The sequence below is a fragment of the Ruegeria sp. CDSC051 genome, assembly GCF_059610665.1.
Genome location: NZ_JBXWOC010000004.1, coordinates 1 through 57671 on the forward strand (window position 1 = coordinate 1; position 57671 = coordinate 57671).

Here is a 57671-nt window from a genome sequence, read left to right on the forward strand (position 1 = left end):
GCGTCCGGCCGTCTCTCCAACCCGTCCCACCGTCTCTCCAGTGTGTCACAAGCGCCTCAGCAGCGCCGGTGAAGGGGGTTCTAAGCATTACAAACATACACCGCAAGCAGAAAATCACGCCCTGAGAAACTTTTTTGCACTTTCTTATTTTACTCAATAAATTCTGATAATTAAGGTGATAAATTCGACCGATGCACCCAGGAAAGCCCATTATCACGGCTAAGGTATCCACACTGCTTTCCGTACGAGCTATGCCCGATATCAACATATTGTTGAGCTCCCCACGTCTACTACAAGACTCGTGTGAGTCGCCGGGTATGAAACACACCCGCACCGAGTCGGAATTTGCCTGCACGCGGTCTGAAACAGGGATGCACCGGCAAATACTTTGCACCCTCTCTTGCGAAACGCTCTGGATTGCGTTCAGGTCACCTGACTAGTTACATACTGGCACGCAGCGAGATGACACGAACACACGCCGCCATCTTCCCACGCATATGCACCGTCGGCTTTGACGGCCTGCTGGTCTCTTTCGCCGAAACCATGGCCGAGCCATCGAACAGGGCAGCATTGGCGTTTCGAGCTGCGGTGGATTCTGAACGGTGGGAAGGTGTCATTGAAACCTCAGCGACGCTGGCGTCGACTTATATCCGATTTGAACCATCCCAGTTTGCCCACGCAAACCTTCGCGACCGGGTCGAGCAGCTGCTGCGGCGGCAGGATTGGTACAAAGCGCCCCTCCCCCAGGGGCGCAGGTTATGGAGTGTCCCCACGGTTTATGGCGGCGCGCTTGCCCCTCAATTAGATGAGGCAGCGGCTGCGGCCAGGCTGTCCCCCGATGAAGCCGTTCATCGATTGAGCGCCACAACCGTCCGCGTCCTGACGATCGGATTTGCTCCCGGTCAGCCATATCTTGGCCCGCTCGGCCCCGAGTTCAACATACCGCGCCTCAATAAGTTGACCCCGATGGTGCCCGAGGGCGCTTTGGTATTGGCGATTTCGCAATTTGTCCTTTTCTCGGGGCCCTCACCAACCGGGTGGCGACATATCGGCCAAACCGCTTTTCGCTGTTTTCGTCCTGAAGCACATAACAGCTTTGCCCTGAAACCCGGCGACGAAATGCAGTTCATGTCAGTCACGCGTGAGGAACTAGAGGCGATTCGCGCCAATGACGTTGATGGATCAGGCGGCGCAACCTGTCAGGAGATCGCGGTTTGAGCCTGTCTGTCCTGCGCATAGGGCCTGCTTGTACAATACAGGATCAAGGCCGCCACGGGTATCTGGATCAAGGGCTTTCCCGATCTGGCGCAGCAGATTTACTGGCCCTGCACGAAGGCGCCGCATTGCTGGGACAAAGCCCAAAACTTGCCGCGCTTGAAATGGCCGGAATGGGCGGTGAATTTGAGGCCACTCATCCCATACAGATTGCACTGACGGGCGCGCCGATGCGGGCCAGTATTGATGGCACTGCCATTTCGTGGAATGCCTCTTACCGCCTTGAAACCGGACAGCGGGTGATGATCGGGGCCGCCACACGGGGAACCTATGGATATTTGCACCTGGGCGGCGGTATTGAGATGCAGGAGTTTCTGGGATCCCGCTCAACTCACCTTACTGCCAAAATCGGGCGCGCCCTACAGGCCGGAGACAGCTTATCCGCCGGGGCAGCGTCACAGCTGGCAGGACAGAAGTTGCGGGCTGAAGATCGGTTCTCGGGCGGTTCGCTGCGGGTTGTGGCCAGCTTTCAGACCGAGCTGTTCGACCGGCAAACGCTGGACCGCTTTTTGCGCACCACGTTCACACGCGGGGCCCGCGCAAATCGCATGGGAATGCAGCTGGAAAGCGACGGAGAGGGTTTCGCCGCGAAGGGCCAGCTGAACATATTGTCCGAGGTCATCACCCCCGGCGACATTCAGATGACCGGCACTGGAAATCCCTTCATTCTGCTGCCCGAGTGTCAGACAACCGGCGGATACCCCAGGATTGCAACCGTCCTTCCCTGTGACATGCCACAGGCAGCGCAGACCCCGGCAGGCGCGCAGCTTCAGTTCAGGCTGGTCGAATCGGACGAGGCCATTACCCTGCAGGCGGCCTTTGAAAAGGAACTCGCCAACCTGCCATCCAAGGTCGAGCCCCTGATCCGTGATCCTCATGACATTGCGGACCTGCTATCTTATCAACTGATCAGCGGAATGATCTATGCCAAAGACTAAGGAGAATGCCGATGCCCAGCGTCGATCTTAATGCCGATATGGGGGAAAGCTTTGGGCCTTGGAGCATGGGCGATGACGAAAGCCTGCTGCGGATTATCACCTCGGCCAACATAGCCTGCGGCTTTCACGCTGGCGATCCGGACGTCATGGCGCATACGATGAGTCTGGCGGCGGAAAACGGGGTCGGCATTGGCGCGCATCCGGGCTTTCCTGACCTGCAGGGCTTTGGCCGTCGCAATATGAAAATACCCCATGACAGCCTGCGCAACCTTGTTCGGTATCAGTTGGGATCAGCGATCGGCATGGCAACCGCTGTTGGAACGCAAGTCCGGCACCTGAAACTGCACGGAGCGCTGGCCAACATGTGCTCGGTCGATATCGATATGGCGCGGGCCTGTTATCAGGGCGCGCTGGACGTGAACCCGGACATCATCATAATGGTGCTGGCCGTCACCAAACAGGAAGAGGCCGTGCGGGATCTGGGCTGCAAGTGGGTCGGTGAGATCTTTGCCGACCGCGCCTATAACGACGATGGCACTCTGGTCGACCGGAGCCTGCCCGGCGCCGTCATCCACGACCCCGAAATCGCCGGGCCTCGGATGCTGGAAATGGTCCGCGAGGGGGCCATCATTACCGAAACCGGCAAAAGGCTTGAAACGGCGATCGACACGATCTGTCTGCATGGGGATGGACCAACCGCCGTTCAGATTGCGCATTCGGTCCGCGAAAACCTGATCGCGGGCGGGGTCGAGGTGACAAAGTTCCTGCGGTAATCCCGCGGGTGCAATGCGTCCGCCCGTACTCAGACTGTTGCCGAGGTTGAATTCCCTCCCTAGCATGTCAGCAAGCATATGTTCTGAATACCACAATCCCGGCAACGAACCGCACCTGGTTTGCCTAGTCTGGGCAAGGAGTAACTTTATGTCTTTTGATTTAGCGTCTTACGAACCACGCGGCGACAAGAAGAATTCGGACTTCTTCAACGAGTATTTGCCAAAAATTTACGAACGCCGTGCCAGCTCTGGTGTCGCCCAGCAGGTTGGGTCCATGCGCGCTGTCGTGCTTCAGGTCGAAACTGACGTTCTTTTCGACACTCTGGTCGAGCTATATGTGATGTCGCCATACCGCCACACGGCCAGCTATCTTGGACGGACGCATAAATACTCGGTCCTGCATTCACACCTGGACTACCCGGCGCTCATCGTGATGGCTCCGCTTAGCCCGACATTCGAAGACTTCATCCCGCGCATCAACCGCATGTACCCGTTGGCACGAAACACGCCGCAAACGCGCTATGTTGGCGAAGTGTTTGGCGCCACTGACCTGAACACGCTGACCAAAACGCTGGAGGATCAGAATATCCGGTTCGAATATTCCGGCGACACCGAGAACCCGTTTTACACGCTAAAGGGCCTTCGGTTCACCACCCCTTCTGATTTCACCTGCAACCGGGTCGGTTATTCAACGCTGGATTTCAACGATACCGACAGTTTGGGTCTGGGCGACAGGGTATTGCTCAGCAGCGCAGAACAAGCGCGACTGGATGAGGCTGCTGCCTTTGGTGCCGATAGCAATATCTCTTCACTGATGTTGGGCATCGACCATCTGGCGACACGCGTTCTGGCTGGTGAGCGAGAGGATGCGATCCTCGAATTTCTAACGATGGTGCCCTACTATTTCTGGGGGGCGTACAACATTTTCGACATGAATTCGTCGACCAATGTGAACCGCAATGCCGGTGTGGATGATGACAAGAAATCCCCGGCCAAGGTATTTACAGCCAATAATACGCCTTCGTTTGTAAACTCTTTTGCCAAACGGCCCATGCCAACCGAGGATTTCGTCCGCAATTTCGGACGTCGGCTGCATCATATGGCGATCGAGATTCTGGACGGCGATCACGGTGCGGGCGAAAAGAATGTGGATTTCGTTGTAAACACTCTGAAAGACCAAGGGGTGCCATTCCTGGCCCATGTGGTTGGAGAGTGCAAAGACGATCCGAACCTCAAGCAGATCTTCTCAAAACACTCGAAGAACACTCTGCTGATCACCGAGTATATCGAGCGCTGTCATAAGTATGATGGGTTCTTTACCAAAGATAACGTCGCGGCCCTGACTGCGGCCGCCGGTCAGGATGAGCAATATCAGCACGGCCACGTATTCGACTGACCTGATCCCTGCCGCCTACTACGGCACGCTCGCTCAGCAAAAAAAGGCCACGGAATTCCGTGGCCAGACCCATCCAGGAGAGTATATGTCGGGTCTTATGACGGCCCGATCATGAAACAGGTGACATTGCGGGCCTGAAGTCTGCGGCAGGCCAGATCGGCTTGCTCTCGGGTCATGCCCTGGAACGTCGCATCGAACCCGCGTGAGTTTTGATTGACCTTGCGCAGCGTGCCTTCCAATGTGGTCATTTCCGACAGGGCCGTTTTCAGTAGAACCTTTTCAGCCTCGTACCGGGTCGTATAGCGCCCCACATTCACGCCCCACAAATGACCGCCAGAGGTCGACAAGCGTGTGACGATTTCCTGCTCTGGCTCGGGCTGTTCTGCCGAGGCCAGCACCAGATCATCCGTGCGTACCGTCGGGCGCGTCGTTCCTTCGGTCGGCGTCTCTACACCTGCCGAGGCGATGGCTGCGGCGATACCGTCCTGAATCCGCGCGTCGTTCTTGGCTGCGGTTGCGGCGACGTTGTTCGCCACTAGAACGGTACTCCCCCGCTGGGGTCGAAGAACCGGTCGCAGGCTTCTGGTGGGCGCGCCGCTTACACTGGCGACTTTCGCATTCAAACCTGCATTACCGGCATAGGCCGGCCGGGCTGGTTTGCGGATCGGCGCGCGCGACGGGGCGCGGCGGAAACCCATGTCCAACAGCTCGGCTACTTTGGCATTGCGCGATGCGCCGGATTTGCCACCAAAGACAGTCGCGATGATCCGTTCGTCCTTGCGCTTGGCTGAGGCAACCAGATTGAACCCAGCTGCACGGGTATAGCCCGTCTTGATCCCATCCGCACCGCGATAGGCCGCTAGCAGGCGACGGTTCGTATTGGGAACGGTTTTGATCCCCGCATTCGTGGATTGGCGCGAAAACAGGTTGTAATATTGCGGGTAATCATACAGCAAATGCCGTCCCAGCGTAGTCATGTCCCGTGCGGTCGACAGATGTCCGGCCTCGGTCAGACCATGTGCGTTCTTAAAGGTTGTACGGCTCATTCCCATCGCCTTGGCGGTACGTGTCATGCGGCGCGCAAAGGCGGCCTCGGACCCGCTGAGGGCGACACCAATGGCAGTGGCAGCGTCATTGGCCGACTTCACCGCCGCCGCACGGATCAAATAGCGGAAAGCAATCTTCTGCCCCGAACGCAAACCCAGCTTTGAAGGCGGTTCAGAGGAAGCCTTTTTGGTGATGGTCACCTGCGTATCGAGAGTGATCTCACCGTTCCGAACCGCTTCGAATGCGATATACAGCGTCATCATTTTGGTTAACGAGGCAGGATGGAGGCGTGTATCGGCGTTTCGGGAATGCAGCACTTCGCCCGTTCGCGCGTCGATCACCATCGCCGCATATGGGGCAGCAATGCCCTGCGCCGGAGCGAAGGAAAACAACAACAGGAATGCTGCAAGGAATACGCCCATAGGGGCCGGAACTGTCCGCCGTACCTGCACGATTTTTGCCTCTGTCTACCTCAGGCCGCCGGGTTTTCCCGGTCAGCTACTATTTATTTTATTGCTCAACAGCGTAGCACAGCACCCCCGCGAAAGAAACCGAAAGCTCATAACTTTAACGCTTTCAGCGTATGTCAAAGACCCACTAGATGTGGCGGTGCAAACGGCGGCGCACCGCTAAACCTGCCATTTCGTCAAGACTGTGTCGTCGACTGGCCCCTATTTTCGGAAACTGCGACCAAATGGCAACATCAACTCAAAGAGCGAACCAGCGCCGTCAATCCACTAAGATCGGGCAATTCGTGGTATCTGGAACTGTCGGCCGGCACGTCGGCCTGCTCGATCTCCCAGACCAGCCCATGCGGCACGTATACGCCCCAGCATCCGGCCTGAATCGGAGCAACCACATCGGACCGCATCGAATTTCCGACCATCATAGCCGCAGCGGCCCCCTCGCCATGCTGCGCGAAGATCTGGCGATAGATTTCCGGGGTCTTTTCAGACACGATCTCGACCCCGTCGAAAAGATCGCCCAAACCGGATTGCGCAAGTTTGCGTTCCTGGTCTATCAGATCACCCTTGGTGATCAGGATTACGCGGTGGGTGTCGGCAGCGCTTTCGATGGCCTGCCGGGCATAGGGCAATAGCTCGATCGGATGGGCCAACATCTCTTGCCCCGCTTCGATCAGTTGGCGAATGACCGCTGCCGGAACACGGTCTTCGGTCACTTCGATCGCCGTTTCGATCATGGAGAGAGTGAATCCTTTGATTCCATACCCATAATGCCGGATATTGCGTTTTTCGGCAGCCAGCAATCGGTCCATCAGGTGATCCGATTCGGCATGATCTGATAGCAGGTCGACAAAATGTGCCTGCGTCAGCTGAAAGAACCGTTCGTTGTGCCACAGCGTGTCATCGGCATCGAACCCGATTGTGGTTAGTTTTTCGCCCATTTGGATAACGTCCTGCTGGCTCTTTTATCTGACGCATTGGACGTTATATAAGCGCACAGATAAACCGAAGCCTGAATCGGACGTTTGCGCCTAATGTTTGAGAACCAATGGATGATGTCTGACAAATCGGACGACGATGCAGATTCGTCGATCCTGGTACAGACGCGCCCCAAGACCAAACGCCCGCCGCTGTACAAAGTGCTGCTTTTGAATGACGACTACACCCCGATGGAGTTTGTCGTTCACGTATTGGAACGTTTTTTCGGCATGACCCACGCAGAGGCGTTCGAGATCATGCTAACCGTCCACAAGAAGGGCGTCGCCATTGTTGGTGTCTTCAGTCATGAGATTGCCGAAACCAAGGTCGGGCAAGTCATGGATTTTGCTCGCCGCCATCAACACCCCCTGCAGTGCACTATGGAACGCGAAGAGTAAGGCGACGCCTGACCTCTTTTCGGAATTGCCAATGTCCCCTCGCCTAGATCTTGCCTTGCAAAGCGGCCTTGAAATCGCGCAACCCCTGTCCGTGATTGGGCCAACGCCCGAGGAAGACCTCGCTGGGCTGGCTTCAGATACGCAGGTAGTCCAGCCATTCAAGCCGTTTCACGACCATTTTGCGGATCACGGATTCAGGGCCACGCCCGAGGCCGATGACCTGTGCCAGGACGCCATCGTTTTCCTGCCGCGTGCCAAGGCTTTGGCCCGCAGCCTCGTGTATCAGGCTTGCAAGCGTTCGGCCGGATTGGTTGTGGTCGACGGCGCTAAGACAAATGGCGTCGACAGCCTGTTGAAGGATATTCGCAAACGCGTAACCGTGCAGGGGCCCATCGCAAAAGCACATGGCAAGATCTTTTGGTTCCAGTCCGACGTAAACGCGTTCGAGGACTGGGCCGCACCCGCCACCCAATCCGCCGACGGATTTCAGACAGCGCCCGGAGTATTTTCTGCAGACGGGGTCGACCCGGCCTCATTAATGCTGCTTGCCGCCCTGCCTGAAAAACTGGGCGGTCGGATCGCCGATCTGGGGGCTGGCTGGGGATACCTGTCCGCAGGGCTAATGGGTGCAAAGGGGCTGCAGGAATTGCATCTGGTCGAGGCCGATCACATCGCCCTGCAATGTGCTCGTGCAAATGTAAAAGACGACCGTGCACAGTTCCACTGGGCCGACGCGGTCACCTGGCGCGCGCCTGAGCCGCTGGATACGGTCATTATGAACCCGCCGTTTCACACATCGCGCAGTGCTGATCCCACGTTGGGTCAGGGATTCATCAAATCTGCTGCGCGCAGTCTGACACGGGGCGGTTCCCTTTGGATGGTCGCCAATCGGCACCTGCCCTATGAAATCACGCTGAACGAGGCCTTTGCGCAGGTGAAGGAAGTAACCGGGGACAATCGTTTCAAGGTCTTCCACGCCTCTCGCCCTCGGCGGTGAACCCCGCTAACCTGCACCGCATATCAGGAGAATACGCATGTCCTTTTCCATAGCTGGCAAGACCGCGATCGTCACAGGTGGTGCAAATGGTGTCGGATTGGCCATCGGACGTCACTTCGCGGATGCCGGGGCCAATGTCATGTTCGCCGACATGGATGAAAAACGACTGGCCAATGAACTGGGCGAGCAGGCAGATGACAGTAACATCCGTTTCTTCGCCGGGGATCTGCGGGAAAAGCTGACGATTGCGAACCTGCTTTCGGCCACGATTGACGCTTTCGAACAGGTCGACATCCTGATAAATGGCTCGCGCCAGGTTATTCCGTCTGATCCATTGGACATGGAAGACGACTCGGTCCGCACCTTATTGAACCAGAACCTGATGCCGGCCTTGCGACTGAGCCAACTTGTTGCCAAACGGATGATCAAGCAATCCGGTGATGATGAAAACGAAAACCCTGCGGGATCCATCATCAATTTATCTTCGATTGCTGCCCGTCGCACCCATCCCGATCTGATGGCCTATTCGGTGTCTACAGCAGCGCTTGATCAGTTGACCCGATCCCTGGCCGTTGCCCTTGCCCCAAACCGCATCCGCGTGAACTCGATCGCGCTGGGATCGGTGATGAGCGCTTCGCTGCAATCCACGCTCAAGGAAAATCGCACATTTCGGGATGATATCGAAAAGCACACCCCCCTTTCCCGGATTGCCGCGCCAAACGAACTGGCCGAAACCGCACAGTACCTTGCCTCGGACGCCGCAGGTTTCATCACTGGACAAATCCTAACCATTGACGGTGGACGCACTTTGCTGGACCCCGTCGCAGCCCCGGCCCATTAAACAGATGTTCGATACTGAAAAAGCCACCGCCGCAGCCTGGTTTCGTGACTTGCGCAATGAAATCGTAAACGCTTTTGAGCAGCTTGAGGATTCCCACGACACCGGACCTTTTTCCGATGCTCAACCCGGTCGTTTCGAAGTCAAAGAGACCAAACGGCATTCCGATGACGGGGCGGACGCCGGTGGCGGTTTGATGTCCGTGATGCGCGGCGGCCGCGTGTTCGAGAAAGTCGGCGTCAATGTCTCGACAGTATTCGGCCAGCTCGGGGAACGGGCGCAACAGGCAATGGCTGCCCGAAAAGGCATTCCCGGAATGACCGAGGACCCGCGGTTCTGGGCCTCGGGTATCAGCTTGGTTGCCCATATGCAGAACCCGCACGCTCCTGCTGTTCACATGAATACGCGCATGTTCTGGACACCTCACGCCTGGTGGTTCGGCGGCGGATCAGACCTGAATCCCTGTATCGAATATGACGAAGACACTGCCCATTTCCACGCAACCCAGAAGGCCCATCTGGATCCCCACGGACCGGGCCATTATCCGCGTTTGAAAGAGTGGGCCGACGAGTATTTCTTTATCCCGCACCGCAAGCGCGCCCGCGGTGTCGGCGGTATCTTTCTGGATGACTATTGCACCGGGGACTGGTCATCGGACTTTGCCCTGACACAGGATATCGGGCGGGCCTTCTTGCCAGCCTTTCTGCCTTTGGTTGAAAAGCGCAGGCAACAGAGCTTTGACGCCGCCGATAAGGATACCCAACTGATTCATCGCGGGCTCTATGCCGAATACAACCTTGTCTACGACCGCGGAACCAAATTCGGGCTAGAGACCGGGCACGACCCGGACGCAGTGCTTATGAGCCTGCCGCCCTTGGCCAAATGGGTCTAACGCCTGACCTGCCTCTGCGGTGCTTTTTACTTCCGAGGTTTCAGAACCCGAAATCCATGAAATTGTCAGAGCAATAGCGCTGCGCCGATGCCGCTGACATGTTCTCGCCAACGCGTTTGACAGTAACCGAATAGCCCGGCGTCGTATCAACCCCTTCGGGCGCAGTCAGCGAGAATTGCACCGTCCGTGTCTGTTTGTCATAGGCCCGGGTTATGTAAATACGCTGGTTCGATTTGGTTCTAAGCGTGCGTATCGCAAAATCCCCGATCCCGCACCAATAGGCCACTGGCGCAGAACTGCCGCTGGTTGAGACCTCGTAAACGCCATTGTCACGTGGTGTCACTGTCGTTTGGAATGCGGGGTTTATACCGACCCCGAACCCAACAGCCTGGGCCATGGCAGGCACCATCATCAGCGTTAGAATACATGTTGATACAAAGTATTTCATGGTGCTCGACCCCGGACAAAATGGTTTCCTTGGGAAATCATAGAACAGATGCGCTTTCCGTAAAGCGCCGTTTCAATTCTCAAAGTGCAGCCGCCCACCGACATCCTGCGGCGCAAGCGCCACGGTTTTTATCACCGCAAAGCAAGGTTTGCCCGCAGCAAGCCCAAGGGCTTCTACCGAACGTCGGGTGATCCGAGCCAGAATAGTCCCTGCAGGTGTAATGACAGAGACGATCGCACCGGGGCCTTCCCCGGCTCGGATCGTATCAACCCTGCCCTCCAGTACATTCAGCGCTGACAGGCCCTCGGGCCGCTTACTGGCAAGGATCACCTCTTGTGCGGGGATGCGAATACGCAGGCTTTCGCCGACCTTATGGGGAATACGCGGCAGAAATAGGCGCGCCTCTTCGGCTGCCAACTCGGTCAACCCGTCTGCATGGTGAGCTGATACCTGCACCTGAAGCACCGCACCAACGGCTCTGACACCGAGCGGGGCCACAGAAGGATCAGCCATCACTTCGGAAGCCGGGCCTTGCCGAACCACCTTGCCGTCCTGCAGGGCAACGACAGAAGTTGCCAGCCGCGCAACTTCGGCTGCCGAGTGGGTCACATAAAGGATCGGCACCGAAATCTCATCCCGAAGCCGTTCGAAATAGGGCAGTATCTCGGCCTTCCGTGCATCATCCAATGCGGCCAGAGGCTCATCCGCGAGGATCAGACGCGGGCTGGCCAATAAGGCGCGGCCTATGGCGACACGCTGCTTCTCGCCACCTGACAAGCTCAGTGGACGACGGTCCAGAAGATGCCCGATCCCCAACATCTCAATTACCTTATCGGGGTCTTCGCGCGGCACGCTTTTGGGCGCAAACCAGCGCCCATAGGACAGGTTCTGGCGCACTGTCAGATGCGGGAACAGCCGTCCTTCCTGAAAAATATACCCCAAGCGGCGTTTATGCGGAGGCAGCCAAAGGCGCTTTTCCGTATCGAACAACGTCCATCCGTCCACGGATACGCGACCAGCTTTGGGCTCCAGCAATCCCGCAACAGCGTTAACGATTGTCGTCTTACCGGCGCCGGACCTTCCATACAGAACCGTCACCCCGGCAGGCGCATCAAATTTGGCATCCAACTGAATACCTGGCAGATCATGTTGCAGATTGACGGAAAGGCTCATGTCCCCGACACCCTTGCCGCGGCGCGACGACCGACAAACTCTGACAAAAGCAGCGCCCCCATCGCGATGATGACCGATATCACCACTAGCCGCATCGCCGCCGCCTCACCACCCGGAACCTGCAGAAACGCATAAACGGCCGATGGCAACGTCTGTGTCTGTCCAGGTATGTTCGAAACAAAGGTGATCGTCGCGCCGAACTCACCCATGGCTTTTGCAAAGGCAAGGATGGTCCCGGCGATCACCCCCGGCAGAATCATCGGCAAAGTTACGGTGACAAAAACCCAAAGACGCGAGGCACCCAGCGTGGCTCCGGCCTGTTCGAGCTTAGGGTCGACGGCTTCGATCGAAAGGCGAATAGCACGGACCATCAGCGGAAACGCCATGATCCCGGCGGCCAGCGCCGCGCCGGTCCAGCGAAACGCAAAGACAATTCCAAGCCCCGCCAGAGGTCCACCAATCGGGCCCTGAATACCAAAGGTCAATAGCAGCAGATATCCCGTAACAACGGGCGGCAGGATCAATGGCAAATGCACCAACCCATTCAACACTTGTCGCCCGGGAAAGCGCCAGCGTGCCAGTGCATAGGCAACGAATACACCAAAGGGCAAAGTAACCAGCGTTGCCCAGAAAGAGACACGCAGCGACAATTTCAGCGCCTCAAGTTCTTCCGGTCCCAGCCAACCCATCGGCTAGTCGCCCGGCAGGGCAAATCCCTGCTCTGCAAAGACTGTCATCGCTGCGCCCGTCTGTAAGTAGCTTAGAAATGCATATGCCTCGGCTGAGGCTTGCGTTGTTACAGCGGCCGGGTAGACAATTTCCGGGTGAAGATTTGCAGGGAAAGAGGCCACAACCCGCACCCGATCCTCGGCCTGGGCATCCGATCGGTAGACAACACCCAAGGGGGCAGCCCCCGCGGCAACCAAAGCCAGAGCCGCGCGTACATTGTCGGTCTGCGCCACCTGCTGCTGAACACTATCCCAAAGACCTAGGTTTTGCAGCGCCGCTTTGCCGTAAATTCCTGCAGGCACGGCATCGACCAGGGCCATCGCAAGATGCCCACCTGACAAAGCGGCTGAGATGTCCGTCTGCGGGGAAAGCCCCTCAATTTCAACGGCCGTCGGCCCACCGATCAGGACAAGCCCATTTCCCAAAAGGTTAACCCGCGATCCAGCATCTATCAGCCCATTCTCCTGAAGGACATCCATCCAGTCACTGTTGGCTGAAATATACACATCCGCCGGGGCGCCCTGTTGAATTTGACGTGCCAGTATAGAAGACGCCGCATACGATATGACAACCTCCTGACCACTTTGCCGTTCAAAACTCGGCACAAGTGAATCCAGAGCATTTTTCAGACTGGCAGCAGCAAAAACCAAAACATCGTCGGCCTCTGCACGCTGCGGAGTCGATATCAAACTACCCAAAACAATAGCAGCAACCAGAAAACGGCTTGCGGATGACAGGGTCATATTGTTCCCGTCTCGTAGGTTAAGGTTCCATCAGGGGATATCTGAGGCGGCGGGGGGCGCGCAAGCATCGATAGGACGCATCGTGAATAAGAACCTTTGAAACGGGCAATCCATAGCCGCAACAACACCCAAGATATTTTGAAGGTGCCTGGTCCGAAACGACTGGTTCAGATTTCGTGATCCCTCAGAAAGTCTGATAAATCGGAGCCCGGTTGGCTGTGATATCACCCCAGATTCCCGCCTTGTCTAAATTCAGTGAAAGAAATTGTGCCGGACCCTCTTGCGCCCGCGCGCCGGCTTGGCTAAATGCAGCCTCACGGGTGATTAGCTCAGTTGGTAGAGCGCTTCGTTTACACCGAAGATGTCGGGAGTTCGAGTCTCTCATCACCCACCATTCTTTCCCCACAATGTATCAAGGTCTTACGCGACTAGCACCTTTTGCCGTGCTGCGCATGAAACTGTGTCCGCTGCGCCTCCGCTGCACTTAAACGGAAAAGATGTCTCCAACACAGGAGATATGGACCATGGCGACAATAGTAAAACGACCTAACGGTAAGTGGCGGGCGACTGTGCGGAAGGACGGGCAATCCCGATCTAAGTCTATTCATAAGCGTGCTGATGCGACGAAGTGGGCTAGTGAAACGGAGATGAGCACCGACAGGAGATTGCTAACCCCAACCCTCAGTGTGGGCGTATCCGAGATGACACTTGGTGAAGTGCTGCGAAAGTCCCGAGCCCGCGCGAAGTAGGTATGAAGCTGGTAGTGGTCGGTTCAACCAGTGCCATAGTGGCTAGCCAACATGCCGAGGACGATTATGTCTTGCACGATATGCTTCGCCTCTTCTGACGCATCCCAAGTCTTGCTTTCCTCGCTGGCGTGTAGCGCGCCACCAAAAGTGCTCGCTATGGCGCATGCGGCCAACAGGGTCTTCATGACAGAACGTCCCTAACTGTTTTGATCTTAGCTGCTACTTTCGATCCACCTCAGAAAACGATCCGGGTTCTTAGGCCGAACAGCGTAATGCTATCCTGAGCGGGATTCAGCAGCGGGTCAGAAATGAACTGCAGTGATGGCGTGATCTGCAGTCCGGGTGCGATTGAAAAACGGTAGAATGCTTCGAGTGTGAACTGATCGCCATCTATGCCTCTTGCCTCGGCCCAGTTCAGACCCAACCCGGCCAAATCGGTATTGCGACCGTAGTAGCCAATACCCGCAGAAACGGACCGATCATAGAGTGCTGCTGCCCCTTTTGAGGCCCCTGCCCGGAAGAACGGCATCCACTTATTGTCAACAAACCATGCTGCTGAGAACGCGGCGCCGTAATCTTCTGGACGGCTACCATCGTCAGCCGCATCCGCATGCCAGAGGGTCAGATGGATATTGTCGAAGTAAATGCGATCAAAGTCAGAGGTGTAACCAAGTTCGAGTGATTTGAAGAGATTGCCGTCGCTAAACACATCAAAGTTTGGATCAGACGGGTCGGCGTTTGCGTCTGAGACGCTCGCGACAGCGTAGAGGTTCTTGCTCAGCTTTATCCCGCCTGCAATGCCAAGGCCTTGGTTGGGTGCGTTGATTGTCGGGTTGGTATTGAAAGACAGGTTTTGGAAACCACTGTATGGGCTTACCAACCCATAAATATCCACAAAGTCCGTTACATCAATCTGGCCGACTTGCAGCGTCCACGAACCGTTCTCGGCCCTTTGGGTCCAGAACAGGTTGGTCAATAGCAAACCATTATCGTTGAAGGCTGTTCCCGTGATCGAAAGAGCTCCACCATCCAGACCAAGAAACTGTGGGGCAACATCGGTATAGTTGTGCCGGTCTTCGATCTTGAATGTCAAAGACCCCTGTTCAGTCGCCTGCCAACTGCCATAGAACCGCGCAATTCCGCTGGCAGCTTCGCCCTCCCCCAGATCCGCGTTCGTGGTTTGGCCCAATGCCAAGTAATCAATGTTGAACCGAAACCCATTCTCCGCCAGTCGGTCTTTCCACTGAAACCAACCCGGTGCGGTATTGCGCGGAAAATCGGAACGATATTGTGGATCGGTCAGTCCATCTCCGGGCTCAAGATCAGCTTCGACCGAAGAGGGCCCGGACAGACCTTGAGCCGACGCCGCGCCGGCTGAGACAATACTCAGTACGACAACGAGAAGTCTTATCATTCAGACGCCTTTGCCCCGCCGGTCTTGCGATTGCCCGCCGCTCGGATACGATCAGCGGCACGCTGCTTCCATTCCAGCCTGTCTGCTTCGGTTTCCAGAGTTTCGACACGTTCCGTCTCCAACTGGAATGTCGCACTCATAGGTATGAGGCCGTCCACAACCATCATATTCTGAACAGTGGGATCGATAGTCAGCGTGCCCGTCAGCCGAACGGGTTCGTGGAAATAGCTGGGCGTCCAGTCGCCATTCAACCGCACGCGAATCATTTGATTGGGTTGGGGCGGGGGCATGTGGCTACACATTCCTCGTTCTGGCACTAGATACGCCACAGATCGCCCGTCTGGATCGCTCGGGCCCGGGATGGCAAAGCCCGCGATTGTTATTGTTTGACCGTCGAATTGCGGATTTCCGTTTGTTCCTGCCTTTCTTCGCCGTTCTTTCACAAGCTCTCTTTGATCGAGCAGCCAATCGACATCAACGCCAACTCCCGCCAAGGCATCCTCGGTCTCGGTCAGAAGCTCCTGCCATTTCAATCTTTCTTCCGCGCTGCCAGTGTCTTGCTGCAGCCTGCCACGCATCCGCACAACGAATAGGACGTCGTCGAACTGTTCGGGGCTGAGGTCCCGATAGGGATCCTCAAAGACCTGCACAGATGGGTCCGGGAGGTCTGCCCAGTCCAGCACTGCTCCTGGCGTTGCCATGGCGGAAGGACCGTAACAGACCAAACCCGCGAGCAAGACGGAACGAAACCAAAGGAACATGAATACTCTCCGGTCGAGTTTTGGGGTCAATTCAGTGTATTTTTGTATATCACACCGTCCTTCATGATCAGCCGGATCGTTTCAGGGCTTTCCGGCCTCGGATCGGCACCAAACCACTGATCACCCGTGCCAACAACCGAGAAGTCTTCGAGGGGGTTACCATCGATCAGCAGGATGTCTGCATAGGCGCCTTCCTCGATCACACCCAGTTTTCCTGCGGTATAAGGGTTCATAAAGTCTCCTGATAGAGCGACTACCTCGCCACCCATCGATGTCAACGTGACCATGGACGTATAGGGGCCGAAGAAATCATTGTTTAAGTGTTTTTCGTAGGCAATCTGGATATTGCACGCCTCTACCGAACCAACACAGTCTGTCTGGAAACCCCGCTTCACCGGGCATTCTTTCATATTGTCGATATAGCCTGCAAATGTGGCCGAGGCAGACTTTGCCTTGGCAAGGCTCGCCGGAACATTCGCCACAGCAGGAATGTCGAGAAGGCCGGGGTCAAATGCCGTTAGGTTTGTTGTAATGTACGCACCCTTCTCGTTCATGACTTCGGCAATTTCGCAGTCAAAAGAAAAACCATGTTCGATTGACATAACACCTGCGTCGAGCGCACTCAGGATAGCTTCCTTACGATAGGAATGCGCCATGACATAGCTGCCATATTCATTCGCGACCTGGACGGCGGCTCTGATTTCTTCGGGCGACCCGGCCAGCAATTGCCAAGGGTCGAATGCCGACACGACACCACCGGATTGCATGAATTTCAATTGCGTCGCGCCCATACGAAAGTTGTTACGTGCGAATTTATAGACGTCATCGACACCACTGACCTCCTGAGCCATGTTCAGCCGACCCATGTTTGTCTCCGAACCAGGTGGTGCTGTGAAATTCGCGAAGTCAGCGTGACCACCGCGTGTTCCGATAAACGCCCCAGATGGATAGTAACGAGGGCCCTCGATTTGCCCCGAGTCAATCGCCCTACGTAGTCCGCCATTAGCGCCACCAGCATCCCGGACAGTGGTGAAACCCTGCATCAAATACATCTCAGCCATCCGCGCACCGTGTATGGCAAAGTCCTCCCAGGTCGTGTTGGCCTCCATCGCAGGCAAGGTCGGCCCCATCAGCATGAGATGTGCGTGCAGTTCAATAAACCCGGGTGTCAGTGTCCGCCCCTCTCCGTCGATGACCGTAGCATTGGGGGCATCGATCGCATCGGTTGATACGGACTTAATCAGGTTGCCCTCGACCAATACGCTGGCATTCTCGATACGCTGTTCATTCACGCCATCGAAGATGTCCACGTTGGTAAACAACGTTTGGGGTTCTTCTTGATCCTGAGCCTGCGCGGATGCTGAAAAAGAAAGACCTGCAGCGACAATTACCGTCGAGCAAAGCGACATTCGTAGACCGGACATAAGTACTCCCTTCATATTCATGTTTTGCCAACTGTAGTCCGGAAAATTTTGCCTCGGTTGCCACTTTTGAATTGGCATGTTCGAATGTGATCGTAAAAATGGCCACTGAATAAATCGACCAATCATCACAAGGGTGACGAGGTTGCCTTTCAACTCCACCTCTCAAGAGCATAGCGAGGGCTTTATTCGCCTCTCCTTAGCCGCTCCGTTTTTGCAATATCTCACCGAACGCAAGATCAATCCGCAACCAGCATTGGACCAGGTCGGATTGAAAGCCGAACTGATGTCTGACCCAACCGTGTTCGTTCACTCAGAGCTGGTCTACGGTTTGGTGAATGCCTTCTCAGAAGTATCAGGGGATCGATATCTAGGACTGAATGTAGGGGAGGCGTTTGACCTACAAGGATGGCCGCCCTTCGCTCAAGCCTTGCAATCTACAAAAACGCTATTCGAGTTTTTTACTCGCTTTGTTGGGCTCGTACCGCAGGAGTCCAATTCTGTGCGGCACAGTCTCGTCATCGAAGCAGACAAAGCGACTTACCGTATCGAGAGGCAACAGGAACCAACTGTCCCGCCCATTCAGGTGACCGGTTTTGGTGCCGCAATCTATGTACGCCTATTGCAGACCGTCGTCGGAGATTCTTGGGATTCTTCGCGCGTGCGATGGGAAAGCAGATACATCAATGGTCTGCCTATCGACTACAAAGGGATCGAGGTTGGCCTTGGGAGTGATCCCGGAATGCAAATTAGTTTTCCTGTGGATTGGTTGTTTTTGCACCATGTCTCTGAGGGCTCTGCCAAGCCCATAGTCTCACCTCAACAAGAGGAAGAAGTAACCGTGGTGGCAGCTTTGCGCTCTGTCTTACGCGACAAACTGGATGAAACCGATTTGGGGCCAGAGATGGTGGCTGGAATGCTGGGAATACAACCGGAACGGTTTCTGAAAGCGCTTCAGCGACAAGGCACAACGCTACCCCGTGAAATCAAACGGCTGCGTGTCGATGTCGCCAAAGAGCACCTCAAAGAAGACCAGATGACAATCGCAGAGATTGGTCTGATGCTCGGCTATTCCGACAAGTCCCATTTCACTCGCTTTTTCCGAGGTCAAACCGGAATGACACCGACCAAGTTCCGCCTCGGTGTATTGTTACGTTGCGAATAGTTAGATTGCTTTTCCACTACACACTAAGTGGGGGCCGACAAGGATTTGCAACACACTTTTTGGAGCCCCTATCTAAGGATCACAGAGGGACAATTGCCACCATAGCCCCTACGGCTGTGCATGCAGCGCTGCGCCACCGCTGCACCAACTCTTTGTTTCAGTTCGATCAGCGACAGACCTGATCTAAGAAAGATGTCATATGATCTTGATACGTCCAGAAGATTTTCCAACCTTCAAGCCACTGACAACACTAGATATCTCTCCAAGGTAGTGCTGATTGCGGCAGGGGAAAAACAGCACCTTGTTGCACGTGCGGATTAGGATAGAGCGCTTCGTTTACATCGAAGATGCCGGGAGTTCGAGTCTCTCATCACCCACCATTTCCCGCTAGTTTCTAATATCCTTGCTGTGGGCAAATCGACACTGAATGCCCAGTGTTTTGGATGTTTGTATGCTCTGTTTTACGAAACCGATGCTGTTGTAAGTCGGCCCTTGGGAAAGCGAATTCAGGCTGGATTTTGGCAGTTACATCTTCATTTCCTCTGGCTCTGAGATGCGCCAAAAATCTAGCGCTCTTTGAATGCCCCCTCGATAGTCTGTTGAACCGGCTTCAATAGGTATGACAAAAGAGTCTGCTCTCCGGTTGTCATTTCGGCCACCACGGTCATGCCTGCACTCAAAGGACGTTGGAACGATCCCGATCCGATTTTGTCTTGGGACAGGGCAAAGGCTGCGCGGAAATAGGTCTCTCCGGTCTGCTCATCTGTCAACGGCAACGGATAGACCGATTGCAGACGCGCCGGGACTTTCCCAAATCGACGCACATCAAAAGTATCAATGCTGACGGCGACCGGCTGATCAGTGCTTACATGCCCAACTTCGGAATTGGGTATCCTCGCCTCGACAACCAGTTCCTGTCGTGTCGGCAATAGTTCAAATATCGCCTCTCCGGGGGCGATGACCTCACCGGGGCTAGGGTGTGTGACCGCCTGGATGATGCCACGAGCCGGAGCAGAAATGCGCAGGGCGTCCAACTTGGAGGTTACCACGCCAACCGATACACGCAGGCGCGCATCTTCCTGTTCCAATTCGGAAAGCCGAATAAGCGTTTCTTCGCGTAACGAAAGGGTTTCCCGGGCCAGAGATGCCTTTGCCAAAGTCAGGGCGTTCCTGAGTTCCGCAACCCGGACCCGCGCGTCAGAGACGGCAGCGCGCAATGCATCAACCTCGTCCTCTTCCTCCAGAAAATCGCTTAGGGATTTGAGGCCTTGTGACTGCAGCTGCGCGTATCGCTGCAAGGCAATCTCTTTCTTGTCCACCCGTTCCTGAGCGACCGTAGCCGCCTTGGCTAGGATAGAAAGTGTCCCCTCCTGCTGGGCGATGGACAGGCGCTGGATACGCTGACTTTCGGCATACAGCTCCAGCGCCGCCGAAGCGCTTGTTAAACCGCTCAGGGCAAGAACCTCGATTTCCGACTGAGACAACGGTTCTGAACTGCCCAGTTTTGTCAGCACGGCGCGCGCGTTCGCCAATTCCTGCCCGACCGCTGACATCTGCCCCGCAAGGACATCGCGCTCGTGCAACAGGTCTGGGTGTTGAAGCTGAATCAGGACATCGCCCTCTTCGACAATCTGACCGTCATGGACATGCACAGACTGAACGACACCGCCCTGCAGTGTCTCGATCTGTAAATAGTCTCCGAAAGGGATGATTGTACCCGGTGCGCGCGTGATTTGCGGGATCGCCGTTTGCGTTGACAGAGCAATCAGGCCGGCGATCATCCCCAAAGAGGTCAATGCCAAAAAGGCTGCCAGGCGCGGTTTCTGCCTGCTGCGATTTCGGCTGTTCACTTCCGACGCCTCTTGCGGGATTGGTTTATTCAAGAATATGGCCATGGCTATCCTCCGAGCGCTTTCAACACGGCTTGCAGCTTCTTCCGGCCAGCCTCTCCGGTGGCATTCACAGCAACCTTGTCGCCATTGAGAAATATGAAACGGTCGGCGATCTGCATGAATGAGCGGTCGGCGGTTGCGATGACTACAGTGCATTTCCCCCGCTTGTCACCAACCCAGTGCTTAAACAGGTGACGCCGACGATCCGAAAGACCATTGGTCGGTTCGGAAAACAGAAAGAGCGAAGAAGGCCGCGCCATACAGCGAGCCAGAGTCAGCGCTTTGACCGCCTCTTCAGGCAACTGCGACAGCACAGTGTCGGTCAGTCGCGTTTCCTGGCCTTCTGGTAAAAGTTCGAGATCATGCAGCAGGTCCATCCCGTCCAGAGCCTCGGCAACCTGGTCCGGAGAAAGGCTGGGCACCGCCAGGCGGAAATTCTGCGCGACCGTGCCATAGAACAAGGATTTCTCATAGGTTGCGTATGTGACGGATTTCCGTAATTCGTCGCGAGCGATCTGGCGAATATCTATCCCATCATGCTCGATGGTGCCGCTCAGGGGGCTATACAGCCCGTCTATCAGGTCGAGAATGGCAGTGCGACTTGCCGTATCACTCCCCATGACCAGCACGACCTCACCCGGATTGCACTGGAAACTGACCTGCGAAAGGATCGGAGGATTCAACGGATCTGGACGGTACGTCACCCCCGAAAAACAGACCCAACCGCTAAGCGTCTTCTGATGCGATTGCTTGAGCCCCATTTCCAACTCTTCGGGCAGTCCAAGAACTCGATCGGCTTGTGTGCTGCTGGACCGGAACGACAGAATTTGCGGGAAGCTGGTGTACAGAGATTGAATCGGAGCCAGCATTTTGGACACCAACGCGATGGAGGCGATCATTGCGCCAAAGCTCAATGAGCCATTCAGGGCCCCATATGCGCTTAAAACGACTGCCCCGACCGTCGCCAACCCACAGATTGACTGTACAAGCGACTGGGTAAGTGACTGAAACAAACGCGCACGTGCTGTCGCGCGTTCGCCGGCTTCAGCAAGGGGCAGACTGCGTGCCAGCCATTGTTTCTGCATTCCCAGATTGACCATCACCTGTTGATGCAGCACCGCGTCATGAATGGCGGCTTGACTGGCCGCATTAGCCTCGGCCGCCGACTTGTCCAATCGTTGTTGAAAGGCAGAGGTAAAGATACCAAGGCCGACAAGGAACAGGATCGAACCCAATGTCAACAGACCGACAGATGGCGCCAGATAACACAAAACCGCAAAGAAAATCAGAACAAAGGGCAGGTCAAGAAAAGCTCCCATTACCGGACCGGTAAACATGTCGCGCAGGGATTCGAATTGTCTGAACCGGGACAGTTGCTGATTTATGTCAGACTTCTGAAGCTGGCTCAGTGGAAGGGACATCAACTTGCGAAACAATGCCTCCATCATCTGTCGTTCGCCATTCCAGCCAATGTAAGCAAGCGCTCGGGTACGAGCGTGACGAAAACACAGGTCGGAGAGGCCGATTATGGCCACACCGAAAGCCAATGAAATTAGAAGATCGACTGATCCTGACGGAATCACGCGATCGTAAATGGCCATAACCAACAGGGGCGCGGTCAGCCCCAGCAGGTTAGTTAGAAACGACGAAATAATCAGCCATGGCATCATCGCCCGCAAGCCACCAAATGCTGCTCCTACAGTTATTGGGCGGTCGTCTTCGTGTTGATGATCAAACCGGTCGATCCTGATAACCCTGCAAAAACGATGTGTTGGCTGTAATAAACGCAGATCGGGATTGTGATCGTCGCTGACCTGGATGCCGCGCCCTGTTCGTCCTATCGCAAGATAGCAGCCTCCCTGATCTGGAAAGACCATGGCCGGGCATTGCCAATCAGATATCTCGTTTTCGCGGCACCTCAACTGCGTATGGGGAAGACCAAGGTTGCGGAGCGTCTGAAGAATATCCTCTACCCGAAACCATTCGGACATGTGTGGCGTAGCTTCGATGATCGCATCTGGACGGTTTCGCCATCCGCCCTGAACCAGAAGCTGCTGTAACAACTGCGCTGCAATTTCCGCGTTCAAAGCGATCATGCCGCCCCCTTTCTGATAAGCTTTGCCGCTGTTTGCTCTAAAGTCGTGTCGAGTTCCCATTCCGCATACACACCCTCGGCAGAGGACCTGAGGCGAACTGTCTCTTGTGTGAGATTCTTCATTCGGGGATCGGGGCTGGCAATAATCAGGGTCAGTCGCGGCGAAACAGACATTAGATAGTCAGCCAGCGCTTGCCTTTCGGCAGTGTCCAAAACTGCCGTTGGCTCATTCATAAGCAGGATGCGCGGCTGCAAGGCCAGAGCCCGTGTCAGGGCGATCATCTGCCTGTTCACCGGGTCTTTTTCAAATGCTGTCCCGGTGTTCAGCGGAGTGTTATAGCCCAGAGGAAGACGATGAATGCGTTTCTCCAGCCCTAATGCTGCAGCTACTGTTTTTGCTCGCTCGACCATCGCGGCATCACCAAAAGCACTGAGGTTTTGCAACAGCGTGCCGGACAGGATCGCTGGCTGAGCCTCGAGCATGACCATGGCGTTCTGCCCACGCTGTGCCGCACGTTGGACTGCGGGCCGTTCGTCGATCCAAACTTCTCCTTGATCGGGCATTCGTTGCCCGGACAAGGCATCGAAAAGCTCGTCTACCATCCAGCTTTTCTCAGCTTCAATCAAAACCCCAACAGAAGGCGCGCCGCGAAATCTGATAGGGCCGAAACTATGCCCAGAGCCATTCAACCGCTTCATCGAGACATCATTGATCTCGATCCTGCCGGTCAAGGCTGGCTGATCAGAGACCGCACTGGAAACCGTCTGCAGACTGCCCATTTCGCCGAGCCTGCTGCGCGAGATCGCGACATTCTCGGACTGGACCCAAAGCGCCATCAGCTTGGTTAACGGCTGCACAATCCGGCCGTTCAGCAACATGCAGGCAGCCATTTCAGCAATGCCAATCAGATTGCTGATTACCAGATAGGCTCCAAGCAGACCCATGGCCGCCACGGTCGTTTGCGAAAAGATCGCTCCGAAGTTTTGGGCCAGACCGGAAAACTGAATCAACTTCCGGCTCATATCCACTGTCTGGCTTTCAAGCATCTCAAAACGGCGGGTCATTTGCCGCTCCATCCGGTTGGCCTTGACCGTCTGCATGCTAGTCAAAATCTCGGATAGAAACGCATAGCGGCGCGTGTCGATTGATTTACGACGGCGGAACAAATGCCATTGCGCACGCCTCATGATGGCCGCGAAAATGGTGACCGTACAAAATGCTATAAGCGGGACCAAAACAAGCCAACCCCCGATCAACCCGATCAGCACCGCAAACAACAGGGTGAATGGCAGATCAATCAAAAGAGTTTGCCCCTGCCCGGCCTGGTGATCTCTTAACTGGCCGATCGCCCCGAAACGTTCCGCGTAAGTGCTTGCCGGAACCTTGGAAAAGCTCAGCGTATTCGCTGTGATCACCGTGGTCATAAACCGCTGGAAATTCGATACAGCGGCATCCTCAGCTGCAGCCGAGAGCAAAATTGCACGGCATTGACGCAAAATCAGCTCCAACACTGCGCTGACCAATAACACAAATGTCAGGACCCGCAGGGTGTCGACCGACTGAAATGGAATGATCCGATCAAAGATCAGCAGGATCGAAATTGGCATCAGCAACGAAAGCACATTCAGCGAAATGGATGCGGCCCAGACAGGGATATCGCTTTGTCCTGCCGTCATTCGCCCGGATAACCCACGCGGTTTCATCGTTCTCTTCACCCAGTTGGTTGGCCTTCAGCTTTGGGGACGTAAAATTGAAGAACAGTAAATCTGAGCGCCGTGAGAGAGGATATTTTCTCTTAAAATTTAAAGGTTTAATTGACCTTCGCTGAACACCTGCATGGTAAAAGGTGACGTGAATCAACAAATTTCCTGAGGTGTCACGCGATGAGCAATATGAAAGACAATCCGGAATTTCGGGCGAAAACACTGCAGGCCGAACACGACGAAACGCATGAAATCGCCGCTCATCTATCGCGCAATACTGTCAACACCTCTGACGATCCCAGCCGCAGTACATTGCATACCGGCGAGCAACAATCCGGCGCGCTGGAAGACCGCGCGCGCTTTGAAGAGTCGATTGAAACGCTGAACGTAACCGCGCCAACCGCGGTTGAAAGTTTCGAGGCACCAACCGACCAGAGCCTATCCAATTTCAGCACAACTGGATCCTCAAGTGCCGCGCAGCCTTTGCAGTCTGAGGACACAGCGGACACAGCGGACACACCCGCGGTGCATACCCCGCCTCTCGAAGGGAACATGCCCGCCCAAACTCCTTTCGAGCTACAACAGGCCATTGAAATTGACCCACTGGCTCTGCAAGCGGCGGAACCAAGTCAGCCGATTTCATTCCAGAAAACTGCCGGACAGTCTCCAGATTTTTCGGAGCCGGACGTGAACGACGCCCCCGAAGAAATCTTGTTGGACGGCACGACTATAGCCGAAAATGCAGTGGGCGGCGTGGTCGGAACCCTTTCGGTTGTGGACCCGAATGACGGGGAAACACATACATTCGAAGTCTCGGATGCCCGCTTCGAAATTGTCGACGGTCAGCTACAGCTAAAACCCGGCCTCTCGCTGGATCATGAAGAGGCGGCGCAGGTCGAGGTGGATGTCACAGTCACCGATGCCGGCGGGTTGAGCCTGACGGAAAGATTCACGGTTGATGTTCTCGACGTGAATGAAGGACCAGAAAAAATCACCTTGGAAGGCAATACCATTTCCGAGAACTCGACAGGCACGGTCGTCGGCCACATCACAATCACTGACACGGATGACAGCGACACACATACATTCGAAGTCTCGGATGCCCGGTTCGAAGTTGTCGACGGTCAGCTACAACTAAAACCCGGCCTCTCGCTGGATCATGAGGAGGCGGCGCAGGTCGAGGTGGATGTCACAGTCACCGATGCCGGCGGGTTAAGCCTGACGGAAAGATTCACGGTTGATGTTCTCGACGTGAATGAAGGCCCAGTAGGTATCGCGCTGGACGATACCACAATATCGGAAAACGTCGCCGGTGCGATTATTGGCCGAATCGAGGCGATCGACCCGGACGCTGAAGATGACCACGTATTCGAAGTGTCAGATGACCGGTTCGAGGTCTTCAATGGAGAGCTTCGCGTGAAACCCGGGATGCAGTTTGATCACGAAGAGACCGCTCAGATCGACCTGCAGGTCACCGCCACCGATTCTGAAGGGCTGAGCGTGACCGAGTCTTTTGTGATCAACATCAAAGACATCAACGAAGGACCCACAGATCTTAGCCTTGGCAATGACACCGAAAACCTGATCCACAACGGTAGTTTCGAAGAGTTTGACCTTGATGAAGGTCGCTGGCGGGGATTTGACGGCGACGATAGCGGCGCCTGGACCGACGCAAACGGGATCGAAATCTGGGACCGTCTCGGCGGAACCCAGGCTTCTGAGGGTGATCAACTAATGGAAATGGACCATGCGCGCGGCGTAGACAGCATCTCTCAGGTCGTCGAAACCGAGGCAGGCCAGCTTTATGATCTTGGCATCGACCTGCGCGAACGCCTTGCAGGTGGAACGGACACGGTTGAGGTCTGCTGGAATGGCAATTTGGTCGCGGAGCTTGATCCTCAATCCGCCGAATGGCAAACATTCGACCTTCAGGTGGTTGGAACCGGTCAGGACAACCTGGAGTTGAGGGAAGCTGAAAACCAAAATGACAGCTATGGCGCGCTTGTCGACAACATTACTCTGACTGCGGCCGAGCTAACGGTGGCCGAGAATGTTGAAGGTGCCGTTGTTGGAAAAATCTCTTTTGACGACCCTGACCTTGGCGGCTCGCATCGGTTTGAAGTCTCTGATGACCGGTTCGAGGTTGTCGACAACCAGTTGCGGCTAAAACCTGATGTGGCGCTTGATCACGAAGAGGCCTCATCTGTAACGGTGGATGTAACTGTCATTGACGAGGGCGGTCTTACTCTGACCGAAAGCTTTACCGTCAATGTCGCGGACATGGTCGATCCCCGTATTTCCGCCGGCACAGATGGGGACCAGCCCCAAGTCACCGAGAGCGAGCCTGACGAGCCTGAACCAGATGCAAAACTCTCTGATGGGAGTGATGCCCAAGACCCCATTTCGGAAAAGGCAGAGTTTCAGCCAGATGGTCTCGGTCCGGTTCAGCCTGAATCGCCTGCTGATCCAAACCAACCTTCGGCACCATATGAGAGCGGAGCACAGCCCCCTGCCCCAAGCGCCGAAATGCAAACTGGTTTTCATGCAAGTTACTACGATGTAGACCAGAGACTGACCCGAATGGATCAAATCGACTGGAACTCAGCCCCGACTCATCAGGAAGTTGTTTCCGAAATCGACTACGAACTTGGAAAAGACTCATTCTGGGAAGGCGGATCCTCCGACACATTCGGTGCCAGGCTGGAAGGGTCCTTCACTGTCGAGGAAGGGGGCAGCTATACTTTCTTTGCCGGAGCAGATGATGGGATTGCTGTTTTCATCGATGGAACAAAGATCATCGAGTACGATAAGCCACATGGGTTTCGCACGTATTCAGAAGAGGTCAACCTTGAGCCTGGGACTTATGGCATCGAAGTCCGATATGTCGAGAACCAAGGCCATGCGGGGCTGAAGCTGGAATGGGACGGTCCGGATACCGATGGCCGTGAGGTGATGCAGGCCGATCCCGGTTTGTCGGTTCCTAAGGACGACGCGATCCAAGTTGGCATCCAGGTGTCGCATGCGTCTGATCAGGCGAATGTTACACTGGAGGGGTTACCGGCAAATACCCTGATAATCAGTGGTGAGCATTCGGTGATCACCAATGGTGATCCGGTGGATTTGTCGGGTTGTAACCTGAACCACCTGGAGCTTTCCCCGCCAGTAGGTTTCGAGGGCGTAATTCATGGTCAGATCGTTGTGTCAGACATAGACAGCGCCGGCACTCTCATCACTTCGGAAAACCCATTTGCCCTGACCGTCGGTGACGACCCTGTCAGCGCAGGGAATTCTTTGGACGAAGAACTGGCTTACGAAGCGCTGTACTCGAGTACTCCTGGAACCCTGCCTTGGGATGCTATCCATTCGACCGACAATGCCCCAGAGGTGGATGTTCTGGACGAGCCGATCTCAACCCTCGGAGATGCAAATATTACTTGTATTGAAACAGATACTTATGAGAGATTTGATTGGTAGTGAATGCAATGCTCAGTGGAGCCGACCTGCATTCTGTTCTGGGATGCGATCTTTGCCACAGGCTTCTTGCCGAGACGCTAGAATCTTGATTTTGCAGACGGTCCAACACCTATATTTTCTTTGGTTGTGCCCAAGGCACAGTCTGGCCAGAATTTCAGCAAATTTATGACAGAAATCACACCTAGCTGCGGCGTTCGAAACGAATCTGCTCTAGGTGAGATCAAATGAAAAAGTTGGCCATTCTTCTTATATTTATGCCCTTCACGGCGCTTGCAGAAGAGCGGGTGTTTGAATGTCAGTCGCCAGACGAACAGCATCCCGAAATGGCTGCGAAACTGATCAAATATGAAGATCAAAACAAAGGTCGTATCAAGATCGGTGACATCGACAAAGAGGTCGATGTTTTCCCGGGGCTCGATACCTTGACCTACCTGTATATCGGCGAGGATCACACGCTGAGTTATAACGTCCACCCCCAGAAAGGCACGTTCGATTTCTCTGCCTCTGGTAGTAGAACCGGTTGGGGCAAAGGAACTTGCACGGAAATCACAGGGCAATAACCCGCATCTCCTCCTAACAATGCACCGGCCTGTTCCATGGGCGTGTGCTTGCGGCAAACAGTGGCTGCACCCGCAGTAGCGCCACATATCTATCGGCGGACCAACCAGCACTGTGCCTTTTTCAAATATACGCATCGCGCCGTTTCCGTCCCGAAACGGCGCGATGACATTTCAGTTAATGCGCGCCACTGCGCTTGGCGTTGACGACCGTCTGCTCCAGAGGGTTATAGCCTTCTGGAACAGGCACAAGATTTACCCTTTTTGCATAGTCCTCAAAATAGGCCTGCATCGCTGCGACACGCTCGGGCATCTGGTCCGCCAGATTGTGTAATTCCGACGGATCAGCTTCGATATCAAACAGTTCCCATTCGCCTGTGCCTTTAGGGGCCAGATTCTGCATCAGTTTATATTTGCCCTGGAATACTGCTGAGGACCCTGCAAGCTCATATCCGACCGGGTTGTTATCGTCGCGCACGGTTTCCGTCTCACCCTTCAGGACCGGCATCATACTGATACCGTCTGGCGTATAAATTTCGCGACCGTCATAGACCGGTCCGGGAACGTCTACGCCGGCAACTTCAAGAAGTGTCGGAACGATATCGCGAACAAAGGCAAATTTATCGACTTGCGATCCAGGCTCGACAACACCCGGGAATTTCACGATCAAAGGGACACGCAAACCACCCTCGGTCGAGAATGTCTTAAAGTAGCTGCCCGGAACCGCTGCGGCTGCCGCCCAGCCAGGGCCGTAATCAGCATAGACACCCTGCTGCCCCATATCCGAATATTCGCCGTCAAAATCCTCGATATAGACCTTGTCGTAATGGGCTTTGTACCAATCACGATAGGCTTCAGACAGCGGCAACTGGTTCGGATCCGGGCCGTTATCCGCAAGGAAAATGACGATGGTGTTGTCCGCAATACCTTTTTCATCCAGATAGCTCAGGATCCTGCCGATATTGACATCCATATTGTCCAGCATTCCGGCATAGGTCTGCATCCGTCGCGCGTTGAATGCTTTTTCTTCGTCGTTAAGCTTTTCCCAATCCGGCATCTGCCACGGTTCATAAGAGGTTTTCGCAAACTCCGGGTCCAATTCCACATCCGGAGAGATCAGCCCAAGTTCCTTCTGCTTTTCCAGACGCGAAACCCGCAGGGCCTCGAACCCTTCGTCATAAACGCCGTCATATTTGTCGATGAATTCTTTTGGCGCCTGATGAGGGTAATGGACGGCCTGATACCCGACCCAGGCCAAAAATGGTTTACCGTCATCCAGGTTGCTGTCGATGTAATCGATCATCGTTTGGGTATAAAAATCGGATGAGAAGTAGTCGTCCGTTGGCAGGCTGACAAGCTTGTCGTCCTCGTAATAGTGCACCCGCGTATAGAACGGGGCATAGGGCTGCTCGACCCAGTTATCCGCACCGCTTTCGCCCAGCATAAAGGATTTCTCAAATCCGCGGTCATAAGCGATCGTGCCAGGCTCATGACCTAGGTGCCATTTGCCGGTCATATAGGTGTGGTATCCTGCGTCGCGCAACAGACGCGGCAACGCAACAACTTTGTCGTTCAAATGACCTTCATAGCCAGGCTTGCCGAATTGGTTATCGGCCTGAATCTCTAACATATTGCCGAGGCCTGCGAGATGGTTGTCGACACCGCTGATCAGCATAGTCCGAGTGGGCGAGCAAGACGCTCCGACGTGGAAATTGGTGAACAGCATACCGTCATCTGCCAGTTGGTCGATCGAGGGCGTTTCGATTTCACTGCCAAATGCGCCAACATCGGAAAACCCCATGTCATCTGCGATTAGAATAAGAACGTTTGGGCGTGTATCCTCAGAATCGGCAAGTGCTGCAGTCGTTGATAACGCCGAAGCGCCAAGCACAGCTAATATATTCCTTAAAGGAACCATTGAATCCTCCGTTATGTGGGAAGTCCGGGGCGTCGTGCCACGGTCGACAATAATGTCGCAGGAAACGACAATTCCGACTACAGAAAGAGACGGTCATACCATCAATTGGTATGAGCGTTCTGAATATTGGAACGAGGGTGCAAATGATTGATTCCAAAGCCATAGATGCGGTGCGCTCATTGGCCAGACACGGCAACTTTCGCGTGGCAGCGGATGCAATCGGAACCTCTCCGGCAAGTTTCTCACGCTATATCGGCCAGGCAGAAACTTATGCCGGTCAGGCGCTATTCGAACGGACAGGCCGCGGCGCAACCATCAGACCGGCGGGAAAACGCTTTCTGCAACTTCTGGACGCGTTGCACAATGCGACCAGCCAGTTTGAAGCAGGAGTCAAACGGCTGCGTTCGGTCGGCCCGGAGGTGCTGAATATCGGCTGCGGCCCCCTGACGACCCGGACGATCATCACGCCGCTTCTGGCAGAGCTGCTTGATAACTGGCCAGATCTTCGCGTCCGCGTTGATGTGCGGGCCACCATGGAACCCCTCGAAGCATTGCGGATAGGGCGTCTGGACGTGGCGGTTTGCGATCTTACGCACACGCCCAACCTAAGCGATCTGGACATTCAGGTCGTTCGAAAGGAACCCGTTTTCTTCTGCGCTCGCCCCGACCATCCCATCCATCAGGCAACTCCGGTCTCAATCGCGGAGGTGTTTCGGCATCCGTTTATAACCGCGCATATGCATCGCCACTGGCGCTCTGCCATTGCCGCCACTTTGGGGAATGACGAGAAAGCCTGGCATATTGTTGACCAATTGCCCCAGGTCGAAAGTGACGATTTCTCTTTAGTGACCGATATGGCCTGCAGAGCAGACCTGATTGCCGGAGGAATGAAGGAAGATTTTGATCAGCACCTGAAATTGGGGATGTTGAAAGAGATACGAACCACGCAACCTCTGACCTGGAACATATGCGCTGCCCGTCGCAAGGGCGTCAAATTTGCCGCGCTTGATATGTTCTGGAATCGATTGTGCCACCGGTACGGGGCGGAATAAGCCCGCCGCATGACCGGAATACCCGGCGGTTAGTCTACATCGCGGACAACGCGAAATCCGACATGATTGCTGCCCAACGACATCTCAACCGGCTGCCGCGCTGCAGGTCGGTAACGCAGACAGAAATTCGGCGCGCAAAGCCATGAGCCCCCTTTGACCAACCGCATTGCACCCATCGATGCGCTACCGAACTGGGCGGCAAAAGCCTTTTCCGGGCCGGTAGGATCAATTTGGTCGCCAGGAATGTGCCCCGGCACCCACCAGTCGGCCACGTGCTCCCAGACATTGCCCGCCATGTCATACAGGCCGTAGCCATTGGCCACATATGAAGCTACGGGTGCGGTTCCGACATGGCCATCGTCAGCCAGGTTTTCGCTTGGGAACTGTCCTTGCCAGGTGTTTGCCTTCCACCCATTGCTGGGATCATAGCTGTCACCCCAGGTGTAGTCGGCGCCTTCGATCCCGCCGCGAGCTGCAAATTCCCATTCGGCCTCGGTCGGCAGACGACCTCCGATCCACTCTGCAAATTCTGCGGCATCCTCGGGTGACACATGCACCACCGGATGGTCGCCCAGTTCCGCAATCGAACTGCCCGGTCCTGCCGGGTGTTGCCAGCTTGCACCTTTGACATAGCGCCACCATGCGTTGGGATTATTCAGCGACACCGCTTCCTTAGGCTGGGCGAAGACCATCGACCCAGGCTCAAGCAAATCTGAAGGCAGACCCGGGAAATCCTCCGCCGACAAGCCACGCTCTGCCGTTGTCTGATACCCGGTTTCTTCGACAAATTTCGCAAATTGGTCGTTGGTAATTTCTGTCCGCGTAATGTCAAAGGACCTGACATTCACTGGATGGACCGGAGTCTCTTCCGCTTGAAAGTTTTGCGAACCCATCAGGAATTCTCCACCATCCAGCCGGACAAACTCAGGACCTGGTTTGGAACCGATACTGGTATACCAAACGGCAAAGCATACAATCGCAACCACGGGAACCGAGCCATAGGCTAGCAATCTTCTTGAAAGGGGCATGTAGCATTAACCTGTTGGATCTATCAGGGGTGAATGTAGTGATTTGGTACGGTTTTCAATCCCCTACTGTGAATGGGCAGCATTTCCCCCCTTCGACCTGAGCTTCAACGAAAGGCGCGCGCCTGCCTGCTGCGAAGCAAATCCACCTACACTTGTAAATTCATGTCAAATTGGGACCGCTGTTCAATTCAAACGATCCACAGCTGCCAAAGCACCCGACAGAGCGACCTTGATCTCTAAGGGCATGCCTCTGCCCTGTTTATATTGATTGGCCGCGATCCAACCTGCCTTGTGCCCCCGCGCACCGATCGCCTTCATCCGTGCATCAGCCGCAGAATCCGGCATTTTTTCAACCAAGTTTCTCGAATACTCGATCTCATCGCGGGACAAAATCATACCAACCGCACTGTATACATCCATGCCTACTTGCATCGTCAAATGATCCAGCCGATGCGTTGCCCCAGACAACATCCGCGTGCAATAGGCCGCCAGAAAATACCAGCGAAAGATCGCAAGTATGCGCTTCTGAGTATCAGTGACTGTATCCACCTCAAATATTGCCGTGGCGGATATCTTTTCAAATGCTGAACTGGCCGCCTGCGAGGCCTGAATAATCTGATCCTCGCGCACGTCTACGGGTATGACTGGCGGGACAGGTGTCACGACCGGCTGGTAAGTTTCGAAATTCATGCATGGCCTCCGGCTTTGGTTGCTGAAGGGAACATGGGGGTTCGAAAATGCATCCCGATGTGAATCTCTGCCATAGTTTGTAAGTATACCCGGTATTTTGGCTAAACTTAAAAGCCATTTTTCATATGTAACGCAAACTCAAGGACAAACTTGGCTATTTGAGCTATTAATTGTGTGGGATTTGAGCCGCATTTTTTGCAGAAATCTGGGCCTTTATATCGCCCTAAACCCCCTTACATCTGACACGATCTTGCAGAATTTGTGCCCTTTTTACCAAATACAAACAGTCAATCCTGCTGATCAGTTTACGAGTTTGAATTTAACGAGGGGGTACAAGCGGGACTAGGGGGTGAGCGCCTGCCGGGCCGGGCTCGCCCTAGGGCAGAGCAGCTCCCCCCGCCGCCTTCCGTCAATCGATTTTGCTTTTTTGCGAATGCGGTGTGACACCAAAACTGGATCGATAAACCCGCGAGAAATGGCCGGGATTTTCAAAGCCACAAGCCAAGGCGACCTCAGTGACGGATGCTTCGGTCTGAAGCAAAAGCTTTTGCGCGCGTTCCAGGCGTAATTCCATAAAGTATTTTTTGGGCGAAGTGTTGAGATACTTACCAAATAACCGCTCTAACTGGCGCGTGGATATGCCAAGATCATCCGCGATCTTTGACGGAGAAACCGGTGCTTCAAGGCATTCGCGCATGGTATGGATAGCCCGAGCCAGATGTGCGTTACGCATCCCGTTGCGCGATTGCAATGATACCCTTTGTTTGGCCGTTGCGTTGCGGGCAGCATTATACACCATCTGGTCTGCAACCGCGATCGCCAGCTCCTCGCCGTGATCGCGTCCGATCAGATGCAGCAAGAGATCGGCAGTTGCCGTCCCACCCGATGCCGTGATGTGTTTCGCGTCTGCCACGAAGACACTGCGCACAAGGTTCACCTCTGGGAACGCTTCCATAAACGCATCGTGATATTCCCAGTGGATCGCAGCCTGAGAGCCATCCAGAAATCCAGCCTCTGCTAGAAGCCAAGCACCAGAACACAATGCCCCGATCGGCGTGCCCCGCGCACGTTCGCGTCGCAACGTCGCCAGAAGGTCGCGTGAGACATGGTTGCGCATGTGGATGCCCGACAAGACAAACAGCTGATCAGTCTTTGGAATATCGCCCAACCCGCCATGCACAAGTGTCACCACCTTATTGGAACACACTGCACGCTCTGCGTCCTCCGATATCAGCGTCCAATCATATAGCGTTTTCTCACTGACCAGATTGGCGATCCGCAGTGGTTCGACGGCACATGAAAAGGCGAGATGCGAGAACTCCTCGATCAGAACAATGGTGATGTGCCGCATCTGAGGCATAGGGTTTTCCACTTTGTTCGGCCGGATTGGCTGAGTCTTTGTCGTTGGATTATGCTGCACGAAATTTCTATGTATACAATATGTATTTTATTCGGATACAAAAAGGAGGCAATCGAACCCAATCGATTCTTGCTGGCTGGGCTGGAGGATCCGGATGAAGGACGTCGCAAAAACCCGCAAAACGCAGCTGGCCGAGCACTTGAAGGTCTCGATCCTGACTTTGCGCCTGCAACCTGGCACCGATCTGGACGAGGTGCATCTGTCCGATGCGTTTGGCCTGTCGAGAACGCCTTTACGCGAAGTGTTCCGACAACTCGCCGGAGAAGGGTATCTGGACCTGCGAACAAACCGCAGCGCGCGCGTGTCCGAAATGTCGTATACCACCTTGCGCGATTTCTTTCTGGCCGCGCCGATGATCTATGGTGCAATCCTGCGACTGGCAGCGGCGAATGCAAAGCCTGTGCAGATTGAAGCCCTGAAAACCGCACAGCAGGCATTCAAGGCCGCGCTGCGGGATGGGGCAGCCGAAGAGCGCGCCCTGGCCAATAACCGCTTTCACGAAGTGACCGGCGAAATGTCGGGCAATGTCTATCTATTGCCCTCTTTCAACCGTTTGCTGATTGACCATGCCCGTATCGGCATGACCTTCTACCGGCCACAGTCGGGCAGGATGGTCGAAAACCTGTCCGAGGCAAGCCAGCAACACGACGCCATCATCGACGCCATCGAAGCACGCGATGAAACGGCTGCTGCGCAGCTGGCCGAAGATCACTGGAACCTGTCACGCGATCAGATCGAACTGTTCGTGATGCCCGATGCGCTGGATGTCCCAATGGGCCTCCCACCGCTTTCGAAACCTGCATGAGGACGGAATGAACCCAATTTTCCGATTTGAGGGGGTCTATACCCCGGTGGTCACGCCCTATCAGGCCGATGACAGCGTGAACTGGGACGCGCTGGCGCAGGTGATTGAGCTTCTGATCAAGAATGGCGTGCATGGTCTGATCTCGGGCGGGTCGACCGGTGAGAATTATGCGCAGACCGTGGAGGAACGGCTGGAATTGGCGCGGTTCACCCATGTGCGTCTGAAAGGCCGTTTGCCTCTGGTTGTTGGCACGGGCGCGATGTTGACGTCGGACTCGGTTGCGCTGGCGTCGGGTGCAAAGGAAATCGGGGCGGATGCGATCCTGTTGGCCAGCCCGCCCTATTCGGTGCCCACCGACCGCGAAAATGCGCTGAATGCGCTGGCCATCGACAAGGCCGCCGACCTGCCGGTAATGCTGTACAATTATCCTCACCGCACAGGCACGATGATGGGCGAAGAATTCCTGGACCGCGTCGGACGCAGCAGGAATTTCTGCGGCATCAAGGAAAGCTCGGGCGATATCAACCGGGTGCATCTTCTGGCGCGGGACTATCCGCATATCCAACTGGGATGCGGTATGGACGATCAGGCGCTGGAATTCTTTGCCTGGGGCGCGCCGTTCTGGGTCTGTGGCGGCTCGAACTTTCTGCCTGCCGAGCATGTGGCGCTATACCAGGCCTGTGTAATCGAGGGTGATTTTGCCAAGGGCCGCCGGATCATGTCGGCGCTGATGCCCTTGATGCGGGTATTAGAACAGGGTGGCAAATTCATCCAGACCATCAAGCATGGTGTCACAATGAATGGGATTGACGCGGGCATCGTTCGGCCGCCGCTGAAATCTTTGAACAAAGATGACAAACGCGCGCTAGAGCAAGTGACGCGCGTGCTGAAACAGAAAATCGCTGACATCATGGCAGAGGAGTAAGGTATGACATTGCTGACGCAGGACGAATACGACTCCATCGCCGCGGGTCTGACCTTGCCAACCGGCGCCTTTATTGATGGCGCGTATCGCCCGGCGATTTCCGGGCAGTCCTTCACAACGGTTAACCCGGCGACCAATAAGAAATTGGCCAACATTGCCGCCTGCGGTGTAGCGGACGTGGATTTCGCCGTCGAGAAGGCGCGCGAAGCGTTCGAAGATGGCCGCTGGTCGAGGCTGCACCCATCCGAGCGCAAAAATGTGCTGATCCGGTTGACCAAACTGATCACACGCAATGCACGTGAACTGGCGGTGATGGAAAGTATCGACAGTGGCAAGACCATCTTTGACTGCGAGACCGTCGACCTGCCCGAGACCATTCATTGCCTGAAATGGCATGCTGAGGCGATCGACAAGATCTATGATCAGGTCTCGCCCGCCAGTGACGACCACATCGCTTTGGTCGTGCGCGAGCCGATTGGCGTTGTCGGGCTAATCCTGCCCTGGAATTTCCCATTGCTGATGCTGGCATGGAAAATCGGGCCCGCTCTGGCTGCGGGCTGCTCGGTGGTTGTGAAACCGGCCGAGGAAACTTCACTGACGGCATTGCGGCTGGCCGAACTGGCGATGGAGGCCGGTCTGCCACGCGGCGTCCTAAACATCGTCCCCGGCGCAGGTGCCGAGGTGGGCGAACCTATCGGACGGCACATGGATATCGATATGGTGTCCTTCACCGGTTCAACCGTGACTGGCAAACGGTTTCTGAGCTATTCGGCGGAAAGCAACGCCAAAGAGGTGGTGCTTGAAATGGGCGGCAAGAATCCGGCCATTGTGATGGAAGATGCAGAAAATCTGGACCGCGTGGCGGCACATATCGTCAATGGTGCGTTCTGGAACATGGGTGAGAACTGCTCGGCCACGTCCCGCCTGATTGTCCACAAGGCCGTAAAGGCCGAGTTGCTCGACCGCATCGCCCATCATGTAAAGCAATGGAATATCGGCGAGCCTCTGAACCCGGAAACACGATTGGGCGCAATGGTCAGCGAAGCTCATTTCGATAAGGTCTGCGGATATCTGGATCAGGCCGAAAACGTAGTGATCGGAGGCAAAGCGGACAATGGCTTTGTCGAGGCCACCGTAGTCGAACTACCTGGCAATGACGCCATCCTGGCACGTGACGAGATCTTTGGTCCTATTCTTTCGGTGATCACGGTTTCCAGCTTCGATGAGGCCATCAAGATCGCCAACGATACCGAGTATGGTTTGTGTGCGTCGATCTTCACAGCCAATGCGAAACGCGCCATCCGCGGGGCGCGGATGATCCGGGCGGGAACGGTGACTGTAAACAGTTTTGGAGAGGGCGATATCACCACGCCCTTTGGCGGTTATAAACAGTCTGGCTTTGGTGGGCGCGACAACTCGATCCATGCGCATGACCAGTATACCCAGCTAAAAACCATCTGGGTTGACCTGTCCGACGATGCGGATGAGGCCGTGGATTGAGCAGCTATGCCGCCCGAACCCTGCCAGTCCATCGCGGACCTGCGGCCTGGAGCGTCATATTAGGCGATCCACCCCCAGCCCAAGAACTGGATGGTGATCTGACGGCGGATGTCGTGATTGTTGGTGCCGGTTTCGCAGGCCTGTCAGCGGCACAGCGTTTGAGGCAGCTGCAAAGCGACGCAAAGATCATCGTGCTTGAGGCTGGCCGCGTGGCCGAAGGGGCTGCGGGGCGCAATACGGGTTTTATGATCGATCTGCCACATGACCTGGCCTCGGACAATTATTCCGGGCCGGGGGATGATCGCACCATGATCACACTAAACCGACTTGCAATTGATTTTGCCCGATCGGCGGTCGAGCAATATCAGATCGACCCGAATTTCTTTGATCCGGCTGGCAAGGTTAACGGAGCGGTGAGCGCGGCGGGACATGCACATAATATCAGCTATGCGCATCATCTCAGCACTTTGGGTGAGACCAGTGAAATGCTCGACCAACAGCAGATGCACGCCCTGACAGGGTCGCGCCACTATCGGTCGGGGCTATACACACCCGGCACGGTTATGTTGCAACCAGCAGGCTATATTCGCGGTCTGGCTGCGGGACTGATCAAGGATGGCATTGCATTGTACGAGAGCTCTGGCGTGTCCGGATTTGAGAAGCAAGGCGGTGCGTGGCTGGTAAAAACCGCGCGCGGTACCGTCAGCTCTGGTGCAGTCATCCTGACGGTGAACGGGCATCTGGAAAGCTTTGGGATCGAGCGCGACCGACTGATGCAACTGTTCCTTTTTGCGGCAATGACCCCGGAGCTGGACGCCGAAGTGCTGTCGCGGCTTGGGGGGCAACCCCGCTGGAGTGTCACACCATCTGATCCGTTGGGTACAACGATGCGGCGCATTGATACGGCGCAGGGCGGCAATCGGATCATAACCCGTACTTGCGCGGCCCTGCGCCCGGGCATGACCTCAACTGCTGGTGATCTGGCGCGCGCCTCGCGGGTGATGCAGCGCAAATTCGACCAGCGATTTCCGCAGTTGGCGGGGCTGGACATGCAATATCACTGGGCCGGTCATCTCTGCCTCAGCCTGAACGGCGTTTCCGTCGCGCGAGAGGTCGAACAGGGCGTGATTTCCGGCTGCGTCCAGAATGGGCTAGGCACGGCGCGCGGCACCCTGACCGGTATCGCGGCAGCAGAACGCACCTGCGGCCACAGCTCGAATATCACCCGGTATTTCGACGCCCAGGATCAACCCAAACGCCTGCCCCCAAAGCCATTTCGAGAGATCGGTGCCAATGCAGTGCTGCGCTGGAAAGAATGGCGCGCGCGGGACGAGTGATCAGGGCAGGCTCAGCTTGGCCATGCGGCCTCCGTCGACTGTGTAGACCTGCCCAGTGATAAAGCTGGCATCATCCGACGCCAGGAAGGCGACCAGCGCCGCAACCTCTTGCGGGCTTCCGGTTCGGGCAACGGGGTGTATGCGCTTGATATCCTCGTGAAATGTCTCCGGGTCCGGCATTGAGGCGATGAAATCCACGTTCAACTCGGTGTCGATCCAGCCAGGGGCCACGGCGTTGCAACGAATGCCCTCTGCCCCATGATCCACGGCCACCGCTCGTGTCAGGCCATGCAACCCGGCTTTGGATGCGCAATAGGCAGCATGGCCGGGATTGCTGCCCAGCCCCTCAATCGAGCCGATATTGACAATCGCCCCGCCCGCCCGCCGCAGATGGGGCAGCGCCGCCTTGATCAGCAGGAACGGGGCCGTGAGGTTGACTGTCAGCGTGCGCTGCCAGTCTGCAAGGCTCATCTGCTCGACGCCGGCTTCCTGCATCATGCCTGCATTATTGACCAGAATGTCCAATCGCCCGGACAGATCAACGACCTGATTGACCACCGTTTGCGGGCTGTGGGGATCTCTGAAATCGGCCTCGAACCCTTCGAATTCCGGATCGCTCCCACGTTGCACGGTAAAGACCCGTGCACCTTCGTGTTGCAAACGTTCCGCGATGGCGCATCCGATACCGCTGCGCCCGCCCGTAACCAGTGCGGTTTTGCCGGTAAATCGCGTCATGAAACCGGTTTTCCTCCGTTCACTTCCAGCAATGCCCCGCACACATAGCGCGCGGCGTCCGAGGCAAGAAACATCACCACATCAGCAATATCCTCGGGCTCGGCGATACGCCCCAAGGGCACCGTCCGGCCCAGCTCGGCCACGGCAGTATCCGGATCGAAGCCGCGTTTTTCAAACCCCGACCGCAGCATCGGCGTGTTTACTTCATTCGGGCAGACGGCGTTAATGCGGATGCCCTGATGCGCGTGGTCCATACCCATGCATTGTGTCAACGACGCAATAGCTGCCTTGGTCATGCAATAGACCGCGTGGTTCGGCCCAGGGCGCAGCCCCCAGCATGACGCGGTGTTCACGATCGCGCCACCACCACGCGCCACCATGATCGGGATTGCGGCGCGACAGATGCGAAAGGGCGCCTCGACATTTACGCCCAGCGACAATGCCCAGTCGGTATCCGAAGTCTCGGTCACCGCTCCGCGGGTGATGACCCCCGCATTGTTGACGACGATATCCAGCCCGCCCAGCGCATCCGCCGCATGTTGCGGCAATGCATCTGCATAAGCACTCTCGCGCAAATCGCCGGGCAAATGGGCGTCGGCCTCGATACCCTCAACCGAAACGTCCGCAACCGCAACCCGTGCCCCTGCCTGCCGCATCCGCTGTGCAATAGCAGATCCGATGCCGCCCGCAGCCCCTGTGATGAGCGCTGTTTTGCCCGTCAGCTCCATTTTCCCTCCGAGTGCTAAATAGAAACCCACCCGACAATGCAGTCGGGATAGGTCCAAGGCGAAATCTTTAATAGGCTTGGTTCAGCTCGTCAGCGGCGGGAATTTCCCGTTCCCGCCGAGCGATATAGTCCAGCAGGGCCTCGTTTTTGGCCACGTCCAGTGTCGGTTCCTGGTATTCGGCCAGCAGCTTGCGCGCGTGCTTCAACGCGCGCTCAGTGATCTCAACCCCGCCTTCTGCCACCCATTGCTCAATCGAGTTGTTGTCGAACATCTCGGGCATGAAAAACGCCGTTTGAAAATTGTCCTGCGTGTGCGGATGACCCAGATAGTGCCCGCCTGGACCGACCTCTGGAATGGCGGCAAGAGCTTGGTCGAAATCATCCCATTGCGGGCCTTCTGCCATGCGATAAGCCATCGCACATTGTTCAGCATCGACAATGAACTTGGCGGTGGAACAATGCATCCCGGCCTCATTCCAGCCGGCCGAATGCCAAATATAGTTCGCACCGGAATGAAGAACGGCCTGTAGCGTCGTGGCGGATTCGTACCCGGCCTGCGCATCAAATGTCTTGGCCCCACCCAGCGTATTCGAGGTGCGCCATGGAACGTCGTAGAACCGGGCCATCTGCCCGATCATAAAGTTCATCAGGCTGATCTCGGGCGTGCCGGCCATCGGGGCACCTGATTTCATCGACACCGTCGACAGGTAGTGCCCGTAAATCGCCGGAGCACCTTTGCGAATGACTTGGGTATAGGCCAGCGCGCTCAGTGCTTCGGCGTTCAATTGCGCCACGGTGGCGGGAACCGATGCGGGCGTATTGGCCCCGCCCAGCACAAAGGGCGAGCACAACACAGGCTGATTGCGGCGAGAAAAGGCCCGCATCGCGCCCAGCATCGTTTCGTCCCAGACCAGCGGAGAGTTTCCGTTGCAGTTGCCCGTGGTGACCGGATGATCTTCAATGAAATCTTCCCCGAACAGGATCGCACACATCTCAATGACGTCTTCGGCGTTTCTCGGCGAGGTGGTCATACCCATGAACGTCTTGTCCGAATGTTTCATCGACGAATAGGTAATGCGCAAATGTCGCTGACTGATCGGGTGGTCGTAAGGTTCGACAATGTGATGCGCCGAGGAATGCATCGCCGGCAGCATGTGGCTGAGTTTGTGGAACATTGCCAGATCATCGAGCGTCGGATTGCGCCTCACGTCATCGAGATCGCGCAGAAAGGGCGCGCCGGTCATCGGCACAAAGATCGAGTGCCGTCCACCCAGTCGCACGTTCTTGTTCGGATCGCGAGCATGATAAGTGAAGGTGCTGGGAATAGTGGCGATCAGCTCTCGGACCAGGCCCCGGTCCAGATAGACCAGTTCGCCCTCGACCTTTGCACCAGCTTTTTTCCAATCCTCCAGTGCGATTGCATCGCGAAACTGAACACCGACATTCTCAAGAATATCCATTGAGGCGCTGTCGATCCGGTCGATCTGGCTGCCATCCATCACCTCGCATAGGGGGATGCCTCGGGTCAGGCCGGGCAACATCTCGAAATTCGGAGCAGAGCGCAGCGCGCGCCGGGCCGCGCGGCCACCGGTTCGGGTCATGGTACGCATATTCACAGGGCGATCCTCCAATCCTCCCCAAAAGATTGCGGTATTTGGTCAAAGCAAGCCTCACTAATTGCGATACATGTTTGCAGGAAGCGACCCACACCCGAAACCGCCGAAATGATCTACAGACCCATGATGATGACTAGACCTGCTATCAGTTCAACCTTGCTTGGCTCGGGATCATCTCCGCCCATATCTATGATCCACTCCATGCCGGTGATTGCATAAGAACCGTCAATGAACTGGCTGACACCAAACCCGGTCGTCACAGAAACATTACCTGATTTTGACGGCACGCATCGGAAACACGGCACTCGACATCATCGTTTTTGAAAATTTCTTCTGGCGCACAATCTTAAAAAGTCCAATATTTGAGTGAGAATAATTAACCTGAAGACCGCCAACGGCTACACCTGTCATGTCCAGACGTCACTATAATCTGCCGCCACTCACCACGCTGTCGGCCTTCGAAGCCGCTGCGCGCCATCTAAGCTTCAAGAATGCGGCTGAAGAACTGTCAGTGACGCCGGGCGCGGTCAGTCATCAGATCAAAGCGTTGGAAGGTGATCTTGGCACCGCCTTGTTCCAGCGCAAACACCGGGGGGTCGAACTGACGGAAGACGGCAAAGCGCTGTATGACGCGCTGGCTTCTTCGTTTACCCGCATCTCAAAAACACTGGCAACAATCCGCGACCGTGCCACCGTCGAAAAGGTAACCGTAGGATCAACCACTGCAGTGGCTGCTCTTTGGTTGTCGCCATCGGTAATCCGGTTCTGGCGCGAAATGCCTGAAGTAAATGTTGACCAGCTTTCACAGGATCGACCATTTCGGGATCGACCGGATATCGATTTCTTTATTCGCTACGGCCGGGACGGCAACGGTGACCTGTCGCACACCCCTCTGTTTCGGGATTGCCTGGTCCCCGTCGCCTGCCCAGAGGTGGCGGATCGGTTGGCCGGTGCAAGCCTCGAAGATCTCGCCGCTGAACGACTGATACATCTGGACTCTGAAGACCGCAGCTGGACCACTTGGCCCGAATGGTTTCAACAACTCGGGTACACGGGAACCATTCCGATCGATTCTCGTGTGAACAGCTATTCAGTAGCCCTCCAGCGGGCGCGTAAGGGGGCCGGGCTGGTTCTTGGATGGCAACGCTTGATCCAACCCATGCTGCAATCGGGAAAGCTGGTGGCAATCGGGCCCCACCTCCAGATCGCTCCAAACCAGTTTTATCTGGTTGGCCGCTCGGATGAAGACTTGTCCGAAAGTGCCCGGGCGCTGAAAGATTGGATCATTCAAGAGGTTCAGGACGGTTCGGTTTAGGTGAAATCACTCTGTGATGAGGTTTTCTGATATTGAGTGGATGCCAGCGTATCCGCCAATAGAGACCAAACAACACCTGCAGGAGAGCCCGATGAACAAGCATACTGCGCTGTCTTCCGTTCTGGTCGATGTGAATGTCGCAAACGGCCTGCCAAACGAACACTATATCGACCCGGCACTTTTCGCCGAAGAGCGTAGATCGGTTTTGTACGCCAACTGGTCTGGGATCGGCTTTGGCAAAGACGTGCCCGAGGAAGGCGATGCCATGCCGGTCGATTTCCTAGGCATGCCTTTACTAATCGTGCGGGATCGGGATGGTGAGGTTGGCGTATTTCAAAATACCTGCCGTCACCGCGGGATGATCCTTGTCGATACCCCTCGCAAGATAAGTGGCGCGATCCGTTGCCCCTATCACAGCTGGTGCTACAGCCTGAAGGGAGAGCTGCGTGCGACGCCACATGTTGGCGGCGCCGGTCACAACACCCATGAGGACGTGGATCGCAAATCTCTAGGCCTTATCCGTATTCGCTCTTATGTCTGGCGGGACGTGGTCTTTGTTAATGTGGACGGCAATGCACCCGAATTCGAAGAGGCGCACGCCGCCTTATTGGAACGCTGGAAAGAGTTTGATCAACCAGTACATCACGGCGGTGAGGCCTCTTCGTTCAAGTTGGAGGTCAAGACCAACTGGAAGCTGGCGGTTGAGAACTATTGCGAAAGCTATCACCTGCCCTGGGTGCATCCCGGCCTGAACAGTTATTCGCGACTTGAAGATCACTATAACATCGAAATGCGCGGGCATTATTCCGGTCAAGGCACGCTGGTCTATCGACAACTCACTGACCATGACGGCACCACATTCGCCGATTTCGACGGGCTAAGCGATCAATGGAATGAGGGCGCAGAGTATGTGGCCGTGTATCCAAATGTTCTTTTGGGTGTGCAGCGTGACCATGCCTTTGCCATTGTCCTGGAACCGGTTGATCACGAAAATACCGTTGAGCATATCGAGCTTTATTATGCCAAAAGCATCGAAGACACACCTGAACATGATGGCCTGAGGGCGGCAAACGCCCAGCAATGGAAAACTGTGTTTGAAGAGGATGTCTTCGTTGTTGAAGGGATGCAAAAGGGTCGGCACGGAATGTTGTTTGACGGCGGTCGGTTCTCTCCGGTGATGGATGGTCCGACCCATAATTTCCATCACTGGGTTGCGACGCAGATTGAAAGCGGTCGCGCTGACTGAACCAGCTGTCTGGCCACGCTCGGCTGGCCAGACGCGACGGAGACCTGATGGACAGAACAGAATTGGATCGCTTGCTACTTGAGGCGCATGATCATGATGATCCTGCCGCGTTGGTCCGCTATTACACTATTGCAGCAGATGAATGCGAAGCGGTGCAAGATATCGACGCGGCCTGTTTTTACCTGACCCACGCCTTTATATTCGCCCTGGAAGCCGGGGCCTCTGAAACAGATGAATTGAACCACAGACTGGTCGAATATGGACGTGCATAGTGGTGGGCATCGGAGACTAACCTTGGTCTATATCTGTTCAATCCCACGTGAAATTTAAACCCGTTGTCTTGGGTTCAATACTGGTAACACATGACGACAAGACCAAAATTTTGGATGACAGACTCATGAAGACAAATGCACAGGCAGTGGTAATCGGCGGTGGTGTGATTGGGTGCTCGATCCTGTATCACCTGACCAAATCGGGGTGGTCAGACGTGGTGCTGTTGGAACGGGATGAACTGACATCCGGCTCGACCTGGCACGCGGCGGCGAACATCCACGGACTGCATGACAGCACCAATATCAGCCGCATCCAACACTATACGATGACGCTGTACAAAGAGCTTGAGGCTGAAACCGGCCAAAGCTGCGGCGTGTTCCAGCCCGGCTCGTTATATCTGGCCCAAACCGAAGAGCGCGAGCACCAGCTGAGGCTGCAGGCCGCCAAGGCCAAGCTGTACGGGATGAATTTCTATGAGATCAGCATCGAAGAGGCGCAGCGTCTGAACCCGCTGGTCAATTACGATGGCATCCGATGTGTCATGTACGAACCTGATGGCGGTAATGTTGATCCCTCGGGGGTCACCAACGCCTACGCTGTCGGCGCGCGCCAGCGTGGGGCCGAAATCCACCGCTTTACGCCGGTCACTGCGACAGATCAGCAAGAAGACGGCACCTGGATCGTACGCACCCCTAAGGGGGACATCCAAACGCCGTGGGTTGTGAATGCCGCCGGTCTGTGGGGCCGCGAAGTTGCCATGTTGGCCGGGATTGAGCTACCCCTGCAACCGACCGAGCATCAGTATTTTGTCACCGAAACCATGGCTGACGTCGCGGCGCATGATACCCGCCTGCCCTCGGTCAGTGACCGCGATGGCGAGTACTATTTGCGGCAGGAAGGTCAGGGCCTTTTGGTGGGGGCTTATGAAAAGGATATGAAATTCTGGGCCGAGGACGGCACACCCCTGGATTTTGCCCATGATCTGTTTCCCGACGATCTGGAGCGGATCGAAGAGAATATGATGAACGCCATCGAACGCGTACCTGCCGTGGGCGACGCCGGGATCAAACGGGTCATCAACGGACCGATGATCTGGTCACCCGATGCCAACGTTCTGATGGGGCCAGTGCCCGAGGTCGACGGCTATTTCTGCTGCAACGGCATCATCCCGGGTTTCTCGCAATCGGGTGGCATGGGCCTGATGGCGGCGCAGTGGATCATCGAAGGCGAAACCCAATACGACATGTTCGCCTGGGACGTGGCGCGGTTCGACACATGGGCTACGAAAGATTTCACCAAGGCCCGCGTGCAGGACCAGTACGCACACCGCTTTGCCATCCACTTCCCAAATGAAGAACGCAGCGCAGGACGCCCTGCCCGGACCCGCCCGATTTATGACAGGCAAAAGGACATGGGTGCCGTCTTTGGCCTGAATGTCGGATGGGAACACCCGCTGTGGTTCGCAGAGGCGCCCGGCGCCACGGACACCAACGGATTCACCCGCCAGAACTGGTGGGAACCGGTGGGCGCGGAATGCCGGATGCTGCGCGATCGGGCCGGGATCATCGACATCTCAAACTTTGCCAAATATGTTTGCAAAGGTCCGGGAGCCGAGGGTTGGCTTAATGCCGTATTCGCAAATTCCATGCCGAGATCGGTTGGTCGATCCTGCCTGACCCCGCTGATCTCAAAACGGGGAGGTATTGCCGGCGATTTCACCGTGACCCGCGTGGCCGACGACGAATTCTGGATCATCGGCTCGGGCATGGCCGAGCGCTATCACAAACGGTTCTTCAAACAGGTTCCTCTGCCCGATGGCACCCGTTTCGAAAGCCGCACCGAAGAGACTTGCGGCTTTAACGTGGCTGGCCCGAAATCGCGCAAAATCCTGCAACGGCTTACGAATACCTCGCTCAGCCCCGAGGATTTCCCCTTCATGCGCTCGCAACAGATCGAAATCGCCGGAATTGCGGTCCTGGCGCTGCGTGTCTCCTTCACCGGCGATCTGGGCTGGGAGGTGCATTGCGCCGCGAAAGATCAGCTCCGCCTGTATGAGGCGCTGATCGAGACCGGAAAAGAGTTCGGCGCAGGCCCAGTTGGCAGCCGCGCACTGATGTCGCTGAGGATCGAAAAGGGCTATGGGTCTTGGGGGCGCGAATACAGCCCCGAATACTGGCCACACGAGGTCGGGTTGGACCGGTTGTGCAAATTCGACAAATCGTTCCTGAACAAAGATGCCGCAAATACTGCCATGACCTCTCCGGCCAGAGAGCAGCTTGTCCTGCTGCATCTGGACGAAGCCGACACCGCAGCTTCGAACGCTGACGCGACCGGAGGCGAACCCATTTTCATGGACGGGCGCGGAATTGGTCGGGTGACATCGGGCGCTTATGGCTATTCCGTGGGTATGTCGCTGGCCTTGGGCTATGTTTCGGGTGCCGAGGCAGGCGACAGGGTCGAGGTCATGGTATTAGGGCGCCCGCATAGGGCAACAATCCTGAAAGAACCGCCCTTTGATCCAACTGGGACGATCTTGCGCGGCTAACCCAGTCCGCATTAGATCCTTCAAGCGAGCTGTGGACATTGCCTTCGGGTTGTGGCGCTATCCGGTCAGTAATCTGATCTACTCCATCCAGAGGATAGGCTGATGACAATCTTCCTGACTATTGCGCTGTTCATTGCGCTGTTTCTTGTTGCGATGAATCTTTGGACACGCAAGCTGACCCGTGACGGCCGGACGCGTGTCCCACAACAGGGGGTTATCATTTCCGTGCGCGGCGGCGATATCCACTATGTGGAAAAGGGCGACCCTTCCAATCAGACGGTTGTGCTCATTCATGGGCTGGCCGGGCAGTTGCAACATTTCACCTACGCCTTGATGGATAAACTGGCCGAGGATTTTCACGTCATTGCCGTGGATCGCCCCGGTTGCGGATACTCAACTCGTGAGACGGCAGAGCTTGGGCGGTTGCCCGAACAGGGCCGCATGATACATGAATTTCTAGAGGCAAAGGGGGTCAGCAACCCAATTCTGGTCGGCCATTCGCTGGGTGGCGCGGTTTCTCTGGCGATGGCGCTGGATTACCCGGACAAGATCAAAGCGCTGGCCCTGCTAGCTCCGCTTACTCAGGCGATGCCCGGGCCGCCCGCCGTGTTCAAACCGCTTGAAATCCGGACGGCATGGATGCGCAGTCTGATCGGCAACACGATTGCCGTCCCGCTGGCCGCAAAAACCGCACCGCACACCCTTAGCGCGGCATTTGCGCCAGAACCCGCGCCCCAAGACTTTCTGGACCGCGCCGGCGGCGCTTTGGGGATGCGTCCATCCGCGTTTATCAGCGCCTCACAGGATGTGATCGGGATTGAACAGAGCATGCCGGCCCAGGTCGCCCGTTATGGCGACCTGAAAGTGCCTGGCTCCATATTGTTTGGAGCACAGGATGCGCTCTTGTCAGCCACGCAACACGGTGAATCAATGCAGGCGTTTGGTCTGAGTTTTGAACAGATCGAAGGGCTGGGCCATATGATCCCCCTGACAGTCCCGGACATCTGCAACAACTTCATTCGCGGCGTGGTACAAAATACAGAACCCAGGGCGACGGTTGTGCCGAATTCGGATTAGTCCCAGCTAAAATATTCCCAACAAAGGCGCCATTTCCCTCTTGACCCTCCCCAACCCCTCCCTTAAATCGCCATTCACTCATGGCGGAGTAGCTCAGTTGGTTAGAGCAGCGGAATCATAATCCGCGTGTCGGGGGTTCAAGTCCCTCCTCCGCTACCAAATTCCCATAACATATCAGTTAGAAACGTGAACTCAGCGTTGCTCTCACGTACCGCAAACATGGTTTGGGTGGCATTTTGGGTAACAGCAGACGAATTTTGTGTTCAAAAAGAACTGGGAATCGTCACGAAAAAGCGGGAAACGCCACACGCCGCAACCAGTCCCATTTCGCTCCAAGAGTTGAGATGCAGGCTCTCAGGGGCACCGGTGTAATCGCTAACTTACCCGCCGGTACCGAAGAAGTTGAGTAGACTTCTTAGTGATCAAGACGAAAGCAGCTTTGCACACACAGCCTTTCTTTCTCCATTTACAAATAATAACATTCATTTTATTGATTGTGTATGGATGGAAATACATTTTCTCGCCGCACTTTCTTGTACAGCGCCGCTTGCCTTGGGATGCTTGGTACTCAATCCAGGATCGTGAGGGCCGAGTTGCAACTCGGCCCTTCAGCTCGGATTTCAACCGTATCAGACGGGTACCTGTCATTGCCACCGGAAATGATCTTTGGGTCCATGCCGAAAGAAGAACTCGAACAGCTTCTGAATCGCAATCGAGTGGACGCGACCAAGTACGAGCCAGAGTGCAACGTGGCGCTCTATCGTGATGGTAAAAACACGGTGTTATTCGATGTCGGAGCTGGGCCGGATTTCATGCCCACGTCTGGCAAACTTATGGAAACTGTTGAAACAATCGGCCTGTCGCCCGAAGACGTTTCGCACGTGATTTTCACCCATGCGCACCCGGATCACATCTGGGGCATTTTGGATGACTTCGACGACCTGCTTTTCCCCAACGCGACGCATCACTTTGGCCGTAAAGAGTGGGATTATTGGTGGAACCCTTCAACGGTAGATTCAATAGGAGAAGATCGCGCTGCGTTCGCTGTAGGCGCGAAGCGCCGGATGGCAGAAATTGAGGATCAGGTGGCGTTCTTTGACGACGGACAAGAGATCCTTCCAGGCATTGCCGCCCGTGCAAGCTTTGGGCACACACCCGGCCACATGGCGTTTGAAATCCGCAGCGGCAGTGAATCCGTGATGATTGTCGGCGACGCGTTGGGAAATCCACACGTGGCTTTTGAACGGCCTGATTGGCACAGTGGCACGGATCAGGATCCACAGACAGCTGCAGCAACTCGTAGTTTGCTGCTAGATCAGATTTCTCGCGAGCAAATGAAGATAATTGGCTTCCACCTGCCGAATGGTGGAATCGGCCGGGTCGAAAAAACTGGCTCTGCGTATAAGTTCATTGGAGAACCAACATGATACGAACGCTTGCGATTGCCTTGGCCTTGGCCGCACCAGCTTGGGCAAGCGAGGAAATTGCAGACCAATATCCGCAAAGCGTGCTGTATTCCAAACCGGTCGAGTATTTCCCTGGCGTCTATTCCGCCATTGGCGCAACCGCCCCACCAACCTACGAAAACTCTGGTCACAACAACAATCTCAGCTTCATTGTAACCGGTGAAGGTGTAGTCGTCATAAACGGCGGTGCAGCCTATGTCCTTGCCGAAGCGCTTCACAAGGAAATTCAGGCCATCACGGATCAGCCGGTCAGACTTGTCTTTAACGAGAATGGCCAGGGGCACGCGATGCTTGGCAACGCTTACTGGTCAGAACTCGGCATTCCGATCATCGCACATTCAGAAGCAGCGGCCGAATTCGAGGAATATGGCCCGCAAATACTGCAGGGAATGCAGCGATACAATCAGGACAAGGCAGACGGAACATTCCTGGCCGGCCCAACCGAGACATTCGATGATGAGTACGTGGTTGAGATGGGTGAATTCCGGATTGAGGCAAAGTACCTCGGCCCTGCCCATAGTCCCGGCGATATCTCGATCTGGTTGCCGAACCAAAGCCTTGTCATTGCGGGCGACATGGCGTTTCACGAACGCATGCTGCCAATCTTTCAAGACACCTATACAGCGGATTGGCTTGAAACTTGGGACACCGAATTCGAGGCTTTAGATGCCACTTATGTTATACCGGGACACGGCCATCCTACGAACATGGATCAGGTGCGCCGCTATACACGCGACTACCTGATATATCTGCGCGGCAAGATTCAAGAGCATATGGATGCAGGAGGTGATCTGGCTGAGGCTTACTACGTCGATCAGTCACCTTATGCCAACCTGGACACGTTTGAAGAACTGGCCACGAAAAATGCAGGGCGCGTTTTCGAACAGATGGAATTCGAGTAGCTCAGGAATGTTGCGGAACAGGGATTAGCATCAATAGTCTATGCGTGCTGATCGCCCCGACCCACATGAAAAATACGGCAACCCATGCGGTCAATGACAGGGCGGACCCTCCTGAAAGCCCGGCACCCACCGCGCAACCTCCCGCCAGCATGGCCCCAAACCCCATGAGAACAGCCCCTACGAGGTAGCGTTCCATCGGAGTATCCGAGCCAAATCGTTCGATCCTCCACTCCCCTGCAGTCAAGGCTGAGCCTGCCGCGCCAATTACTACGCCTGGGACAAGGCCGATACCGAAGGACAACACAACGTTTCGACTTGCAACCAACGCCATTAGTGTGTCCGTGGCCGGTCCGGTAAAGGTGACAGAAGACACAGGCACGACTTCAAAAGATGCTTGCGCGATGGCAAATGTTATCAACCAGCCGAGCGCCACAGCCAGGCCAACTCCTGCGGCCGCTATGATCCTTATAGGCGCGACTTTCCGGTGGGACGCAAAGACAATGGCCGACACCAATCCCAACGCTGCAACGGCTGTATAAACCGTTGGCGAGAGCCCAAGTATTTCTGAAAGATCACGCGGCGCGCCTCCTGGGACAGCCCAGATACCAGACAGCAACTCGCGGGCGGGACTAAGAACACCTGTGTAGGCGGCTTGAGCCACTAAGGTCAAAACCAATCCCGTAACCAGGGCGCGCAAATTACCGCAGGAGGCTAATACCAAAAGGCGAGATGCACATCCACGCGCCAGAACCATGCCTGCGCCGAACATCGCTCCACCGATTACCGCGCCGCTCAGGCTACCTGTCGACGCGATTGCACGTGTCTCGGAAAGGTCTAGCCACTCAAACGCGATAAGCGCCTGTACCAAGGCGAGCGCAGTGGTGAAGGCGATCAGCCAAACCGCCAAGCGGGGACCTAGCTCACCTTCGGCGACTTCGACTGCCGACGCTCTTAAACAAAAGTGAGACTTCTGAGCCGTCACGCCGAACAAGATACCGACGAGCACTCCGGCAAATGCCAAGGCACCAGAGTCTCCCAACAGATCGATGAGTCTCTCCATCAGCAGAAACTCTCACTTCGTAGCGTGTGCATCCTTGTCTTCGGTCAAGTTGTCATTGTGCGACCATTGGCCTGCGCGCCAACTGGCATTGCGTCCACAGCTCACCCAATGCAGATACCAGTCGATCCACGTCTTCAGTAGAATGCACCGGCGACGGTGTAATCCGTAGACGCTCCGTTCCCTTGGGAACGGTTGGATAGTTGATCGGCTGGATGTAAATTCCATAGTCACGCATCAGTACATCAGAGATGAAGCGACACTTAACCGGATCGCCGACCATGACCGGAATGATGTGACTTGGGTTCGGAGTATGGGGAATACTCAGTTCGTCCAGCCTGCCTCGAACTTCGCGCACTCGCTGCTGGTGCAGATATCGTTCCGCATTGCTTTGCTTCAGGTGCCGAACCGAGGCTGCCGCACCTGCGGCTACGGCCGGAGGCAATGCAGTGGTAAAGATAAACCCGCTGGCAAAGGACCGGACGAAGTCCACAAGCTCTTTCGACGCCGCGATGTATCCACCGACGACACCGAAGGCTTTGCCTAATGTCCCCTCGATAACGGTTAGGCGATCCATCAGGCCTTCACGTTCGGCGATGCCACCGCCGCGCGGTCCATAAAGCCCTACGGCGTGAACCTCATCCAAATAGGTCATCGCGCCATAGCGATCCGCCAGATCACAGATCTCGGCAACTGGCGCTATATCACCATCCATGGAATAGACGCTTTCGAACGCAATGAGCTTTGGTGCGTTGGCTGGTATGTCAGCAAGCTGCCTTTCAAGGTCTGCAATGTCATTGTGCTTCCAGATCCGCTTTTGACAACGGCTGTGGCGAATTCCCTCAATCATCGAGGCATGGTTCAACTCGTCTGACAGTACGGTGATACCAGGAATGCGGGAGGCCAAAGTTCCCAAAGCCGCCCAGTTTGAGACGTAGCCGGACGTAAATAGCAATGCCGCCTCTTTGCAGTGCAAGTCGGCAAGTTCCTGTTCCAGCAAAACGTGCTCGTGAGTGGTTCCAGAGATATTCCGCGTACCACCCGCCCCGGCACCACACTCATCAATCGCATGGTGCATTGCTGCAAGAATGCAGGGGTGTTGACCCATGCCAAGATAATCATTTGAGCACCAGACAGTGACTTTTTCGGGACCGTCTTCTGCGTAATTGCGCGCGGTCGGGAATGCACCGCACTGCCTTCCGAGATCCGCAAAGACCCTATAGTTCCCTTCCTCTTGAAGCTGGTCCAGTTGATCACGAAAAAACTGCTGATAGTTCATTTCAATTCCCTACGGCCTCTTCGACGATCTCGGATAACAGGGTCTGAACCTTTTGCATTGGCCCGTCAGGGTAGCCTCGATATCCCACCATCACGCCACTGTCGTCCTCGGCTACAAAAATCCCGTAGGGGCAGAAGCCGATATTCATAGGGTCGGCTTCCATCACCTCGCGCGAGATTTTTGCCGAGCAGAAAATGAAGATGTCTGCGGCCGCAAATATCTGCTTGTCACTGCCGACATCAGCGCCCGTGCGATTCAACATGTCGCCTACGTGGCTTACATGGTCGATGACCAGTCCCTGTCCGACAATCGCGGACTCGACGGCGAAGGTTGCATCATCAAAACTGCCGTCAAATGGGGCGGTGATGATCTCTTCCGCAAACGCATGGCTCACCAGAACAGTGGAAAACGCGGCTACAGCGATAAAGTGTTTCATGATTTTAATCCTCCTCTTGAGCCGCATCTTCTCAGATTGCTCATCAGGGTCTTTGACACCAGTCAAAGCCCCTGAATACCTTAACCGAACATGTCTGAAGTGATACCAGCGTACCAACCCAGCGACTCTTCATAAGTTGCTTTTCTCAAGTCCGCATCTTCGCCGGTCTGGCTGATAAAGCCGTCCACTTTGGCAATCTTTTCGGGAGTCGCTTCGTAAGTTGCGCCAACCTTGACACCATCATCGGTGTCGATGAGCGACCAGCACGTGTTGGAGAACTTGGCCGGAAAAACTTTGGACCCGGTCAACGCACCTCGCACGGCATTCGCACAGACTTTCGCCTGACTGTTGGCCGAGAAGCCGGATTTGGGCATGTCACCCTGTTGGCTGGCGTCACCAAGAACGTAGATATCTAGGTCGGCTTTGGAGGACATATCCGCGGCGTTCACGGGTGCCCAGTTGCCATCGGTCACCCCTGCCATTTCCGCAATGCGTCCGGCTTTCATCGCTGGGATCACGTTGCAGACATCGACCTTGGTTTCTTCGCCGTCGATAGTAACGGTCATTGCATCCGGGTTTACGGCGACATTGCCGCCGCCGAAATCTTCGCCGATCCAGTCAACCATTCCTTCGTAGTGGTTGGCCCAACCCTCTTGGAACAATGACATCTTGGAAAACTTCGGTTTCGGGTCAGCAACGATGATCTTTGCTGTCGGGTTGTTCGCCTTCAGAACATGCGCAACCATTGAAACCCGCTCATACGGTCCGGGTGGGCAACGGTACGGATTCGGTGGCGCGACCATTGCAAATGTACCCCCTTCGGGCATTGCCATGATCTGCGCCTTGAGAAGCTCGGTCTGAGATCCAGCCTTGTACGCATGCGGCATTTTATTTTGCGCCGAGACGTCCCAGCCCTCGACCGCACCATCAACAAAGTCGATACCCGGGCTCAGGATCAGCTTGTCATATGGAACAGACCCGCCACCTGCCAAGGACACCGTCTTGGCATCGCGATCCACCCCTGTGGCCCAATCATGCACCACGTTGATGCCGTAGTTCGCGGCAAGCGTGCCATAGCTGTGGGCAATGTCCGAAAGCTCCTGAAACCCTCCCAGATACAGGTTTGAGAAGAAACAGGTGTAATAGGTCCGCGACGGCTCGATCAACGTTACGTCGATCTCACCACTGCTGTCTTTTGCGATGTAGCGCGCAGCAGTTGCACCGCCCGCACCGCCGCCGACAATTACCACGCGTGGTTTGCCTTGCGCCAACACCATCGGTGCCGATAACCCGGCTGCTACCACCCCGGCGGCTCCAAGAAATACTCGTCTATTTAGCGTCATCGCGTTTCCTCCTCTTGGACACAGTCACTATGGATTATTGAAGTAGGCAGCCAATGCCGCGATCTCGTCATTGCTCAGCCGTCCGGCAATCATTCGCATGACCGGGTGTGGCCGCTGTTTGTCTTTATATGCGTGCATGGCGACTACGAAGTCTTCGTCAGGCCAATACACGATCGAGGGAATGCCCTCATCGCCTCCGTCGATCTGATGGCACGTTGTACATTCGCTGCTGAGATATGCGCCGTACTCCGGATCTCCTTGAATCGCCAAGATCGCGGGGTCGATAGAATGATCCGTGCCCTTCGCCGTCGGGTCCGCTTCTGGGATGTCCTGAGGATTGTCGGAAAAATCCCGCAAATAGGCGATCACGTTGGCGCGGTCTTCCGGGTCTTTCAGGCCACCAAAACTCATCCTGGTGCCTGACGCGAATGCACGTGGGTTTTCGATGTACGCAGACAGTGTGTCAGCGTGCCACTCCAGACCCGAGCTACCCGCGCGCGCAAGGCTTTTGGAATAGCTAAAGCCATCCAGACCAGCTGCCCTGCGCCCAAAAATCCCATTCAGATGCGGACCGATTTTGTTTTCGGCCCCCTTTCCAACCTGATGACAGCCTTTGCATTTGGCGAACACGGTTTTCCCTGCCTCAGCATCGCCAAGGTCTTCTGCAGCGTAGGTCGATGAAGCAGTAGCCCCAAAGAACGCGGCACAGACAAGCGCGTTCGACCAACGCATCGTCAACTTCCAAACGTCTTAAGATAAATGATCAAAGCTTCGATATCGTCCTGTTTTCTGAGACCTGCAAAAGACATCCTTGTGCCTTTCATGTATTCCTTGGGCTTCGTAAGAAAGGCAGTCATTTCTTCATCGGTCCAGACTAGCCCTGCCTCCGCAGACGCCTGCATCGCTTTGGAGTATTTGAAGCCCTCGACCGATCCAGCATTAGCTCCGATTACCCCGTTCAGAGCAGGCCCAGTGCTGTGCTTTGCACCTTCACCAATTTGATGGCAGGATTTACACTTCTTAAAGACTTTCTCTCCGGCAGCAGCCAGTTCTGTAACCTCGTCTGTCACTTCGGTTTCTTGAGCGGACGGTATGGCTGCGGCCTCTTCATCAGGCTTTGGCGCTGCAGTTGGAATGAACGAGGGGCCTTTCGCCGAAAACACCGGCAACTCATCCGGGCTGGCGTTATTCATGACCGAGTTCGAACCACCCTCCGCAGGAGTCTCAACCAGAAAAACAGAACGCATCGTGACGGCGGTCTCTGCCTTGCAGTTCTCCATGCAAGGCTCTTCGCGCCATTCAGTGTATTCGGTCTCGGGTCGTACATCGACTACGAAACCGTCCATATTGTACATTTTGAACTCGGCGAAGTTTTCGTTGTTCAGCTCGAAATCGTCATCCACCAAATCATTGGAGTAGAGGATGTATGCGACAATTGCGTAGGTCTCATCCGCTGTCAGCGTGCCCGCTTCACCAAAGGGCATTGAGCGGGAAATGTAATCCCAGGCAGTCGACAAATGTGGCCAATATGACCCAACGGTTTTTACAGGATCTTCGTCTGCAAGCGTGTCAAACCCACCGGCCAGAACAGGCCAGTTATCGGCACCTTCGGCAAATTCACCGTGGCACGACGCACAGCGGGCCACAAACACCTCTTCTCCGGTCCAGACGTCGCCTGAACCTACGGGTAGGCCACGCCCATCAGGCAAGACGTCAACGTCCCAGGCCGCGATCTCTTCCTTCAGTGCCGACCGCCCAAGCCCAATGCTACTCTCGTGGATGGGCGCGGATGCGGTCAAGTTCGCACCATTGGCGACCCGTTCTGCCGCCGCTGCCTGGATTTCTTCGACTTTGATCTCCAGTTCGGCTGCTCGTTTGGATTCTGCTTCCGCATTCCCCTGGGCAACTGCTGCATGCGCCTCAACCTGCCCTATCCGGGTTTCCAATGTCTCTATCTTCGAGTGGCCGTAGTTCCGGTTCGCGAAAGACACAGCTACCGCAAGCACCAACGCCGTACCGCCAAATACGGGCAGGAAAACATGACTAAGAGACTTCAACATTCTCGGCGATCCCTTCTGCGCTCACGTACCAAGTCTGGATACAGTTGTTGTGGTAGACCGAGTTTTCTCCGCGTTTTTCACGCAACTGGTCTTTGGTTGGTTGCACATAACCGGTCTCGTCTATCGCCCGGGCCTGCAAGAGCATTGGCGCCCCGTCCCAGTTCGTATCGAGATAGAAACGTGTAAGAGCCTTGGTGTCGCCCTGCTTACCAAGACGCGCTGTCTCCCATGTGATTCCACCGTCCTTTGACACATCGACCCGTGTAATTTGTCCGTGGCCTGACCAGGCAAGCCCGGAAATGACCAGCGGACCCGGTCCGTGTTTGATCGGCATTTGCGGGCTGGGTGAGGTGATGACAGATTTAGCATCCATCACCCAAGTCCATTTCTGGGCCGTGCCATCGACGTAAACATCGGTGTATTTTGATGTTTCTTCGCGGCTTTCGACCGCCATATCAACAACCTCGATCCGGCGCAGCCACTTGACCCACATGTTGCCTTCCCAACCCGGCACCACGAGACGCACAGGGTACCCATGCTCCATCCGCAGCGCTTCGCCATTCGCCTTGAAGGCAACCAACACGTCATCCAGCGCTTT

Annotated in this window: 50 protein-coding genes, 2 tRNA genes and 1 pseudogene (1 of these 53 running past the window's edge); 25 read left to right on the top strand and 28 right to left on the bottom strand. The window is 55.5% G+C overall.

The window, feature by feature from the left end:
* The first annotated feature begins 462 nt into the window (after positions 1-462).
* The 4 genes from AC2FH0_RS10600 to AC2FH0_RS10615 all read left to right on the top strand — a co-directional run bounded on the left by AC2FH0_RS10600 (position 463) and on the right by AC2FH0_RS10615 (position 4382).
* On the top strand, positions 463-1218 hold the full coding sequence (locus AC2FH0_RS10600) for a 5-oxoprolinase subunit B family protein (RefSeq protein ID WP_496691645.1): 756 nt from the start codon (positions 463-465) through the stop codon (positions 1216-1218).
* Positions 1215-2213, top strand: a complete 999-nt coding sequence (locus AC2FH0_RS10605) for a 5-oxoprolinase subunit C family protein (protein ID WP_496706402.1) — start codon at positions 1215-1217, stop codon at positions 2211-2213. The genes AC2FH0_RS10600 and AC2FH0_RS10605 overlap by 4 nt, the downstream gene beginning before the upstream one ends.
* Positions 2214-2224: 11 nt before the next feature.
* Positions 2225-2986, top strand: coding sequence for a LamB/YcsF family protein (locus AC2FH0_RS10610; protein ID WP_496706401.1), 762 nt, complete (start codon positions 2225-2227; stop codon positions 2984-2986).
* A 148-nt stretch (positions 2987-3134) separates the two neighbouring features.
* On the top strand, positions 3135-4382 hold the full coding sequence (locus AC2FH0_RS10615) for a hypothetical protein (RefSeq protein WP_142635923.1): 1248 nt from the start codon (positions 3135-3137) through the stop codon (positions 4380-4382).
* 95 nt (positions 4383-4477) lie between these two features.
* On the opposite strand, the gene AC2FH0_RS10620 is transcribed toward AC2FH0_RS10615, so the two are convergent.
* Both AC2FH0_RS10620 and AC2FH0_RS10625 read right to left on the bottom strand, forming a co-directional pair.
* Positions 4478-5851, bottom strand: coding sequence for a D-alanyl-D-alanine carboxypeptidase family protein (locus tag AC2FH0_RS10620; RefSeq protein ID WP_142635921.1), 1374 nt, complete (start codon positions 5849-5851; stop codon positions 4478-4480).
* A gap of 281 nt (positions 5852-6132) precedes the next feature.
* A complete protein-coding gene (locus AC2FH0_RS10625; protein ID WP_496789293.1) occupies positions 6133-6834 on the bottom strand; it encodes an HAD family hydrolase in 702 nt (233 codons plus the stop codon).
* Positions 6835-6927: 93 nt separating this feature from the next.
* On the opposite strand from AC2FH0_RS10625, the gene clpS reads away from it, so the two are divergent.
* The 4 genes from clpS to hemF are packed head-to-tail and all read left to right on the top strand — an operon-like array spanning position 6928 to position 9996.
* The gene (gene clpS, locus AC2FH0_RS10630; RefSeq protein ID WP_496789294.1) at positions 6928-7269 is read left to right on the top strand and encodes an ATP-dependent Clp protease adapter ClpS; all 342 of its coding nucleotides are present in this window, start codon (positions 6928-6930) and stop codon (positions 7267-7269) included.
* A 31-nt stretch (positions 7270-7300) separates the two neighbouring features.
* The gene (locus AC2FH0_RS10635; RefSeq protein ID WP_496789295.1) at positions 7301-8266 is read left to right on the top strand and encodes a class I SAM-dependent methyltransferase; all 966 of its coding nucleotides are present in this window, start codon (positions 7301-7303) and stop codon (positions 8264-8266) included.
* 37 nt (positions 8267-8303) lie between these two features.
* Positions 8304-9107 (top strand): SDR family NAD(P)-dependent oxidoreductase, encoded by an 804-nt coding sequence (locus tag AC2FH0_RS10640; RefSeq protein ID WP_142635913.1) that lies wholly within the window; start codon positions 8304-8306, stop codon positions 9105-9107.
* Positions 9108-9111: 4 nt separating this feature from the next.
* Positions 9112-9996 (top strand): oxygen-dependent coproporphyrinogen oxidase, encoded by an 885-nt coding sequence (gene hemF / locus AC2FH0_RS10645; RefSeq protein WP_281995301.1) that lies wholly within the window; start codon positions 9112-9114, stop codon positions 9994-9996.
* 40 nt (positions 9997-10036) lie between these two features.
* On the opposite strand, the gene AC2FH0_RS10650 is transcribed toward hemF, so the two are convergent.
* The 4 genes from AC2FH0_RS10650 to modA form a co-directional block, all read right to left on the bottom strand.
* A complete protein-coding gene (locus AC2FH0_RS10650) occupies positions 10037-10444 on the bottom strand; it encodes a hypothetical protein (protein ID WP_496701542.1) in 408 nt (135 codons plus the stop codon).
* A gap of 72 nt (positions 10445-10516) precedes the next feature.
* Positions 10517-11617, bottom strand: a complete 1101-nt coding sequence (gene modC / locus AC2FH0_RS10655; protein WP_496700658.1) for a molybdenum ABC transporter ATP-binding protein — start codon at positions 11615-11617, stop codon at positions 10517-10519.
* Complete coding sequence (modB, locus tag AC2FH0_RS10660) at positions 11614-12306, bottom strand: molybdate ABC transporter permease subunit (RefSeq protein WP_142635905.1); 693 nt, start codon at positions 12304-12306, stop codon at positions 11614-11616. The genes modC and modB overlap by 4 nt, the downstream gene beginning before the upstream one ends.
* A gap of 3 nt (positions 12307-12309) precedes the next feature.
* Positions 12310-13089 (bottom strand): molybdate ABC transporter substrate-binding protein, encoded by a 780-nt coding sequence (modA, locus tag AC2FH0_RS10665; protein WP_496789297.1) that lies wholly within the window; start codon positions 13087-13089, stop codon positions 12310-12312.
* Between the two features lie 318 nt (positions 13090-13407).
* Between modA and AC2FH0_RS10670 the strand changes: the two genes are divergently transcribed.
* A tRNA-Val gene (locus tag AC2FH0_RS10670) sits at positions 13408-13483 on the top strand.
* Positions 13484-13861: 378 nt separating this feature from the next.
* On the opposite strand, the gene AC2FH0_RS10675 is transcribed toward AC2FH0_RS10670, so the two are convergent.
* From AC2FH0_RS10675 to AC2FH0_RS10690, 4 genes are all read right to left on the bottom strand, one after another.
* Positions 13862-14023 carry a hypothetical protein gene (locus AC2FH0_RS10675; protein ID WP_496691654.1) on the bottom strand — a complete coding sequence of 54 codons (162 nt, stop codon included), beginning with the start codon at positions 14021-14023 and terminating at the stop codon, positions 13862-13864.
* A gap of 50 nt (positions 14024-14073) precedes the next feature.
* Positions 14074-15252, bottom strand: a complete 1179-nt coding sequence (locus AC2FH0_RS10680; protein ID WP_496691655.1) for a carbohydrate porin — start codon at positions 15250-15252, stop codon at positions 14074-14076.
* Positions 15249-15953 (bottom strand): DUF3299 domain-containing protein, encoded by a 705-nt coding sequence (locus AC2FH0_RS10685; protein ID WP_496789298.1) that lies wholly within the window; start codon positions 15951-15953, stop codon positions 15249-15251. Before AC2FH0_RS10685 ends, AC2FH0_RS10680 begins: the two co-directional genes overlap by 4 nt.
* 86 nt (positions 15954-16039) lie before the next feature.
* The gene (locus AC2FH0_RS10690) at positions 16040-17590 is read right to left on the bottom strand and encodes a metal-dependent hydrolase family protein (protein ID WP_496789299.1); all 1551 of its coding nucleotides are present in this window, start codon (positions 17588-17590) and stop codon (positions 16040-16042) included.
* Between AC2FH0_RS10690 and AC2FH0_RS10695 the strand changes: the two genes are divergently transcribed.
* Positions 17580-18599 (top strand): AraC family transcriptional regulator, encoded by a 1020-nt coding sequence (locus AC2FH0_RS10695; RefSeq protein WP_496709869.1) that lies wholly within the window; start codon positions 17580-17582, stop codon positions 18597-18599. The genes AC2FH0_RS10690 and AC2FH0_RS10695 overlap by 11 nt on opposite strands.
* 566 nt (positions 18600-19165) lie before the next feature.
* Here the strand turns inward: AC2FH0_RS10695 and AC2FH0_RS10700 are convergent.
* The 3 genes from AC2FH0_RS10700 to AC2FH0_RS10710 are packed head-to-tail and all read right to left on the bottom strand — an operon-like array spanning position 19166 to position 24290.
* Positions 19166-20482: an HlyD family type I secretion periplasmic adaptor subunit gene (locus AC2FH0_RS10700; protein WP_496789300.1), complete on the bottom strand. Its 1317-nt coding sequence runs from the start codon at positions 20480-20482 to the stop codon at positions 19166-19168.
* Between the two features lie 14 nt (positions 20483-20496).
* Positions 20497-22587 carry an ABC transporter transmembrane domain-containing protein gene (locus tag AC2FH0_RS10705; RefSeq protein ID WP_496709871.1) on the bottom strand — a complete coding sequence of 697 codons (2091 nt, stop codon included), beginning with the start codon at positions 22585-22587 and terminating at the stop codon, positions 20497-20499.
* Entirely contained in the window at positions 22584-24290 is a 1707-nt protein-coding gene (locus tag AC2FH0_RS10710; RefSeq protein WP_496789302.1) for an ABC transporter transmembrane domain-containing protein, read from the bottom strand. Before AC2FH0_RS10710 ends, AC2FH0_RS10705 begins: the two co-directional genes overlap by 4 nt.
* Before the next feature lie 180 nt (positions 24291-24470).
* On the opposite strand from AC2FH0_RS10710, the gene AC2FH0_RS10715 reads away from it, so the two are divergent.
* Positions 24471-27764, top strand: a complete 3294-nt coding sequence (locus tag AC2FH0_RS10715; protein WP_496789303.1) for a PA14 domain-containing protein — start codon at positions 24471-24473, stop codon at positions 27762-27764.
* A 224-nt stretch (positions 27765-27988) separates the two neighbouring features.
* The gene (locus AC2FH0_RS10720; RefSeq protein ID WP_142635900.1) at positions 27989-28324 is read left to right on the top strand and encodes a hypothetical protein; all 336 of its coding nucleotides are present in this window, start codon (positions 27989-27991) and stop codon (positions 28322-28324) included.
* Positions 28325-28499: 175 nt separating this feature from the next.
* On the opposite strand, the gene AC2FH0_RS10725 is transcribed toward AC2FH0_RS10720, so the two are convergent.
* Positions 28500-30239 (bottom strand): arylsulfatase, encoded by a 1740-nt coding sequence (locus tag AC2FH0_RS10725; protein WP_496789304.1) that lies wholly within the window; start codon positions 30237-30239, stop codon positions 28500-28502.
* A 143-nt stretch (positions 30240-30382) separates the two neighbouring features.
* Here AC2FH0_RS10725 and AC2FH0_RS10730 point away from each other — a divergent pair, with 143 nt between their 5' ends.
* Entirely contained in the window at positions 30383-31291 is a 909-nt protein-coding gene (locus tag AC2FH0_RS10730; RefSeq protein ID WP_496789305.1) for a LysR family transcriptional regulator, read from the top strand.
* A gap of 29 nt (positions 31292-31320) precedes the next feature.
* On the opposite strand, the gene AC2FH0_RS10735 is transcribed toward AC2FH0_RS10730, so the two are convergent.
* The 3 genes from AC2FH0_RS10735 to AC2FH0_RS10745 form a co-directional block, all read right to left on the bottom strand.
* The gene (locus AC2FH0_RS10735; protein WP_496789307.1) at positions 31321-32319 is read right to left on the bottom strand and encodes a formylglycine-generating enzyme family protein; all 999 of its coding nucleotides are present in this window, start codon (positions 32317-32319) and stop codon (positions 31321-31323) included.
* 183 nt (positions 32320-32502) lie between these two features.
* Entirely contained in the window at positions 32503-33009 is a 507-nt protein-coding gene (locus tag AC2FH0_RS10740) for a hypothetical protein (RefSeq protein ID WP_496709876.1), read from the bottom strand.
* A 409-nt stretch (positions 33010-33418) separates the two neighbouring features.
* Positions 33419-34369, bottom strand: coding sequence for a GlxA family transcriptional regulator (locus tag AC2FH0_RS10745; RefSeq protein ID WP_496700683.1), 951 nt, complete (start codon positions 34367-34369; stop codon positions 33419-33421).
* 154 nt (positions 34370-34523) lie between these two features.
* On the opposite strand from AC2FH0_RS10745, the gene AC2FH0_RS10750 reads away from it, so the two are divergent.
* From AC2FH0_RS10750 to AC2FH0_RS10765, 4 genes are read left to right on the top strand one after another with little or no spacing between them, the layout of a single operon-like run.
* Positions 34524-35234, top strand: a complete 711-nt coding sequence (locus tag AC2FH0_RS10750; protein ID WP_271948135.1) for a GntR family transcriptional regulator — start codon at positions 34524-34526, stop codon at positions 35232-35234.
* A 7-nt stretch (positions 35235-35241) separates the two neighbouring features.
* Complete coding sequence (locus AC2FH0_RS10755) at positions 35242-36159, top strand: dihydrodipicolinate synthase family protein (RefSeq protein ID WP_496676274.1); 918 nt, start codon at positions 35242-35244, stop codon at positions 36157-36159.
* A gap of 3 nt (positions 36160-36162) precedes the next feature.
* Positions 36163-37659: an aldehyde dehydrogenase gene (locus AC2FH0_RS10760; protein ID WP_496700685.1), complete on the top strand. Its 1497-nt coding sequence runs from the start codon at positions 36163-36165 to the stop codon at positions 37657-37659.
* Complete coding sequence (locus tag AC2FH0_RS10765; RefSeq protein WP_496789308.1) at positions 37656-38996, top strand: NAD(P)/FAD-dependent oxidoreductase; 1341 nt, start codon at positions 37656-37658, stop codon at positions 38994-38996. The genes AC2FH0_RS10760 and AC2FH0_RS10765 overlap by 4 nt, the downstream gene beginning before the upstream one ends.
* Here the strand turns inward: AC2FH0_RS10765 and AC2FH0_RS10770 are convergent, their stop codons facing one another.
* The 4 genes and pseudogenes from AC2FH0_RS10770 to AC2FH0_RS10785 all read right to left on the bottom strand — a co-directional run.
* Positions 38997-39731 (bottom strand): SDR family NAD(P)-dependent oxidoreductase, encoded by a 735-nt coding sequence (locus tag AC2FH0_RS10770; RefSeq protein ID WP_496688708.1) that lies wholly within the window; start codon positions 39729-39731, stop codon positions 38997-38999.
* Positions 39728-40459, bottom strand: coding sequence for an SDR family NAD(P)-dependent oxidoreductase (locus tag AC2FH0_RS10775; RefSeq protein WP_496688710.1), 732 nt, complete (start codon positions 40457-40459; stop codon positions 39728-39730). The genes AC2FH0_RS10770 and AC2FH0_RS10775 overlap by 4 nt, the downstream gene beginning before the upstream one ends.
* 67 nt (positions 40460-40526) lie before the next feature.
* Positions 40527-42068 carry a trimethylamine methyltransferase family protein gene (locus tag AC2FH0_RS10780; protein ID WP_496691887.1) on the bottom strand — a complete coding sequence of 514 codons (1542 nt, stop codon included), beginning with the start codon at positions 42066-42068 and terminating at the stop codon, positions 40527-40529.
* A gap of 122 nt (positions 42069-42190) precedes the next feature.
* A pseudogene (locus AC2FH0_RS10785) lies at positions 42191-42340 on the bottom strand (BCCT family transporter); the annotation flags it as partial.
* A gap of 143 nt (positions 42341-42483) precedes the next feature.
* On the opposite strand from AC2FH0_RS10785, the gene AC2FH0_RS10790 reads away from it, so the two are divergent.
* The 8 genes from AC2FH0_RS10790 (at position 42484) to AC2FH0_RS10825 (ending at position 50898) form a co-directional block, all read left to right on the top strand.
* The gene (locus tag AC2FH0_RS10790; RefSeq protein ID WP_282021563.1) at positions 42484-43389 is read left to right on the top strand and encodes a LysR substrate-binding domain-containing protein; all 906 of its coding nucleotides are present in this window, start codon (positions 42484-42486) and stop codon (positions 43387-43389) included.
* A gap of 91 nt (positions 43390-43480) precedes the next feature.
* On the top strand, positions 43481-44635 hold the full coding sequence (locus AC2FH0_RS10795) for an aromatic ring-hydroxylating oxygenase subunit alpha (protein WP_496691671.1): 1155 nt from the start codon (positions 43481-43483) through the stop codon (positions 44633-44635).
* Positions 44636-44682: 47 nt separating this feature from the next.
* Positions 44683-44907 (top strand): hypothetical protein, encoded by a 225-nt coding sequence (locus tag AC2FH0_RS10800; RefSeq protein ID WP_142635874.1) that lies wholly within the window; start codon positions 44683-44685, stop codon positions 44905-44907.
* Between the two features lie 125 nt (positions 44908-45032).
* Positions 45033-47453, top strand: a complete 2421-nt coding sequence (locus tag AC2FH0_RS10805) for a GcvT family protein (protein ID WP_496789310.1) — start codon at positions 45033-45035, stop codon at positions 47451-47453.
* Positions 47454-47555: 102 nt separating this feature from the next.
* Complete coding sequence (locus tag AC2FH0_RS10810) at positions 47556-48530, top strand: alpha/beta fold hydrolase (RefSeq protein ID WP_496789311.1); 975 nt, start codon at positions 47556-47558, stop codon at positions 48528-48530.
* Between the two features lie 82 nt (positions 48531-48612).
* Positions 48613-48689, top strand: a tRNA-Met gene (locus AC2FH0_RS10815).
* A 422-nt stretch (positions 48690-49111) separates the two neighbouring features.
* A complete protein-coding gene (locus AC2FH0_RS10820) occupies positions 49112-49957 on the top strand; it encodes an MBL fold metallo-hydrolase (protein ID WP_496789312.1) in 846 nt (281 codons plus the stop codon).
* Positions 49954-50898 (top strand): MBL fold metallo-hydrolase, encoded by a 945-nt coding sequence (locus AC2FH0_RS10825; RefSeq protein ID WP_496700696.1) that lies wholly within the window; start codon positions 49954-49956, stop codon positions 50896-50898. Before AC2FH0_RS10820 ends, AC2FH0_RS10825 begins: the two co-directional genes overlap by 4 nt.
* A 1-nt stretch (position 50899) precedes the next feature.
* Here the strand turns inward: AC2FH0_RS10825 and AC2FH0_RS10830 are convergent, their stop codons facing one another.
* The 7 genes from AC2FH0_RS10830 to soxC all read right to left on the bottom strand — a co-directional run.
* The gene (locus AC2FH0_RS10830; RefSeq protein WP_281972432.1) at positions 50900-51958 is read right to left on the bottom strand and encodes a YeeE/YedE family protein; all 1059 of its coding nucleotides are present in this window, start codon (positions 51956-51958) and stop codon (positions 50900-50902) included.
* 52 nt (positions 51959-52010) lie between these two features.
* On the bottom strand, positions 52011-53234 hold the full coding sequence (gene hemA, locus AC2FH0_RS10835; RefSeq protein WP_496706359.1) for a 5-aminolevulinate synthase: 1224 nt from the start codon (positions 53232-53234) through the stop codon (positions 52011-52013).
* Between the two features lies 1 nt (position 53235).
* On the bottom strand, positions 53236-53670 hold the full coding sequence (locus AC2FH0_RS10840; RefSeq protein ID WP_142635862.1) for a DUF302 domain-containing protein: 435 nt from the start codon (positions 53668-53670) through the stop codon (positions 53236-53238).
* 80 nt (positions 53671-53750) lie between these two features.
* Positions 53751-55013: an FCSD flavin-binding domain-containing protein gene (locus AC2FH0_RS10845; protein ID WP_496789314.1), complete on the bottom strand. Its 1263-nt coding sequence runs from the start codon at positions 55011-55013 to the stop codon at positions 53751-53753.
* Between the two features lie 27 nt (positions 55014-55040).
* Positions 55041-55745, bottom strand: a complete 705-nt coding sequence (locus AC2FH0_RS10850) for a c-type cytochrome (RefSeq protein ID WP_496789315.1) — start codon at positions 55743-55745, stop codon at positions 55041-55043.
* A 2-nt stretch (positions 55746-55747) separates the two neighbouring features.
* Complete coding sequence (locus AC2FH0_RS10855; RefSeq protein ID WP_496789316.1) at positions 55748-57073, bottom strand: c-type cytochrome; 1326 nt, start codon at positions 57071-57073, stop codon at positions 55748-55750.
* A protein-coding gene (gene soxC / locus AC2FH0_RS10860) for a sulfite dehydrogenase (RefSeq protein WP_271948170.1) crosses the window boundary here: on the bottom strand, positions 57057-57671 show its end. The gene runs 648 nt beyond the window's last position; only the last 615 of its 1263 coding nucleotides appear in the window; the start codon falls outside the window, past its right edge; it ends in the stop codon at positions 57057-57059. Before soxC ends, AC2FH0_RS10855 begins: the two co-directional genes overlap by 17 nt.

Excerpts from the sequence above, each read along its gene's own strand:
- AC2FH0_RS10600 (WP_496691645.1), top strand. The coding sequence starts at position 463 with ATGACACGAACACACGCCGCCATCTTCCCACGCATATGCACCGTCGGC.
- AC2FH0_RS10610 (WP_496706401.1), top strand. The coding sequence starts at position 2,225 with ATGCCCAGCGTCGATCTTAATGCCGATATGGGGGAAAGCTTTGGGCCT.
- AC2FH0_RS10615 (WP_142635923.1), top strand. The coding sequence starts at position 3,135 with ATGTCTTTTGATTTAGCGTCTTACGAACCACGCGGCGACAAGAAGAAT.
- AC2FH0_RS10620 (WP_142635921.1), bottom strand. The coding sequence starts at position 5,851 with ATGGGCGTATTCCTTGCAGCATTCCTGTTGTTGTTTTCCTTCGCTCCG.
- AC2FH0_RS10625 (WP_496789293.1), bottom strand. The coding sequence starts at position 6,834 with ATGGGCGAAAAACTAACCACAATCGGGTTCGATGCCGATGACACGCTG.
- clpS (WP_496789294.1), top strand. The coding sequence starts at position 6,928 with ATGTTTGAGAACCAATGGATGATGTCTGACAAATCGGACGACGATGCA.
- AC2FH0_RS10635 (WP_496789295.1), top strand. The coding sequence starts at position 7,301 with ATGTCCCCTCGCCTAGATCTTGCCTTGCAAAGCGGCCTTGAAATCGCG.
- AC2FH0_RS10640 (WP_142635913.1), top strand. The coding sequence starts at position 8,304 with ATGTCCTTTTCCATAGCTGGCAAGACCGCGATCGTCACAGGTGGTGCA.
- hemF (WP_281995301.1), top strand. The coding sequence starts at position 9,112 with ATGTTCGATACTGAAAAAGCCACCGCCGCAGCCTGGTTTCGTGACTTG.
- AC2FH0_RS10650 (WP_496701542.1), bottom strand. The coding sequence starts at position 10,444 with ATGAAATACTTTGTATCAACATGTATTCTAACGCTGATGATGGTGCCT.
- modC (WP_496700658.1), bottom strand. The coding sequence starts at position 11,617 with ATGAGCCTTTCCGTCAATCTGCAACATGATCTGCCAGGTATTCAGTTG.
- modB (WP_142635905.1), bottom strand. The coding sequence starts at position 12,306 with ATGGGTTGGCTGGGACCGGAAGAACTTGAGGCGCTGAAATTGTCGCTG.
- modA (WP_496789297.1), bottom strand. The coding sequence starts at position 13,089 with ATGACCCTGTCATCCGCAAGCCGTTTTCTGGTTGCTGCTATTGTTTTG.
- AC2FH0_RS10675 (WP_496691654.1), bottom strand. The coding sequence starts at position 14,023 with ATGAAGACCCTGTTGGCCGCATGCGCCATAGCGAGCACTTTTGGTGGC.
- AC2FH0_RS10680 (WP_496691655.1), bottom strand. The coding sequence starts at position 15,252 with ATGATAAGACTTCTCGTTGTCGTACTGAGTATTGTCTCAGCCGGCGCG.
- AC2FH0_RS10685 (WP_496789298.1), bottom strand. The coding sequence starts at position 15,953 with ATGGCAACGCCAGGAGCAGTGCTGGACTGGGCAGACCTCCCGGACCCA.
- AC2FH0_RS10705 (WP_496709871.1), bottom strand. The coding sequence starts at position 22,587 with ATGATCGCTTTGAACGCGGAAATTGCAGCGCAGTTGTTACAGCAGCTT.
- AC2FH0_RS10710 (WP_496789302.1), bottom strand. The coding sequence starts at position 24,290 with ATGAAACCGCGTGGGTTATCCGGGCGAATGACGGCAGGACAAAGCGAT.
- AC2FH0_RS10715 (WP_496789303.1), top strand. The coding sequence starts at position 24,471 with ATGAGCAATATGAAAGACAATCCGGAATTTCGGGCGAAAACACTGCAG.
- AC2FH0_RS10720 (WP_142635900.1), top strand. The coding sequence starts at position 27,989 with ATGAAAAAGTTGGCCATTCTTCTTATATTTATGCCCTTCACGGCGCTT.
- AC2FH0_RS10725 (WP_496789304.1), bottom strand. The coding sequence starts at position 30,239 with ATGGTTCCTTTAAGGAATATATTAGCTGTGCTTGGCGCTTCGGCGTTA.
- AC2FH0_RS10730 (WP_496789305.1), top strand. The coding sequence starts at position 30,383 with ATGATTGATTCCAAAGCCATAGATGCGGTGCGCTCATTGGCCAGACAC.
- AC2FH0_RS10735 (WP_496789307.1), bottom strand. The coding sequence starts at position 32,319 with ATGCCCCTTTCAAGAAGATTGCTAGCCTATGGCTCGGTTCCCGTGGTT.
- AC2FH0_RS10740 (WP_496709876.1), bottom strand. The coding sequence starts at position 33,009 with ATGAATTTCGAAACTTACCAGCCGGTCGTGACACCTGTCCCGCCAGTC.
- AC2FH0_RS10745 (WP_496700683.1), bottom strand. The coding sequence starts at position 34,369 with ATGCCTCAGATGCGGCACATCACCATTGTTCTGATCGAGGAGTTCTCG.
- AC2FH0_RS10750 (WP_271948135.1), top strand. The coding sequence starts at position 34,524 with ATGAAGGACGTCGCAAAAACCCGCAAAACGCAGCTGGCCGAGCACTTG.
- AC2FH0_RS10755 (WP_496676274.1), top strand. The coding sequence starts at position 35,242 with ATGAACCCAATTTTCCGATTTGAGGGGGTCTATACCCCGGTGGTCACG.
- AC2FH0_RS10760 (WP_496700685.1), top strand. The coding sequence starts at position 36,163 with ATGACATTGCTGACGCAGGACGAATACGACTCCATCGCCGCGGGTCTG.
- AC2FH0_RS10770 (WP_496688708.1), bottom strand. The coding sequence starts at position 39,731 with ATGACGCGATTTACCGGCAAAACCGCACTGGTTACGGGCGGGCGCAGC.
- AC2FH0_RS10775 (WP_496688710.1), bottom strand. The coding sequence starts at position 40,459 with ATGGAGCTGACGGGCAAAACAGCGCTCATCACAGGGGCTGCGGGCGGC.
- AC2FH0_RS10780 (WP_496691887.1), bottom strand. The coding sequence starts at position 42,068 with ATGCGTACCATGACCCGAACCGGTGGCCGCGCGGCCCGGCGCGCGCTG.
- AC2FH0_RS10790 (WP_282021563.1), top strand. The coding sequence starts at position 42,484 with ATGTCCAGACGTCACTATAATCTGCCGCCACTCACCACGCTGTCGGCC.
- AC2FH0_RS10795 (WP_496691671.1), top strand. The coding sequence starts at position 43,481 with ATGAACAAGCATACTGCGCTGTCTTCCGTTCTGGTCGATGTGAATGTC.
- AC2FH0_RS10800 (WP_142635874.1), top strand. The coding sequence starts at position 44,683 with ATGGACAGAACAGAATTGGATCGCTTGCTACTTGAGGCGCATGATCAT.
- AC2FH0_RS10805 (WP_496789310.1), top strand. The coding sequence starts at position 45,033 with ATGAAGACAAATGCACAGGCAGTGGTAATCGGCGGTGGTGTGATTGGG.
- AC2FH0_RS10810 (WP_496789311.1), top strand. The coding sequence starts at position 47,556 with ATGACAATCTTCCTGACTATTGCGCTGTTCATTGCGCTGTTTCTTGTT.
- AC2FH0_RS10825 (WP_496700696.1), top strand. The coding sequence starts at position 49,954 with ATGATACGAACGCTTGCGATTGCCTTGGCCTTGGCCGCACCAGCTTGG.
- AC2FH0_RS10830 (WP_281972432.1), bottom strand. The coding sequence starts at position 51,958 with ATGGAGAGACTCATCGATCTGTTGGGAGACTCTGGTGCCTTGGCATTT.
- hemA (WP_496706359.1), bottom strand. The coding sequence starts at position 53,234 with ATGAACTATCAGCAGTTTTTTCGTGATCAACTGGACCAGCTTCAAGAG.
- AC2FH0_RS10840 (WP_142635862.1), bottom strand. The coding sequence starts at position 53,670 with ATGAAACACTTTATCGCTGTAGCCGCGTTTTCCACTGTTCTGGTGAGC.
- AC2FH0_RS10845 (WP_496789314.1), bottom strand. The coding sequence starts at position 55,013 with ATGACGCTAAATAGACGAGTATTTCTTGGAGCCGCCGGGGTGGTAGCA.
- AC2FH0_RS10850 (WP_496789315.1), bottom strand. The coding sequence starts at position 55,745 with ATGCGTTGGTCGAACGCGCTTGTCTGTGCCGCGTTCTTTGGGGCTACT.
- AC2FH0_RS10855 (WP_496789316.1), bottom strand. The coding sequence starts at position 57,073 with ATGTTGAAGTCTCTTAGTCATGTTTTCCTGCCCGTATTTGGCGGTACG.